43 protein-coding genes, 1 pseudogene and 1 riboswitch are annotated in these 45,214 nt (G+C 38.8%); of the genes and pseudogenes, 7 read left to right on the forward strand and 37 right to left on the reverse strand.

Annotation, left to right across the window (positions count from 1 at the left end; translation table 11 throughout):
- Positions 1–150 precede the first annotated feature (150 nt).
- The gene (locus N7603_RS07440; RefSeq protein WP_262096796.1) at positions 151–1,449 is read right to left on the reverse strand and encodes an alpha-amylase family glycosyl hydrolase; all 1,299 of its coding nucleotides are present in this window, start codon (positions 1,447–1,449) and stop codon (positions 151–153) included.
- Between the two features lie 119 nt (positions 1,450–1,568).
- Here N7603_RS07440 and N7603_RS07445 point away from each other — a divergent pair, with 119 nt between their 5' ends.
- The gene (locus N7603_RS07445) at positions 1,569–2,276 is read left to right on the forward strand and encodes an SOS response-associated peptidase (RefSeq protein ID WP_262096797.1); all 708 of its coding nucleotides are present in this window, start codon (positions 1,569–1,571) and stop codon (positions 2,274–2,276) included.
- Positions 2,277–2,297: 21 nt separating this feature from the next.
- Here the strand turns inward: N7603_RS07445 and N7603_RS07450 are convergent, their stop codons facing one another.
- From N7603_RS07450 to N7603_RS07500, 12 genes and pseudogenes are all read right to left on the reverse strand, one after another.
- Positions 2,298–3,143, reverse strand: coding sequence for a DegV family protein (locus N7603_RS07450; protein WP_262096798.1), 846 nt, complete (start codon positions 3,141–3,143; stop codon positions 2,298–2,300).
- Positions 3,144–3,269: 126 nt separating this feature from the next.
- Positions 3,270–4,880 carry an NAD(P)/FAD-dependent oxidoreductase gene (locus N7603_RS07455; RefSeq protein ID WP_262096799.1) on the reverse strand — a complete coding sequence of 537 codons (1,611 nt, stop codon included), beginning with the start codon at positions 4,878–4,880 and terminating at the stop codon, positions 3,270–3,272.
- Positions 4,881–4,887: 7 nt separating this feature from the next.
- On the reverse strand, positions 4,888–6,093 hold the full coding sequence (locus tag N7603_RS07460; protein WP_262096800.1) for a BaiN/RdsA family NAD(P)/FAD-dependent oxidoreductase: 1,206 nt from the start codon (positions 6,091–6,093) through the stop codon (positions 4,888–4,890).
- A 55-nt stretch (positions 6,094–6,148) separates the two neighbouring features.
- Complete coding sequence (locus tag N7603_RS07465) at positions 6,149–6,835, reverse strand: DUF2161 family putative PD-(D/E)XK-type phosphodiesterase (RefSeq protein WP_262096801.1); 687 nt, start codon at positions 6,833–6,835, stop codon at positions 6,149–6,151.
- A gap of 103 nt (positions 6,836–6,938) precedes the next feature.
- On the reverse strand, positions 6,939–7,256 hold the full coding sequence (locus tag N7603_RS07470; RefSeq protein WP_373425393.1) for an HD-GYP domain-containing protein: 318 nt from the start codon (positions 7,254–7,256) through the stop codon (positions 6,939–6,941).
- Positions 7,244–7,372, reverse strand: a pseudogene (locus N7603_RS09110) (two-component system response regulator); the annotation flags it as partial. The gene N7603_RS07470 and the pseudogene N7603_RS09110, both read right to left, overlap by 13 nt.
- A 140-nt stretch (positions 7,373–7,512) precedes the next feature.
- Positions 7,513–8,877, reverse strand: a complete 1,365-nt coding sequence (locus N7603_RS07475) for an aldehyde dehydrogenase (RefSeq protein WP_262096803.1) — start codon at positions 8,875–8,877, stop codon at positions 7,513–7,515.
- A 17-nt stretch (positions 8,878–8,894) separates the two neighbouring features.
- Positions 8,895–9,245: a rhodanese-like domain-containing protein gene (locus N7603_RS07480; protein ID WP_262096804.1), complete on the reverse strand. Its 351-nt coding sequence runs from the start codon at positions 9,243–9,245 to the stop codon at positions 8,895–8,897.
- Positions 9,246–9,263: 18 nt separating this feature from the next.
- Entirely contained in the window at positions 9,264–11,267 is a 2,004-nt protein-coding gene (locus N7603_RS07485; protein WP_262096805.1) for a glycoside hydrolase family 2 protein, read from the reverse strand.
- On the reverse strand, positions 11,227–11,640 hold the full coding sequence (locus tag N7603_RS07490) for a sugar-binding domain-containing protein (protein ID WP_262096806.1): 414 nt from the start codon (positions 11,638–11,640) through the stop codon (positions 11,227–11,229). The genes N7603_RS07485 and N7603_RS07490 overlap by 41 nt, the downstream gene beginning before the upstream one ends.
- Positions 11,633–13,966, reverse strand: a complete 2,334-nt coding sequence (locus N7603_RS07495; RefSeq protein ID WP_262096807.1) for an alpha-galactosidase — start codon at positions 13,964–13,966, stop codon at positions 11,633–11,635. The genes N7603_RS07490 and N7603_RS07495 overlap by 8 nt, the downstream gene beginning before the upstream one ends.
- 76 nt (positions 13,967–14,042) lie before the next feature.
- A complete protein-coding gene (locus N7603_RS07500; protein ID WP_262096808.1) occupies positions 14,043–15,248 on the reverse strand; it encodes an iron-containing alcohol dehydrogenase in 1,206 nt (401 codons plus the stop codon).
- A 97-nt stretch (positions 15,249–15,345) separates the two neighbouring features.
- On the opposite strand from N7603_RS07500, the gene N7603_RS07505 reads away from it, so the two are divergent.
- Complete coding sequence (locus N7603_RS07505; RefSeq protein ID WP_262096809.1) at positions 15,346–15,936, forward strand: M48 family metalloprotease; 591 nt, start codon at positions 15,346–15,348, stop codon at positions 15,934–15,936.
- A gap of 9 nt (positions 15,937–15,945) precedes the next feature.
- Entirely contained in the window at positions 15,946–16,572 is a 627-nt protein-coding gene (locus N7603_RS07510) for a M48 family metallopeptidase (protein ID WP_262096840.1), read from the forward strand.
- 40 nt (positions 16,573–16,612) lie between these two features.
- On the opposite strand, the gene N7603_RS07515 is transcribed toward N7603_RS07510, so the two are convergent.
- The gene (locus tag N7603_RS07515; protein ID WP_262096810.1) at positions 16,613–17,494 is read right to left on the reverse strand and encodes a phosphatase PAP2 family protein; all 882 of its coding nucleotides are present in this window, start codon (positions 17,492–17,494) and stop codon (positions 16,613–16,615) included.
- 163 nt (positions 17,495–17,657) lie between these two features.
- On the opposite strand from N7603_RS07515, the gene N7603_RS07520 reads away from it, so the two are divergent.
- From N7603_RS07520 to N7603_RS07530, 3 genes are all read left to right on the forward strand, one after another.
- Positions 17,658–17,927 (forward strand): hypothetical protein, encoded by a 270-nt coding sequence (locus N7603_RS07520; protein WP_262096812.1) that lies wholly within the window; start codon positions 17,658–17,660, stop codon positions 17,925–17,927.
- Positions 17,924–18,481, forward strand: coding sequence for an alpha/beta fold hydrolase (locus N7603_RS07525; RefSeq protein WP_262096813.1), 558 nt, complete (start codon positions 17,924–17,926; stop codon positions 18,479–18,481). The genes N7603_RS07520 and N7603_RS07525 overlap by 4 nt, the downstream gene beginning before the upstream one ends.
- A gap of 162 nt (positions 18,482–18,643) precedes the next feature.
- Positions 18,644–19,000 carry a hypothetical protein gene (locus N7603_RS07530; RefSeq protein ID WP_262096814.1) on the forward strand — a complete coding sequence of 119 codons (357 nt, stop codon included), beginning with the start codon at positions 18,644–18,646 and terminating at the stop codon, positions 18,998–19,000.
- Between the two features lie 20 nt (positions 19,001–19,020).
- Here the strand turns inward: N7603_RS07530 and N7603_RS07535 are convergent, their stop codons facing one another.
- The 6 genes from N7603_RS07535 to N7603_RS07560 form a co-directional block, all read right to left on the reverse strand.
- Positions 19,021–19,308 (reverse strand): hypothetical protein, encoded by a 288-nt coding sequence (locus N7603_RS07535; protein ID WP_262096815.1) that lies wholly within the window; start codon positions 19,306–19,308, stop codon positions 19,021–19,023.
- A gap of 68 nt (positions 19,309–19,376) precedes the next feature.
- Positions 19,377–19,461: riboswitch (SAM riboswitch) on the reverse strand.
- Positions 19,462–19,497: 36 nt separating this feature from the next.
- Positions 19,498–20,991, reverse strand: a complete 1,494-nt coding sequence (glpK, locus tag N7603_RS07540; protein WP_262096816.1) for a glycerol kinase GlpK — start codon at positions 20,989–20,991, stop codon at positions 19,498–19,500.
- 13 nt (positions 20,992–21,004) lie between these two features.
- Positions 21,005–21,346 (reverse strand): DUF1667 domain-containing protein, encoded by a 342-nt coding sequence (locus tag N7603_RS07545; RefSeq protein WP_262096817.1) that lies wholly within the window; start codon positions 21,344–21,346, stop codon positions 21,005–21,007.
- Positions 21,343–22,602 (reverse strand): NAD(P)/FAD-dependent oxidoreductase, encoded by a 1,260-nt coding sequence (locus N7603_RS07550; RefSeq protein WP_262096818.1) that lies wholly within the window; start codon positions 22,600–22,602, stop codon positions 21,343–21,345. Before N7603_RS07550 ends, N7603_RS07545 begins: the two co-directional genes overlap by 4 nt.
- Positions 22,599–24,035: an NAD(P)/FAD-dependent oxidoreductase gene (locus N7603_RS07555; protein WP_262096819.1), complete on the reverse strand. Its 1,437-nt coding sequence runs from the start codon at positions 24,033–24,035 to the stop codon at positions 22,599–22,601. The genes N7603_RS07550 and N7603_RS07555 overlap by 4 nt, the downstream gene beginning before the upstream one ends.
- A gap of 97 nt (positions 24,036–24,132) precedes the next feature.
- Complete coding sequence (locus N7603_RS07560) at positions 24,133–24,675, reverse strand: glycerol-3-phosphate responsive antiterminator (RefSeq protein ID WP_262096820.1); 543 nt, start codon at positions 24,673–24,675, stop codon at positions 24,133–24,135.
- Between the two features lie 411 nt (positions 24,676–25,086).
- Between N7603_RS07560 and N7603_RS07565 the strand changes: the two genes are divergently transcribed.
- Positions 25,087–27,141, forward strand: coding sequence for an alpha/beta fold hydrolase (locus tag N7603_RS07565; protein WP_262096821.1), 2,055 nt, complete (start codon positions 25,087–25,089; stop codon positions 27,139–27,141).
- A 16-nt stretch (positions 27,142–27,157) separates the two neighbouring features.
- Here N7603_RS07565 and N7603_RS07570 read toward each other — a convergent pair whose 3' ends face one another.
- From N7603_RS07570 to N7603_RS07650, 17 genes are all read right to left on the reverse strand, one after another.
- Positions 27,158–27,532, reverse strand: coding sequence for a hypothetical protein (locus N7603_RS07570; RefSeq protein ID WP_262096822.1), 375 nt, complete (start codon positions 27,530–27,532; stop codon positions 27,158–27,160).
- Between the two features lie 96 nt (positions 27,533–27,628).
- On the reverse strand, positions 27,629–27,856 hold the full coding sequence (locus N7603_RS07575) for a hypothetical protein (RefSeq protein ID WP_262096823.1): 228 nt from the start codon (positions 27,854–27,856) through the stop codon (positions 27,629–27,631).
- Between the two features lie 143 nt (positions 27,857–27,999).
- On the reverse strand, positions 28,000–28,860 hold the full coding sequence (locus N7603_RS07580) for an ABC transporter permease (RefSeq protein ID WP_262096824.1): 861 nt from the start codon (positions 28,858–28,860) through the stop codon (positions 28,000–28,002).
- 1 nt (position 28,861) lies between these two features.
- Positions 28,862–29,767, reverse strand: coding sequence for an ABC transporter ATP-binding protein (locus N7603_RS07585; protein WP_262096825.1), 906 nt, complete (start codon positions 29,765–29,767; stop codon positions 28,862–28,864).
- Between the two features lie 142 nt (positions 29,768–29,909).
- Complete coding sequence (locus tag N7603_RS07590; RefSeq protein WP_262096826.1) at positions 29,910–30,863, reverse strand: LacI family DNA-binding transcriptional regulator; 954 nt, start codon at positions 30,861–30,863, stop codon at positions 29,910–29,912.
- 100 nt (positions 30,864–30,963) lie between these two features.
- Entirely contained in the window at positions 30,964–33,528 is a 2,565-nt protein-coding gene (locus N7603_RS07595) for a hypothetical protein (protein WP_262096827.1), read from the reverse strand.
- Between the two features lie 57 nt (positions 33,529–33,585).
- Entirely contained in the window at positions 33,586–35,346 is a 1,761-nt protein-coding gene (locus N7603_RS07600; protein WP_262096828.1) for a hypothetical protein, read from the reverse strand.
- Between the two features lie 55 nt (positions 35,347–35,401).
- Positions 35,402–37,006, reverse strand: coding sequence for a DUF4886 domain-containing protein (locus N7603_RS07605; protein ID WP_262096829.1), 1,605 nt, complete (start codon positions 37,004–37,006; stop codon positions 35,402–35,404).
- 304 nt (positions 37,007–37,310) lie between these two features.
- Positions 37,311–37,619 (reverse strand): DUF898 family protein, encoded by a 309-nt coding sequence (locus tag N7603_RS07610; RefSeq protein WP_262096830.1) that lies wholly within the window; start codon positions 37,617–37,619, stop codon positions 37,311–37,313.
- Between the two features lie 219 nt (positions 37,620–37,838).
- Complete coding sequence (locus N7603_RS07615; protein WP_262096831.1) at positions 37,839–38,276, reverse strand: immunoglobulin-like domain-containing protein; 438 nt, start codon at positions 38,274–38,276, stop codon at positions 37,839–37,841.
- Between the two features lie 268 nt (positions 38,277–38,544).
- Complete coding sequence (locus N7603_RS07620) at positions 38,545–40,497, reverse strand: heavy metal translocating P-type ATPase (RefSeq protein ID WP_262096832.1); 1,953 nt, start codon at positions 40,495–40,497, stop codon at positions 38,545–38,547.
- 3 nt (positions 40,498–40,500) lie between these two features.
- On the reverse strand, positions 40,501–40,839 hold the full coding sequence (locus tag N7603_RS07625; protein ID WP_262096833.1) for an ArsR/SmtB family transcription factor: 339 nt from the start codon (positions 40,837–40,839) through the stop codon (positions 40,501–40,503).
- Positions 40,840–40,990: 151 nt separating this feature from the next.
- Complete coding sequence (locus tag N7603_RS07630) at positions 40,991–41,236, reverse strand: hypothetical protein (protein WP_262096834.1); 246 nt, start codon at positions 41,234–41,236, stop codon at positions 40,991–40,993.
- A 31-nt stretch (positions 41,237–41,267) separates the two neighbouring features.
- The gene (locus N7603_RS07635) at positions 41,268–41,438 is read right to left on the reverse strand and encodes a DUF4177 domain-containing protein (RefSeq protein ID WP_262096835.1); all 171 of its coding nucleotides are present in this window, start codon (positions 41,436–41,438) and stop codon (positions 41,268–41,270) included.
- 14 nt (positions 41,439–41,452) lie between these two features.
- Entirely contained in the window at positions 41,453–42,319 is an 867-nt protein-coding gene (locus N7603_RS07640) for an NYN domain-containing protein (RefSeq protein WP_262096836.1), read from the reverse strand.
- A 163-nt stretch (positions 42,320–42,482) separates the two neighbouring features.
- Entirely contained in the window at positions 42,483–43,802 is a 1,320-nt protein-coding gene (locus N7603_RS07645) for an MATE family efflux transporter (RefSeq protein WP_262096837.1), read from the reverse strand.
- Between the two features lie 113 nt (positions 43,803–43,915).
- Positions 43,916–44,989, reverse strand: a complete 1,074-nt coding sequence (locus tag N7603_RS07650; RefSeq protein WP_262096838.1) for a hypothetical protein — start codon at positions 44,987–44,989, stop codon at positions 43,916–43,918.
- Positions 44,990–45,214 lie beyond the last annotated feature (225 nt).

Below are 45,214 nucleotides of genomic sequence, written 5' to 3' on the forward strand. Positions count from 1 at the left end.
TCCGATACTTTTTTACCAGGTCTAGCCTTTCTCGATCGGTTAGTGTTTTTCTCATATTCGTTCTCCTTTTCCTTAAGGATACAAAAAAACACTCCGTTTGATTAGAGTGTTATTATTTGACGTCTACGGCTTAGGTGTGCTATTTATATATTAAATACTTTGTTTTATCGTGAATAAAACAATCGGTTTATCTTCTAAAATCAACTTACCATCCTTAACAATGACTTGGTTTGGATAAAGGATATTTTGATACGTGCCATTTGGAATGTTCACAGTAACTTCACCCTTCGCATTACCCACATTGAATACACCAACGGTCATGGAATTTTTATTTTCATAACTGATGACTGCGGCTTCTTTGGTTTGAAGGTGGATGTGGTAAACACCAACTTGGAATAAGGAATCCTTCTTTAAGTGGGACATTCTATGGATGAGGTTACGAATATCGATATGTTTAATCGATAGATCCACTTTATCTACTTCAAATAAATCTGGCTTATGGTCTACACCGTATTCTTGTCCAGCATATATGAGGGTTGCACCTTTTAAGAAGAATAGTAAACCTGTGATATTTAAAAGTCTAACATGGTCTTTTACCCAATGTGCGATGCGTTCTTGGTCGTGGTTTTCTAAGTTTCTTAGTTTGATATAGTTTTTAGGGAATGTGTACTCTTGACGTAACATCGCCTTTAACCAATCATTGAGTGGGGCTTTGCCTTCAACATAATGTAAGAAGTCATGATGGATATCATAATCATATAAAATGTCGAATGCTTCATAGGTTTCGGAATCGGACATGCTTTCAAATCCCATGTCACGGATGTACTTACAAAATTCGCCGTGGATGGATTCAGCAAGCCAAATGGTGTCTGGGTTGATCTCTTTGATTTCTTTTCGGGCTTGTAACCAGAACGCTTGTGGCACTACGGATGCGACATCACAGCGGTAGCCATCGACACCCAGTTTAGACCATTTCTTTAAAGCGCCGATGAGGTATTCCCAAAGATCTTTATGTGAAAAATCTAAATCGGTGATATCCCACCAGTCGCCGACTTTACCAGCGAGTTTGCCATCTTTACGGTAATACCATTCAGGGTGTTGTTCTAGTAATATTGCGTCATGAGATGTGTGGTTAAATACCACGTCGATCATGACTTTGAGGCCTTCTTGATGGGCTGCATCAATCAAGGTTTTGAAGTCTGCTTCTGTACCGAAATCAGGATTTACAGCATAATAATCTTTAATCGAATAAGGGCTCCCAACCGACCCTTTACGATGTTTCTCGCCAATTGGATGAATCGGTAATAGATAAAGAACATCCATACCGAGGGTTTTGATTCGTGGTAAGTCTTTGATCAAACTCAAAAAGGTACCTTCTTGGGTATGTTGTCTTAAAAACACTTGGTAGAAGTTTAAACTTCTTAAATTAACTTTAGTATCTTTTGCCATAATATCACTCCTTATTCCCATTATATCGAAATTAAGCTTGTATTGATAGTCTAAAAAGGTTTTAAGATACCGGTTTTAAGCCTCTAAATATGCTATAATTAAGGCTAGGAAGTGATACTATGTGCGGTAGATTTACCATAGCAGTCTCATTAGATGACTTAAAAGATTTTCTTCATGAAACCTACGATATTGAGGACATTTCAGATCAAATCACCTCACCACGTTATAATGTCGCCCCTGGTCAAGATATCATTGTTGTGTTATCAGATAAGACCAAATACCGTGTTGGACTCATCAAATGGGGCTTTGTCCCACCCTTTTCGAAAGACGATAAAGTGGGGTACCAAATGATCAATGCACGGGCTGAGACCTTATCCGAAAAGAAAGCTTTCAAGCCTTCATTTGAAACCAAACGCTGTGTGATTATCGCCGATGGCTTCTTTGAATGGGCACAAAACGAACGTTTAAAACAAGCGATGCGGATTACCGTTAAGAATCAAAAAATCTTTTCGATGGCAGGACTTTGGACGACCTGGACTCGAAAAGATGGAAGTAATCTATATACCTGTACCATCGTAACGACAAAATCTAACCATCAAATGTCCAAAGTTCATGAACGGATGCCTGTAATCCTTGATAAAAAAGCGGAGAAAGTATGGCTCAATCCTGAAATCTTGGATTTGAATACATTATCTCAACTTCTTAACACCAAAGAGGATATAGATTTAAACATATACCCTGTCACTAACGCAGTAGGGAATGCCGAATTCAATACGATGGAATGCATTTCTCCGATAAAAATAACAGAAGCGCCTAGTTTATTCTAGACGCTTCTTCTTTTCAAAAGATTAGATTTTTCTTGCAACAAATGCGAACATTTGTGGGCCGGTATGAATACCTAAAACTGGGGTTAATGCAGAAATATTTAAGTTTCTAACATTCAATGCTTTAGACATCATCGAACCGAGTTGAGAGGCTTTTTCTAAGTCTTCACCATAATGAACTGTTAAATCGATTTGAGCATTCCCAAACTTTTTGACCATGAGTTCTTTCATGTTGAGTAAGGATCTTTGCATCCCAATTGCTTTGCTTAAAGTAACATAGACACCGTCGTTATTAACGGTAATGACCGGTTTGATATGAAGTAAGTCACCGATTGTACCTTCAACTTTACCAATACGTCCACCTTTTTTCAAATACTTGAGTGTATTGATGGTATAGATGGCTAAAGAGTCTTCAAAGCGGCATTTATTCATCGCTTCAATGATTTCTTCAGGATTCTTCCCTGCTTCAATCAAATCGAGCGCTAGTTCAACAATATACCCTTGACCTGCCCCTAGAGTCTTTGTATCGTAATGATGAACACGAATGCCTTTAACATCGTGTAGTGTCAATCTAAAGGCGTTATAGGTCCCTGATAATCCAGATGAAATGTTAATGACAAGAACATCGGTATAACCCTCTTTTTTTACCTTGTCGATTGCAGTTTCAAGTGCGGACATCGGTGGCAATGAGGTCGAGAAATTCTTTTGGTCGATCTCTTGATAAATTTGTTCTGCCGTTATGTCAATTTGGTCACGGAATTGTACCCCGTCTCTAACAATCATGAGTGGGATGATTTGTAAGTTCGTGTGTTTTTCCACAAACGCTTGGTTTAAGTTGGATCCTGAATCGGTAATGACTGCAATTTTCATAATGAACCCCCTATAGTCATATCAGTTAGTATTTTATCTAGTATTCATAACTAGATTATCACGTTATCTGTATTTTGTCAAATTATTGGGATTAGAAATCAGCCAAAAAAAACAAAAAAACCAGGTTTACTGGTTTTTAGCGTACTTTTTAATTACCAATTCTGCTTGTTTAAGACCATCGATGGCTGAAGACATGATGCCACCTGCATGACCTGCCCCTTCACCCATAGGATATAACCCTAGTATATTCGACTGCCCTGTTTCATCACGATTGATACGAATTGGGGATGAACTTCTCGATTCGACACCGGTCATAATTGCGTCGTCCATCGCGAATCCTTTGATTTTACGATCGAAGTCAAGAATGGCTTCATGTAAGGTTTGATGAATGAATTCTGGGAAGAATGCTTTGAAGTTTACGAAAGTGTACCCAGGTTCATAAGTTGGTTTCACTGACCCAATTTGAGTAGAAACTTCATTATTGAGAAAGTCTTTGACCAATTGAAGTGGGGCTTTATATCCACCACCGGCTAATTTGAATGCGTTTTGTTCAAATTCACGTTGGAAATACATCCCTGCTAGTGGGTGATCCGATTTAAAATCTTCTGGCATCACGTTGACCAATAACGCAGCGTTGGCATTTTCGCCATCGCGTTTGGATTCGCTCATACCATTCGTGACCACACCGTTGGGTTCAGATGCTGAGCACATGACGTATCCGCCAGGGCACATACAGAACGTATAAGCGCCTCTGCCATTTGGACTCTTATAACTGAGTTTATAATCCGCTGCACCTAAGTTTGGCATAGTTGAAAACTTACCAAACTGAGATTCATTAATAAGCTTTTGAGGGTGTTCAATACGAACACCAATCGAAAAGGCTTTTTGGGCGATTTGGATCCCTTGTTCATAAAGGGTTGTAAATAAATCACGTGCTGAATGACCAATGCCTAATAGGGCTAAATCCGTTGGAATACGGTCTTTATCGTTGACAATAACAGCTTTGAGTTCTTTCCCATCAATCTCAAAAGCAGTGACTTTTTGATTGAAGCGAACTTCACCCCCTAATTGTGTGATTTCCTTACGAATATTCTTGATAATACCCTTAAGGATATCGGTACCGACATGGGGTTTATTGATGTATAGAATGGATTCATCCGCGCCATGTTTGACCAAGGCTTCTAAGACATATCGACTTCTTAAATCGTTAATTAGGGTGGTTAGTTTACCATCCGAAAAAGTGCCAGCACCGCCTTCTCCAAATAGGATGGTGGCGTGCTCATGAAACTTACCAGTCTTTTTAAAGTCTTCCCATAAAGCGGTTCTTTGATCGACATCTAAGCCACGTTCTAGGACGATAGGTTTGTAGCCACGACGGGCTAATAGAAGCGCGCTAAAAATCCCTGAAGGACCAAATCCGATGACTATAGGACGGTGTTTGAGGGGCTCATCACCCATTTCTACTTCGTGGTATGAAATATCTGGTGCGACCGAGAGATTCGGGTATTTCTTATCAATTAGTTTCTTTTCATAAGGCACTGTGATATCTACACTATAAACGAATATAACATGATCTTTCTTTCGCGCATCAATCGCTTTTTTGTAGATAGAAAATGTTCTAATATCCTGTTTTAAAATGCGATACTTATCAAGCAAATACTGTTCTATCGATGCTTGTTCTTTGTCTTTAGTTAATGCGTCTTTTAATTCAATTTTAATTTCTGTAATTCGAATCATACTTACCTCATTTGGTTGCGTATAGGCCCGCAATATAGCCGCTACTCCAAGCCCATTGGAGGTTATAGCCTCCACATAGTCCATCGATGTCCATGACTTCACCGGAAAAATAAAGTCCTTTTGCTTTTAGCGATTCTAGTGTGACTGGATTGATTTCATCACAGTTGACACCACCCGCAGTGACTTGGGCTTCTTCATACCCCTTAGACCCTGTGACTTTGAATTTCATTGAAGATAAAATATTAGCTAAGAGTTTGATTTGGTTTGGTTTAAGTTGGTCGATTCGGACATCAGCCATGAGATGTGCTTCTTTTAATACAACCGCTACGATTTTACGGTTGATGAGTCCAAGCAAAGCAAGTTCAACTGGTAAATTTTTAAGTTCTAACAAGCGATCATAGATTTGATCAACACTGAGTTCTGAAACCAACTTAACATCGATGAAAACCGATTCATGGTTGCTTAAGAGGGCATTGGCTTTACGAGATAATTGGAGGATGGTTGGTCCACTGATGCCGTATTTCGTGAATAGAATGTCGCCAAATTCTGTTTGAATAGGCGTTTGATTGTGTATTAAGGTGACAAAACCTGGAAACTTAACCCCATCGAGTTGTTTAAGATAAGGTGAGTCGAGTTTAAGTTTTACCAGTGCTGGAAATAATTTTGTAATTTCATGACCTAAATCTTTGGCGATTTGATACCCTGTCCCATCACTACCGGATTGTGGTAATGCCAGCCCACCGGTTGAAATGATTAATCGATCACAATAGAATGATTCGCCCTTTTGATCGTATAGGACAAAACCTTTGGAGTCTTTGTGCGCGGATAGAATGACTGTTTCATAAACTACTTCAATGCCTAAACGTTTGACTTCATAAATGAGTACGTCAGTGATACTTGAAGCTTGTTCAGATAGTGGATAAGTTTTACCGAGGTCTTCAATCTTCGGTGTAATCCCTAAAGATTTAAAGAATAAGAGCGTATCTTGTGGGCTGAATTGTTCAAAAACCGATTTTACAAAGGTTGGATTATTATAATGGATGGGTTCTGCGTCGACATTGGTGAAATTACAACGTCCATTGCCGGTTGCGAGAATTTTTTTTCCAAGTTTAATATTACGTTCGATAATGGTAACATCGGCGCCGTGTCTTTTCGCTGCGATGGCTGCGATTAACCCACTGGCTCCACCACCAATGATGATGACTTTTTTCATATTTAAACCCCTCTAATCGAAAAGATTATACCATGAAGCAGATTCGCTTTTTCGACTAATCTATCGTTTTATCTTTCGCACTTCGGATACTTTTTTCTTCATTCAGTGCTTTTTCACCCATTAAAGTGAGTGTATAAATGCCGCGGTCTACTTTTTTGAACCACATATAGTAATTCTTTTGTAGTATATTCGGGGTGTCCATAACCCCAGTAAAGGCTTTGATATCTTTGGGCGATCCTGTTTTAAACTCTTCTAAATAATGAGCAATCTTGAGGACACGCTCGCGGTAATGAGTCATTTTCTTCCCCTTCATACCGCCTACATTTTCATCGCTTTCTCGGAGTGAGAATTCCTTTAATATGGCCTTTTTCTTACGTTTGTTTTGAGCTATACTACGCTTCATATCGAACCCGTCAGATTCCATCAATAGTGAGGCTTCGTTGTCACTAACTTGAATCAATCCGATATCGAGCCGTTTAAGTAAGTAGATAAACTGTCTCATGTTAGCTTGATGACTTTTAATCGCACTTTTGGGTAATCCAATATAGACTTTATCGCACATTTTTTGGCGGTCTATGGCTTGATAAATCAGTTTAAGGGATACTGTCGTTTTAAGTTCAACGGCGATGGTGTGGTGTTCTTTGACACCTACGATGTCGATATCTTTTACTTCTGCTTTGATAACATACCCTTTAGACTCAAGATACTTCTTGATGGGCAAATACAGTTCTTTTTCTTCCATCTTGATCACCTACATCTATTATAAAACAAAAAAGACGATTTTCGGGGATAAAATCATCCTTTTCGCATCCTCAGTTTGAGGCCGATGATGTTTGGGATTCCTGCTAGGTATGATAGATGACTTTGATTTCTTCTGCTTTGGTCATAAATGCAGCCACGATGGTGGGATCAAAGTGGCAGCCGGATTCAGCGTATATAATCTCTAATGCTTCATTGTGTGTCGAGGCTGCTTTATACACACGTTCAGATACTAACGCATCGTATACATCCGCAATCTCGTCGATTCGAGCCGATAGCGGAATCGTAGTGTGTTTGATACCCAGTGGGTAACCTTTGCCATTCCAACGTTCATGATGGTATAAGGCGATGTCTTCTGCCATTTTTAGAAAGGGCGTATCATCATTTTGAATCAGTAAGCGAATGGCTTCTTGGCCTTTATTAGTGTGGTTTTAATTTGTTCAAATTCAGTTTCGGTAAGTTTACCTGGTTTTTTCAAGATTTCATCTGGTATCGCGAGTTTACCAATATCATGGAATGGTGCTGCTTTTCTATATCATCGATAAAGTTATCATTGATTTCACTGTCGCCTTGTTCTTTCAAAACTTTCGCAATCATACTTGATATTAAGAAAAAAAGAGACTTCAAAGACTGATTTTGTCCTGAAATCTCTTCATTTTATTATTTCAAAATCTTTCTGATAAGACTGTCTGTTCGTTTGGAGATTGGTAGGTACCGAAGCGGTAAATCAATCATAATCGAACGTTTTAAGACAGACTTTTCGTGGGTAAATGTGTTATAGCTACGAATGCCGTGGTAATTACCCATCCCACTGTGACCAACGCCACCAAAACCTAAATGATGATTCGCGAAATGCATGAGCGTATCGTTAATGGTTCCGCCACCAAAACTTAATGATGAAATCACCTTATTCTCTAATGATTTGTTATTTGTAAATAAGTAGAAAGCGAGCGGCTTTTCTTTGTGTTTTAGAATCTCAATGACCTCATCAATCTGGTTATACTCAATCAGCGGTAAAATCGGTCCAAAGATTTCTTCTTGCATCACTTTAGATTCAAAGGTGATGTCTGAAAGTATGGTCGGTTCTATTTTAAACCCATTGGATTTACCACCCAAGACAATGTTTTCATTTTCCGTTAATCCAAGTAATCTTTCGACATGACGTGGACTCACAATTTTTGGATAATGTGGACTATCGATTGGGGATTCCCCATAAAAGGAGATTACTGCTTCATGGAAATATCTAACAAAATCCTTTTTTAATTCCGATTTAATTAAGACATAATCTGGTGCGATACAGGTTTGTCCCGCATTGATTAATTTACCAAAAGCGACACGTTTCGCAGCCATTTGAAGGTTGGTTTCGCTATCGATAATACATGGGCTTTTCCCCCCTAATTCTAAAGTGACAGGCACTAAGTTGTTAGACGCTATTTGCATCACTTTCTTACCAATCGGAATGCTACCAGTAAAGAAAATATGATCGACTTTTTGATGTAAGAGTTGTTCCGCTAAAACGGAACTACCAAGGACGACTGTAACAAACTCCTGTTTGAAAATCGAACGAATCATTTTATCAATCACTAAAGCGGTTTTTTCAGACGATGAACTTGGTTTTACAATCGCGGTATTCCCAGCGGCGATCGCACCAACCAGTGGATTTATCGCAAGTTGAAACGGGTAGTTCCAAGGCGATAGTATCAATACTGTTCCAAGTGGATCACGATAAATTTTACTACTCGCTTTAAACAGTACTAAAGGGGTATGAACTTTTTTAGGTTTCATCCATTTCTTTAAGTGTTTAATCGCGTAAGTGATTTCACTTAGAACCAAGCCAAGCTCCGTTAAAAAGACCTCTTCTTTGGATTTACCTAAGTCTTGATATAAGGCTTCATAAATCTCAGGTTCATGCTTGACAATCGCTTCTTTAAGCGATTCCAGTGCGTTGATACGGTGTGTATAGGTTTTGGTAATACCGGTGTTATAGTATTGTTTTTGAGCGGTAACAATTGGGGTAAAGTCCATTCGGACACCTCTTTCTTTTATAAATCCGATTCGGTTTCATATGGCCAGGTTTGAATCCCGCCCAAATCGTAAACGGATGTATAGTTGAGTTTTCTCATGTGTTCTAATGCTTGGTAGGATAAAATCCCTTCATTACAATAAAGTACATACGTTTGATACTTATCTGGATAATCTTCTTCGATTTGTTTTAATAAGACTTCAATTGGGTAATGCTCTGCGTTTGGAATGTGTTTTTGATGGTACTCAAACGCGCTTCTCACATCGATTAAAACGATATATTCACCATCTTCAACCTTTTGTGCATAGGCTTGTGGTGTTAGGTCATTGGCGTATTTTCCCTTAAAATGGACTTGAAAAAATGACATCATAATCCCTCCTCATAGGCATTATAAAGCATTATCCTTTTTAGGTAAAATCTTATACACCGAAAGCTTATTTTTTAAGATCTTAATGGTCTTCACTAAAGTAATATCTGGGTGGGTTAACGTGAGTGTTCCTTCTCCTTTTTGTTTTGAACGGATGTAAATCGCTTTTGACCCACCATGTAGATGGTCGATTTCAGGAGAGATTAGTTCGATATCGCCACTGACGGAAACGGTAAAGCCATCCATCGCGTAAGCTAAGACATGGCCTTCGGTATCGGTCTTTTCAAATACGAGTTTTAACACATCATAGGTTTCTTCGATCATTAAGGTATCATTACCTTTCAAACGGTAAATTGGGGTTTTTGTTGAAGTGATGGTATCTGTTAATACGATTTGGTCATTTTGATAACCTACAAAGGTATAAATCGTTTCTTTCGAACCCCATCCACTGGTGTATTCGTAAAATAGTCTAACCCCATCTGAAAGTTTCATCTTATATTTTTTAAGTAAGAACAGCATTCTAAGTTGATCCCTGAGTGGTAAATGGTTACCGTCCTTTTGAATCTTTCTTAAAATACGCTTGGTGGCTTCTGCGTCTTTTTCACGCATGTGTTCTTTTTCTTTAAGGGTTTGTCCAATGAAATCGGTGATGAAAACTGGTGGATGTGGCAGGTGTGGGTACATATTCACATTTGGATAGTAAGTATCAATATAGGTATCGTTACGGTAGAGTTTAATGTAATCCATGTTTGTAAAAATAACGACTTTGTCTAAATACCCACCTGCGTATTCACCGTTTTGCATGGTGGACGCGATATGCATAACGGGTTTATGGGAGCCTTGTGACTGATAGGCATAACCAGCGGTCTTAAATAGTCTATCCATATCTAAGACACCATGATAACAAATTTTGTCCCCAGAACCGAATTCTTTATGGGTATTGTAATCACTCATACACCAGCCTATCGCCCCAGCCATTAAAGCCTTTGGATTCACCGCACCCTGCAAGACATTTAAGTGCCTTAATGCGTGTTCGACCCGTTTAGATTCAGGGTCAAATTTCTTGGTTGGAAACATATGTCCGTTATGTTCAGTGACTAAATAGGGTTTTGCCTTCGTAACTTTATGCTTTGATGTCACACCTGGGTTCAAACCGGTATGGGAGAAATCATTATACGTATACACATCTTCAAAAAACTCAGAGTTTGAGAAGTTACGCACGCCGCCTGTAGGTCGACTAGGGTCTAATTGGTGAGCGAGCTTGTTTGAAGCTTCATAAAAGGATTTATGGTCTCCTGACTCATTGATCCTCACACCCCATAAAATGATAGACGGATGATTTCGGTCTCTTAGAATCATTTCTTCAATGGCTTTTAAACCATTTTGAATGAAGGCTTCACCGCCAATGTGTTGCCACCCAGGGAGTTCTTCAAATAGAAGTAATCCAATTTCATCACAACGTTCAATAAAGTGTTTTGAAGGTGGATAGTGGCTAGACCGAACAATATTTAATGAGAGTTCGTATTTCAGAATATCGGCGTCTAAACGCTGTATTGACTTAGGCATAGCGTAACCAACATAAGGAAAACTTTGATGCCGATTAAGGCCTCTTAAGGCGATTTTACGGTGGTTAAGATAGAACCCATCGTCTTTAAACTCGATGGTTCTAAATCCAAACTTTATCGATAGCGTATCGGTTTTAGTTTTAACCATTAAACGATATAAGTTAGGGTGTTCGATATCCCACCAAAGGATATAATCTAAAGTTTTCTCAATCTGAAACTTGGATGAACTTTGTTCTTTTTGAGTCCAAACAATTTCATTTTTCGGGTTCACGAGTTCTAATTCAATATCGGATACTTGGGATAGTTCGATTTGAATCTTTAACATCTCTTCTTGATTGTATACGAATACATCTTGGATATGAATAGGGTCTAACTCTATTAAAGAGACCTCACGATAAATACCAACATAGCCTAGATAATCAACCACACCACCGAAAGGGGGGAATATCTTTATGTTCATTTCCATCGACCACGACACACAAATGATTATCTTGTTTGTAAGAAACATGGTTTTCGATATCGACTTCAAATGGGGTATACCCACCTGCATGTCTAGTTACTTCCTTACCATTGATATAAACGATGGCGTGATGCGCCACACCTTCAAATCGGAGTCTTAAAATCTTTCCCTTTTGTGTAGTATCAAAACTCAAAAAGCGGTGGTAGCTAAAGACCGCTTGTGTCATCGATTCATCAAAATAATGATAGGGTAAATCAAAAGCGTTATGCGGAATTGAGATCAATTCTGCAGTTTCGATTTCAAAGGATTCCATATCCGATAAATGATACGGTTTCACATACCAACCTTCATTCAAATGGATGAGATTACGCATGGGTTTCACCAACTTCCTTAATGATATAGATTTGAGAACCAAAATCACCGAGTAATCGGGTTTGTTCGTTATAATAAGTGCCACTAAACTGTTGGATGACTGGAATGCCTTGCATGAGGGCAGCCCCACTCACTACATAGGATTCGGTCGCGTTATTGAGTCGTTTATACTGGCCAATCTTATGCATCAAATACCCATTTGGATTGAGTTTAATCGGAATCGCATGTGCAATCAAATGACCAAACTGTTGAATCGGCATTGTTTGTTGAACCGACTCAATTGAATAGGTTTGATTGGGCTTTAAGTTTTTCACTTGGATTACATCGGTATTTGGAGAGGCATCGTACCCGTTTTGATAAAACCCTAAAATGTGGGTTTGATTATGGGATACTTGAAAGAGCGTTAAGTCTTTACGTGGTGAATTAAACCTGTAAAAGTGGCCTTGTTGGAATACCTCACGGTAAATTTTATAGAGTTCGATTTGATGTTTAATTTCAGTTTGTTCGGCTTTTGTTACGTATTTAAGGTTGAGTTCATACCCTAAACAGCCCATCGCTGCGACATTGAACCTTGTGGATAGAGGCGTGGTTCTAATCGTTTGGGCATGAGGAGATAACGAAACATGGGCACTGATGGTAGATAGCGGATAAAAGTAAGAAAGCCCACCTTGAATCTTTAACCGTTCAATTGGGTCTGTGTTGTCAGAAGCCCATACATAAGGTGTATAAGATAACATCCCTAAGTCAAAACGGTTTCCACCACTCGAACAGGATTCAATCCATAGATTTGGATAGGTTTCGGTTAGATCTTTAAGTATCGCATAAAGACCTTTGATGTATTCATGATAAAACATGCCTGGATGCTTCACATGTTTTGAGTAAGCATCGGTGATGTGCCGATTCATATCCCACTTGATATAATCGATTAGTGTCTCATTAAGAATTTGTTTCATCGATTTTAATATGTAGTTTCGGACTTCACCATTGGTTAAGTCCAAAACCCATTGGTTTCGACCTAGACTCGGGGTTCGTCCATCGACTTTTACAACCCAATCTGGGTGGGTTTGATAGAGTACACTTTTCTCAGATATCATCTCCGGCTCAAACCATAAACCAAACTTTAGTCCGAGTTTGTGGATGGTATCCGATAGTCGTTTAAGACCACCTTTTAGTTTCTTTAGATTAACTGTGTAATCGCCTAGTGAAGACGTATCGTCGTTTCGATTACCAAACCAGCCATCGTCTAATACAAATAGTTCAACGCCTAATTTCTTCGCTTTTTTCGCAAGCGAGACTAATTTGGATTCATTAAAATCAAAGAAAAAAGCTTCCCAACTGTTGATGACAACCGGTCTTAAAAGGCCTTTAAATTGCCTGGGTGTAATGTGTTCGTGGATAAAATGGTGAAACTGATTAGATAATGTATTTAAACCTAGAGCTGAGAAGGTTAGAATGGCTTCTGGGGTTTCAAAGCTTTGACCTTTAGCAAGCTCATAATGAAAAGCTTGTGGGTGAATCCCGGACATCACACGGGTCATCCCGTGGTTTGAAACTTGGATGGCTTCATAATGGTTCCCACTATAGATTAAGTTAAACCCATAACACGACCCAAAATCCTCATGGGTTCCCTTTTTCATTAATATAAAGCCTGGATTGACCCGATTAGAGGAAGCCCCTGTGGTGGACTCTAAAAGGAGCGTTCCACGCTGTAAGGGTGTAATTTCTTTATGGGATTCTTTAATCCAGCCCCCTTGTAGACTTAATAAATCGTAGTCACAATCCACAAAATCAACCATCATTGACATCAATTTTCGAATATGTACGGTTTCATCGTTATTGACTAGTATCGCTCTTCTACCTAATACATCGGAGTCTTCATAAAGGGTATAGATTAGTTTTAAGTATAAATCGTACTTGGTATCTTTCAAAGTTAGGATTAAAGATTCAACGGAATCATTTTCTTTCCCTATTGGTAAATCATTCGAAGGATAAATCCCCTTTTGAATCTCGTGACTATGGTATACAAAATCCGTGACAAAAGAACCATCTGGCATGTGTAACTCCAATGGGGTTAATCGAAAATCCCCTTTACCAAACTCAGAGTATTCCGATGGAAAGAAATCAAGATTCAGGTTCTGTCCATTACGATCGTAAAGGATGGCACTACCCACACCTGCAGTAGGTTTAAATAATAAGGGTTTAAAATCGTCATCGATTAAAGGTTTTCCAAAATAAACATGTTCGATTTTCTCTACCTGTGTGATGTGAATGACATAACTGAATGCGTTGGTTTTTAAATGGATAAATGGTAATTTGATTTGTATCATAAGTATCCTCCTCAATGAAAGCGTTATTCTGATTCAATTATACCTTATAAAAAACAAAACAGAGCGATTACTCTGTTTAGTTTGTTACTTTCATAATGGCGTTATACAAGACCCTAAAGTCCATTTTAGTAAATATCTTCGGAACTGGGTAAAGCGGATTGGCTTCATGGTAAGCATGGTCTATCATCGCTTCAAGATCAGTCTTATGAGGCACCCCGATTTGAGAAGGGATCGACAGGACTTGATTCATCGATTCAATCCAGTCGATAAAGGCTTTCGCTTTCATTTTGTTGGATACTGTTGATTCTGTTAAATGAATGAGGTCCGATAGTTTCGAAAGCTTCTTTTCAATAGATTTACCATAATACTTTAAGACATGAGGCATAATAATCGCGTTCGCGTAGCCATGAGGGACTTGGTAAAAGCCACCAAATGTATGTGCGATGGCGTGAATATTTCCAACATAGGCTCTCGTAAACGCAGCCCCAGCTTGGAAGGATGCTTTCAACATGTGTTGACGAGCGGTGAGGTTTTCAGGTTCTTCATACGATACTTTTAAATAAGTGTGAATCGCTACGATGGCTTGTTCGGCCATTTTATTGGTATAACGGGTGCCTGAATGTCCGATATAAGCTTCAATCGCGTGCGTTAACGCGTCCATACCGGTGGTCGCTGTGAAGAACTTTGGTAATTCTTTAGTAAGGGTTGGATTCAATACCGCCACTTTAGGCATTAGACTTAAATCACTAATAGCGTATTTTTCTTTTGTGTCTGGATTGGACACGACCGTCGCGATGGTCGTTTCACTACCTGTACCGGCGGTCGTTGGAATCGCGATTAAATAAGGTAATCTCTTTCTAACTTTCAAAATCCCTTTCATTTTAGAGAGTGGAGTATTGGGTTTAACGACACGAATCCCTACCGCTTTGGCTGCGTCAATCGCGGACCCGCCACCTAAACCAATTAAAGCGTCACAACCTGTTTCAACGTATTGTTGATAGGCTTTTTCAATCGATTGTATAGTTGGATTTTGAGTAACCTCTGAATAAATACTCAACTGAATGGTTTCGAGATGTATCGATTGAATGACTTTATCGAGTAATCCAATCTTTTGAATACCGGGGTCTGTTAAAATGAGATAATGTTTATATGGCAAACTCGCGAGGTGCTTTTTGAGTTCTGTTAAACTTTGATCGCCTTCAAAGACACGAGGTTGTTTCCATGGCAAAACTTTTGAAACCCACTTTAAAATCCATTGATAGATACGATATAGAACTTTCAAGGAAGACACCTCTTTTCAAAGTTATTATATCACACCGAAAATTGTGTTTGGTAAATAGTGCCTTGTAGTGCTATAATTCCGATAAGGAAGTGATTATATGAAATGGATTTTGTTAATACTAATCTTTATTATGTTTGTTTTTGATACGACCCTTTCCGTTCTAAATTATCGTAATCGTAAGGCAAAAATGCCGGATTCGGTTAAGGATATCTACGACCCTGAAAAGTACGAATCCTGGTTAAAGTACAACATGGCAAACTTTAAAATGGGTATGATTGGTAGTGTCCTATCTACCGCACTCATGATTCTATTGTTGTCCATAAACGCATTTGGCTGGTTAGAACAAGTCATCGACCCACTATCTACTTCGGTTGGTGTAGAAACGCTACTATTCATGTTGTTTTATTATCTATTTACATGGGTCATTTCATTACCGCTTGAATATTATCAAATATTTGAAATTGAAGCTTCATTCGGATTCAATAAGATGACCAAAAAACTCTTTTGGATTGACCAACTAAAAGGCATTCTACTTACCGTTATTTTTGGTGGTGGTATCATTGGTTTACTCCATTTAGTCTACCGTCAGTTTGAATCCAATGTCCTTGGATTCGCGATCTTAAGCTATTTAATCCTAACCATCATTATGATTCTAGTAATGTTACTTTCAAAGTATTTTATGCGTTGATTCAACAAAATTACGCCTTTAGAAGAAGGTCCACTAAAAACCGCGATTGATGCTTTAGGGGAACGCTTAGGCTTTTCTGTGAAGAAAATCTTCGTGTTAGACGCCTCTAAGCGTTCAACCAAATTAAATGCATACTTTAGCGGAATTGGTCATCAAAAGGAAGTTGTTCTATTTGATACACTGATTGCGAAACTAACTGAAGCTGAAATCTTAGCTGTACTGGCTCATGAACTTGGTCACGCAACCCATAAAGACACCCTTAAGGGACTCTTTAGAACCTTACTACTCTTGTTCGTTTATGTGGGCATGCTCACCGTTATTTTGTTAAATCCAATTCTATTTAAGGCCTTTGGATTATCCGGTGTTCATTTTGGATTCACACTGGTATTGATGTTTATCCTATTAGAACCTGTTCAAATTTTGATTAGTCTATTCACCAATTACGAATCCCGTAAAGCGGAATATAAAGCGGATCGTTTCGCAGCTCTCAATACATCTAAAGACGCGATGATTTCAGCCCTTCGAAAACTCACTGTAGAAAATTTCTCAAACTTAACGCCACACCCACTTTACGTTAAAATACATTATAGTCATCCACCGATTGCGAGTCGAATCGAATCGATTGAACGCGGTTAATTAGAATAAAAGCACGCCATCACTAGCGTGCTTTTTTATCTTAAAGTTGGAACTTGCCAAATAGTTTCTTAAATACCCACATTGAACCCAAGGACAGCCATACTGTTAAGATGAAATAACGGAACCCATCTAGAATAAGGTCTAATTGCGTTAGGTTTAAATCATCGTTACCACTGTACGGGAAGACGAGTTTTAAACCCTCTTTTAAGAGTAACGCGACGATGATCCCAATCGCATACTTCGCGATTTGAATCGTAGCTTTCGCTTTAACTTCGTATTTGACATAGCGGAGTTCTAAATCGTAACCCAAAGTTAACCCAATCATTGAACCTACAGCTACATAATAGTTTTTATCGACGATGAAGAATCCGATTAAGACCATAATGGGTATAGCATAATACACTAATTTGATTGGACTAATTTTGATTTTAGGGGCGAAATAAATGAAAGCGGCATATACAACGATAGACATGGCTAACCCAACAATGACGTCAGATAGGTAGTGTTGGCCTAGATAAATGCGGGCTAACATGACCAAAACGACAATCGCGATTAAGACTGGTTGAACCCATTTCGCAACTTTACCGTAGCGTTCATTTAAGACTAACGCCATCGTACCGGCATTTTGTGCATGCCCGGAAGGAAAAGAATACCCATAAGTTGGCTCTGTGATTGAGACAACCGATGTATTGGTGTAAGGTCTAGGTCTTTTCACTAAGTTCTTAAAGATATCATTAACTGCAACAGAGGTGAGGAAAATCATCATAAAACGATACGCGAAATGTTTATTGACCACCCACCATAATAGGGATGCGACGATGAGAAATACCAATTCATCGCCAAATTCGTTGAAGATTTGGAAAAAGAAATCAAAAAAATCACTTCTAAAGCTTTGAAAAAACTCAACAATACTCAGTTCCATAAAGTTCTCCTTTTGTGTTTTTCATGAACAGAATAACATATTTGCTTTCAAGTTCAAACTATTTGCTTATATTAATTATAATTAGTGGTTAGGTTAGGCAATTTTACTTGTTTTTAAAACACTGTTCATATTATATTCAATACTAATTACAAGAGGTGCAATCATGAGAAAATGGTGGATTAGACTCACATTAATATTTACGATGTTACTCGTATTTTTTGTTGTCTTATTCTACAGGCGCGACTATTCAAGTGCATATGTTCAAAGTTTGTATCTATCCGAACAATCGCATCTTATTGACCTTTCCATTAATTCTTTAGAGGGAGAACCCCTATCAATCGAAACCCATTATATGGATTTTGGTGATCCTGCTCAACCGGTAATTCTTCTGCTACATGGGGCATTCTCATCCTCACATACCTTCATACCTTGAGCACTAAAATTATCCGACAGTATCGTGTTATATTGATGGATTTGCCGTATTTTGGTTTAACTGGTCAATTTGTAGATAATCTCTCTAGTTATTGCCGTAGTGCAGCTTTAGTTAAGTCCCTGTTGGATGCGCTTGACATAACCCATGTGCATATTGCTGGTAATTCGTTAGGGGGGGCTGTCGCTTGGAATTTTGCGGGAAACTATCCTGAAATGACTGAATCACTATTACTCATCGATGCTGTACCGCCGATTCTAGAAAGACGCTCTTTTGGGTTACTGACTGAACCATGGTTGGCTGGGATTCTCAGTCAGTTTACACCGCGTTTTCTCATCAAACGACTCCTCAGAACAGCCTATGGTGACCCTACCAAACTTACGGATGATAGTGTCCATATCATTTTACGCAAAGAGGGTACAAGGAAAGCTATTTTGACCACAAAGCCTGAACCTGTATCCGATGCTGAATTGTTATCTGTACTGGAAAATGTGACTGCTCCAACGTTTATAATTTGGGGTGAAGAGGATACTTGGATTCCCATTGTGGCCTTATAAATTTTCAAAACAGCCTTAAACATTTCAGATACAAACATTCATGTCTTTCCAGATTTAGGCCATCTGCCGATGGAAGAATCACCTGATCAGTCCTTAGTCCCTTACCAATCATTTCTAGATTCTATTTTGTGATATAACAAAATCAATTAGGAGGTCATACATATGACAATTTTCATCTCTGTTTTAGGTATTTTAACCGCCGTTTTCTTTGTTTTAGCAGCAACCAATGGTTTAAAGCCTTATCTTAAGCAACCCTTCATGAAAAAGATTTACCAGAACCATCGTATCTTTGGGATGATTGCAGCATTTCTCGCGATGATTCACATGGTGGTCGCGATATCAAGTGGTGAACTCAGAGTCACTGGGGCACTCGCCTTACTCAGTCTATTCTCGACTAGTATGCTCGGCATGTTATTCAGTGAAAAGAAATCTAAAGCTCTGTATGTCGCACACCGAATTATTGGGCCTGTAACTTTCATTTTGATATTCATTCATATCATTTTTAATAGTTCAATATAAGGAAAAAGCGTGAGAAATTCTCACACTTTTTTTTGTAAAAACTCGTCTAGGCTATACAGTTTAGCACCATGATACACTTGTTCTGCGACCACATGGACGCCCACATAACCAATTTGTTTATCCTTTTGATTCAATGGTAACGCAATGAATCCGGTTCGGGGTTTGAAGCTTGCAGACATCCCATACCCTTTTTCAATCAATTGGATAGAGAACGATTCAAATCGACTTAAATCATCTAACCTCACAATATCCAAAAATACCCTGTTTCTGTTTTTTTCTGGTGTCTGATCACCGAATGGAAATACCATTTTACTGCCTCCTTTTTTGGCCATAAAATGAAAGAAAACCCATCGATAGATGGGTTTATGCGCAGTTTATCCCATCTTTCAAGCGTTAGCACCTTGCCTAAGTAGGTTGCTGAAGGGTCAATGAGCTTGTCTCTCGCCTTCTCTTTATGGTAACTTTATTATAGTTTATTCAGTTCTATTTAGCAATGATTATTTGAGTTTGAATGTTTGGGCGGCTTTAACTGCGACTTGCCAGCCATGAATCAATTGCTTGCGAGTGCTTTCTGACATTTGTGGCAAATACGCTTCTTTGAGTTGCCATGAGGATTGGATTTCATCGGTGGATGACCAGTAACCGGTAGCGAGCCCTGCTAAATATGCCGCCCCAAGTGCAGTCGTTTCGAGGACTTTAGGTTGTTCGACTCTTAAGTTTAGGATGTCTGCTTGGAATTGCATTAAGAATCTATTGACTGTTGCGCCACCATCCACTTTAAAGGATTTGATGGGCAGTTTGGTATCTTCTTCCATCGCTCTGAGTACCGCCATAGATTGGTAACATATGGCTTCCAAAACACCTCTTGCAAAATGGGCTTTAGACGTTCCACGGGTTAAGCCAAAGATTGCCCCTCGCGCATCTGAATCCCAATACGGTGTCCCTAACCCGACAAAGGCAGGTACAACATATACCCCTTCATTGGAGGAAAGTGAGGTAGCCAAGGCTTCAGTTTCTGAAGCGGATTGAATGAGTTTAACCCCATCTCTGAGCCATTGTACTGCAGACCCAGCGACGAATACACTGCCTTCTAAAGCATAGGTGACCTTATGATCAATACCCCAAGCAATGGTTGTTAACAGACCATGTTCCGAGATAATCGGTTGATAGCCTGTATTCATCAACATGAAACAGCCTGTACCATAAGTGTTTTTCACCATGCCTGTTTCAAAACAGTTTTGTCCAAAGAGGGCTGCTTGTTGATCACCAGCAATCCCAGCAATTGGGACTTTAACGCCAAAAAAATGGTGCGGGGTGGAATAGCCAACAATTTCCGAACTGGATTTAACCGTTGGTAACATGGATGCCGGAATACCTAGAATATCCAATATTTCGGTGTCCCATTTAAGTTCATGGATATTGAATAAAAGGGTTCTTGACGCATTGGTATAGTCAGTTACATGAACAGTTTCACCGGTCATTTTGTAAATAATCCACGTATCGATCGTACCAAACATTAAGTCGCCATTATCAGCTTTTTTCCTAGCCCCAGGGACATGATCGAGGATCCATTTAACTTTAGTCCCCGAAAAATAAGCATCAATGAGCAAGCCCGTTTTGGATTTAAATAATGGGCCATACCCTTGTTTATTTAATGTATCACAAATATCTGAGGTTTGACGTGATTGCCAAACAATCGCGTTATGAACAGGTTGTCCAGTTTTGCGATCCCAAACGACAGTGGTCTCACGCTGGTTGGTAATCCCAACCGCTTTGATGTCTTCCGGTTTAAGGTTCGCTTCTAATAATACCCTTGCCATCACAGCGAGGACAGATACCCAAATTTGATTAGGATTGTGTTCAACCCATCCTGGTTGTGGGTAGATTTGAGTAATTTCTTCACTCGCCATCGCGACGATATTGGAATGTTTATCAAAGATGATGGCTCTTGTACTGGTGGTACCTTGGTCGATCGATAAAATATACTTCATAGTTTTGCCTCGCTCATTGGATGGATTTTGTTGCGACAACATCGATGCCAGTATTGGCGATATTGTGTACAACTACATCTCCTATTTTAACATGATTTGTGATGACTATTTCGTCTAACAATGCCAAGATTGGAAAAATCAGTGCTTTAGGAATCGGTGATTGGGTTTTAACGGATAGTCGTGGACAATTTTCGAATTTGGTTTTAACTGTGGTGGTGACCATACGTGTGGGTGCGGTCACTTCCACAATGGCATATTTTTCACCGCGCGGACAGCGATTACCAACTACATGTTTAGCATCATCAATGGATAAATGGCAACTCACAGGACAAATAATACAGGTTAGTTCTTTCATATCGATTCCTCCAAAATGATTTCGATTGGGTCTTGGCTAATCCATTCATTGGGTTTAATGAGGATTTGTTCCATTTCAGCTGGGGCGATGTATTTGGCTTTCTTTTGAACAATGACTTGCCCATTTTGAATGACTTTAAATACGCCTGAAGTCATCTTTTTTGTGACTCTAAACGAACATTGTATCGGTTCATCGATGTGATCAAAATCAATCCAATGGGGTACCACATATCGAATGTTTTGTCCTGCTGTAACGGATTTTAATGTCGCTGTGCGTTTCCGATTTTCGAGTAAGTATTGTTTAGCCGATAGACCAGCTTGATCGCCTTCTTTGGATACCCAGTCAACCAAATCATGGACATGCAACGCATTCCCACAGACGAATAGTCCAGGCACATTGGTCATCAAGGATTGATCAACCATAGCACTTTTCGTCACTGGACTTTTCATCATTTGTAAGGTGTCAAATAACCCAACATCTGGAATCAATCCAATCGATAGTAATAAGGTGTCCACATCAAATACTTTTTCTGTTCCTGGGATGGGTTGAAATTGGGCATCAACTTGTTGAATGGTAATTTGTTCTAAGACGTTTTTCCCACGAATATCTGTGACGGTATGGGACAAATACAATGGTATATTGAAATCATCCAAGCATTGAACGATGTTGCGTGTCAATCCATTTGAATATGGCATCAACTCAGCAACCCCGAGGACTTCAGCCCCTTCTAGAGTCATTCTTCGAGCCATGATGAGGCCAATGTCTCCACTGCCCAAGATGAAGACTTTTTTACCCACTAAATAACCTGCCATATTCAAGTAACGTTGGGCACTGCCTGCTGGCAAGATGCCTTTCGGTCTTTCTCCTGGCAATTGAACTGCACCTCTGGTGCGTTCATAACAACCGGATGCGATGATGACCGCTCGACTCTGGATATGTTCATAGCCATGTTGTTCACTGCTCAATGTGATTAAAAACTCAGATTGTTTTTGAATGTCAATCACTGTTGTATTAAGACGGATTTCAATCGGATGTCCATCGAGCAATTCGATAGAACGATGGGCATACTCTGGACCTGTCAATTCAGTTTGATAACGGTGTAATCCAAACCCATTATGAATACACTGATTGAGGATCCCGCCAAGTTGTGGTTCTCGTTCAATAATGAGGATATCTAATTTGGGGTCGCTCGCAGCAAGCGCTGCAGCTAATCCGGCTGCGCCACCCCCGATGATGGTGAGGTCTTTTGTTATCATTTTGTTTTCGTCTCCTTTACCAAAATTGGGGTATGTTCTGCGTAGTAATTAACTTCATTCGGTTTTTCCCCGGTTTCTCTCGCAATAATCTTCAAAACTTCTGATTCACAGTATCCGCCTTGACATAAGCCAGCACCGGCTCTGGAACGTTTTTTAATGCCTTTAATGGTATCATTACCTGTTGGACCATGAATCGCATGGATGATATCTTGTTCCGTAACCTTTTCACATTTACAAATGAGTTTACCATGCTTTGGATATTTGGCGATTTCTTCGATTTTTTGGGCCTCTGATAGGGTATGAAATAGTGGCGTCTTTCGATAGATGGGATCATAATCTGGTTTAATTGGCAAATCGATTTTAATGACGTGTTCGACTAAGTATTGGGCAATGGCCGGGGCCGCTGTTAAACCTGGGGAATCAATGCCTGCCACATGATAAAAATGTGGGTATACTTTGGACTCTTGGATATAGAAGTCTTCAAACGATGAGGTTGCTCTCACACCTGCAAAGGTACGTATAATCAGATCAAATGGGATGTCATTAGATAATGATTGAAGGTGGGTTTTGACATAAGCTAAACCATCGCGTGTGGTGGACTCATCTTCACGGTCAGTCACTGCATAACTGGTCGGTCCCAACAAAATGTTGCCATGGGTTTGAGGAACAATGAGTACACCTTTGCCTGCTTGGGTAGGTAACGGATAAATGACGTTTTTAAACAAGCCTACTGCTTTACGGTCGAGGACAAAATATTCCCCTTTTCGTGGGAGAATCTTGAATTCAGGTGTGGGTTCAATCATGGCAGCGATGAGGTCACTCATGACCCCTGCTGCATTGATGACATGCTTCGCTTCAATCTTTGACCCATCTTTTAACTGAATGGTGAAATGCGATTCATTGGGTTCAATGGATACGACCTCAGCATTTTTTTGGAAGGTTGCGCCATTATGGATGGCATTCGCAACTGCATGAATCGCGACTTCCCATGGAAAGGTCACTTTCGTAGTGGGTAATGATAGTGCCTTAGTGATACCTTTGGACAATCTAGGTTCAAGGGTTTGTATGGTAGGTTGATCGATTATTTTAACATCAGTTACCCCATTGGTGTGAGCACGTTCTAATAAAACTGCTAATTGGGCTTCTTCTGCTTCATTATGGGCGACAACGAGTGCGCCGGTTCTAAGTAGATCAATGTCCAGTTCTTGTTCCAAAGTGTCATATAGTTGATTGCCTAGTACACATAGTTTGGCTTTCAGTGATCCAGGTTTTGGATCATGTCCGGAATGGATGATGGCACTATTCGCAATCGTTTGATGGCTAGCAATGTCATTTTCTTTGTCCAGTAAATGGACGGATACTGGGTATTTCGATAATGCTCGGGTAATCAATGATCCGATGATGCCGGATCCAATCACAACATAGTCTTTCATAAAAGGCCTCCTAAAAATGAAAAAGAGAAAAAATTGTATCTAAACAAGTCGTTTTTCTCTAGGGTCTCTTTTGGGATTAGGTTTTATCGATTACTGCTTATGCCCAATAATCTGGGTTACTGGTAGTGACTGCGACAGCACCTGCCAACAAACAGGTAGCGATTTGATCTTTTGAACGGATTAAGCCACCCATCAAAATATCACAACGAATGTGTGTTTTGATTTCTGGAATCAAATCCGTACACAGTGCTGGTAATACCTCTAAGTAGTCTGGATTCGCTTTGCTTGCGACCTCAAGACTTTGTTGTAACGAGATGGAATCTTTTAGAAAGAACCTCAAGATGCCAATGACGTTACGTTTTTTACAAACATCAATGACTTTCGGCTTCGAAGAAATAATCCCATCTACTTTAAGGGTTTGAATCAAATAGATGGCACCAAATTCATCCGATGAAAGGCCTTTGATCAATTCTGAATGAATCAATACCTTTTTTTGTTTACTGCGCATTTCTGCAACCAAATCAGGTAATTGGGCTAATTGAAAATTCATCAATATACCGCAAGTCAAATCGGTCAATAAGAATTTTCTCAAATCAGCATGACTACTGATTGCTGGGATGATCCGTTGATTTTTCAACATTTTTGGGACTCCTTAAAAAAATAAATAGCAAAATCAAAAACACATAAAACTATGGTTTAATTCGACTTTGCTCTATTCTCTGCATACATTAAGTTCTATTTTCATTATAATGGTTGATACCTGGGTTGTCAAGCGGGAGTCTCTATCGATATTCGTTCAACATCATAAACAAATATGCCCCTAAAAGGGGATTTCCTAATGACTCGCCATTTCATCCATATAATCACATAAGGGTTATTGACACGTCTATTCAAGCAATGTTATAATGACCTCGACAACGTAATGTAAGCGCTTAGAGAACAAGAACGGGGGCCTGACTATCACTTATGTGATTTTATTGGTGTCGTTCTTTTTTATACTTTTATAGGGGCTTATCTTACAAAACTCAAAACTAAAAAGGGAGAAGAAAAGATGTTAAGCAAACTGTCTAAACCAGCTAAATGGCTGGTGATACTGTTACTCATCGTAATCGTATCAAGTTTTTTCGCTTCAACGGTTCAAAACTCATTCTTTACTGTTAAAGTAGACAAAATCAGTTTTGAAACAGAACGTGGTGAACTGTCTGGGTATTTATACAAACCTAGAGGCGTGACTGCAAATAAACCTGCACCTGCCGTTATATTAACCCATGGCTATCTCAATAATGCTGAAATGCAAATGATTGGGGCAATTGAGTTATCTAGAAGAGGTTTCGTTGTACTCGCATTTGATATGTATGACCATGGAGATTCTGAATGGGATACCCCAGCTGCGTTCAGCTTCTTTGCAAGATCAGTCTATGATGCAGTTCAATACATGTATGATCAAAACTACGTATTGAAAGCCGCTAACGGGGATGGAATGATCGGCGTTAGTGGACACTCCATGGGTGGTTTCTCATCGAGTTACGCAGTTGTATTTGATGAAATAGATTTCGCAACCAATGGTTACCGCAAGATTGCAGCAGCTTTACCAGTCGGTGCTGACTTTAGATATATTGGTGTGGCAGACCCAGATACCTATTTCGGACCTCGTTCCGCTGGCGTGATTGCAGCGCATTGGGACCAATTCTTCTTTGATAACGTGACTGCAGCTGCGAATGGTTCTGTCCGTTATAAGGACTTTGTCAAAGACCCTGTCGGTTTAAAATTCTTAGGTCGCGACGATGAAGGCAGTGCTCAAGCTTCTGTTTGGTATGATCGTGATGGCGGTCAACGCATTATTTATACACCAGATGAAACGCACCCTCAAAATCACTGGTCATTAGAAACAGGTAAAAATACAGCTGATTTCTTTGATCAAGCGTTCAAATTTCAACTCGATCGTCATGCTGACTTAAACAGTTTGTCATCCTATGGTATTGATACTAAGAGTGGCCAAGTATGGTGGTTGAAAGAGGTATTTACAACTATCTCATTGGTAGCCCTATTCTTAATGATTTGTCCAGCATTCTTATTGCTCACACAAGTGAAGATTTTTAATAAAGTCTTTGGTGAACCACAAAAAGTGGCTACAGTTGAGCTCAATTCAAATCTAAAAGCGTTAAAATTCATCGTCATTATCGTCACTACACTGCTTGGTGCGTTCTACATAACCATTTTTATGGATCGACAAGCAGCAGGACTTAATTTACTTGCGAAGACGATGCACTATATCATGGGTGGTACATTCGTGGTTATTATTGGTGCGTGGCTCATGAGTATGAGTAAGCCAGAAACTGTCAAAGTAGCTCAAAAAGTGACACTAGGCGCTGGTTTAGTCTTATTTGTTGCGTTAGCATTCCGTTGGTTCTTGTTGAACCCAACCATCGTTACACGTTCAACTTATTGGAGTGCGCCTTCGATTAATACAATCGCGTATTGGGCAGTAGCCGCTGCTGGATTAACCTTCCTAGCCGTATTTGGTACAACCCCTGTATTCAATGCAGGCTTAAATGTTGAAAATCCATATGGTTTGAAAGCAACTTGGATCCAAGTAGGCGCTTCTCTATTAACTGCTGTGACCTTGACTGTTGGTATGTTCTTAGTCGTTGGACTCATGGAATGGATTTTCTTAACAGACTTCAGACTCTATGCGTATGCGATTAAGATTTTCAATGCTCGCCAATTTACGGCTGCGCTTCGATACATGCCGTTATTCTTCATTTATTACTTTGCATCCGCAATCGCGATATTTGTGAATACCAAAGGCATGAAAGCTTGGAAAGCTGACGTATTAGCCGCATTCTTATTGGTCGGACCAGTTCTATTATTCTTAGTATATCAATACTTTGTACTTTATAATACCGGTGTGGCAGCATTCCCAAGTTTCTCATTATCTTCGATTCTATTGGTTGGTTTAGTGCCTACCTTGGTCGTAGCTGGTATCGTGATCCGTCGATTCAGTGAAAAATCTGGCAATATTTGGACTTCAGTGTTTTTCACAACCCTATTCTTCACCTTGGTTGCCTTAGCGAATACGGCTGTATATTTCATTCAATTTAAATAAGGCTCAAAAAAATCCACTATTCGGTGGATTTTTCTTTGATTAGAATGCTGAGGACATAATTGAGTGTGATGATGCCTAAAAAGCTTGTGAAAAAGTATGCATAAAGTGTTGCTTCTTGCCAAGTCATGATGAGCATTATGAGTAGGATAAGAAAAGGGACGCCGTACAGTAGGGATAATGCGATGGCTGTGGAGGTTTCTTTATAAGGACTTTTGACACATTTGAAATTGACCAATCCAACGCCTAAAAAATAGATTAATAGTACGATCAAGGCACTACCTGACATGCCTGATTGATATTTACCCCATAAATAGAATAAATTGGCATATTGTGTCATCCATAAAATGATGGCTAAAATAAATCCAATAACAAAAAAATGTTTTCTATGCATACGTTACTCCTTATAGATTGATTAATTATCACTATATCATACCTAAAGCTAAAAATAAACCCTTGGTGAGGATTACTACCAAGGGTTTATGTTCGTTTATTCGATTTCTTGTGGGACTAATAATGCTAAGATGATTGACCCATCTGGGTCGACAACCCATAAGTCTGAGGTTGCGATATTGTTGAGGTTTGTGGTCCACCAAGCGGCGTCTGTTGGATTCGCTACATTCACAAATGCAACCGCATTACAATGTGGTGTATCATTCGTGACATTTACAAGATGCTGGTTTGATCCATGACCACAATCGTCTATTTTATTATTCATTGTTTATTATATTTTTATTGTTTCACACTATTTTTGTTTATGTCATCGCTTACATATGCACGTACGCTATGTGTTTAAAATATCCATAATAAAAGCCCCTCAAATGGCGACATTTAAGGGGCATGTTATAAATTCAATTCAGTTTATTTGACCATTTTTTTGTTCATGTTACGGTAAGCCAGTAATAATAAAACCATCGCGATGAAGAAGCATCCAATCATTAAGTAAATCATTGGAATATCAATCCCGAATACACCGATATTAAGTGTACCATAAGGTTCTTCAAGTGCGTTCGCTAATGGTTCTGGGACTGCTGCGTAGGCTTCTTTTAATAAGACTTGTTTCAATAAAACCGTCATGTGTGTAAAAGGCATTAAGGATGCGATGTTTACCATCCCTTTCCCCAATACCACTAGTGGCATATAAATCCCACTCATAAACCCAATTACAGTACCTAAGACACCTGCAAGTGCACCAAATGCATTTTGGCTCTTGATTAAGGTGACTAAGAATAACATGAGGGCTGAGGAAATAAATGTATAAAATAGTAATAATAAGGATGACACAAGAATGGTTTCTAGACTATACCAATACCCGGAAGCGAAACCAACATAAAGCACAGTTAAAATCCACATCATTAAGGATAAAGCAAAGGTCACTAAAACAGATGAGATGAAATACGATAAGATGACTTTATAACGTTCAACTGGGGTGACCATAAACCCTTCTAAACGTCTGGTTTCTAAATCCGATACGATGGTGCCCATAACACCTAAGGATAAGGATACAGTGTTAATAACAAGGACTCCACCCATAATGACCCCTACACCTAAGAAGAGTCTAAGTTCTTCAGAGATGCTATCAAATTCGGAACCTGAAGTATATTGTTTACCTAAGAATAGGAAATATAAACCGAGTAGGATGATGACCGATAAGAATGAAAAGAATAAGGCTGCACGGTCTCTTAAGAAGACTTTAATGTTACGTTTGATCAATGCAAGCATATTATACATGGTGTTCACTTCCAATCACTTCGATGAACACATCGTCCATCGAACCTTTGATGACTTCAAATTGTTTGATGTTGTCTTTAAGCTTTTCAATAAGCATGATCGCATCTTTCGCATCTTCTACTTGCATAATGTATTCATCCGAGACTTTTTTGTGTGTTCGGTTCAATGCTTCTAGCTGTTCTACGAGTTTTACTTTATTGTAAGGTACCACTTTTAAGCGGTCATAAGAATACTTCGCTTTAAGACTTGCCGGGGTTCCTTCCGCAACAATCTTACCTGAGTTGATGATGACGACATGGTCGGCAACCGCGGCTTCTTCCATATAGTGGGTGGTTAAGAAAATCGTCATCCCTGAGGTGGTTCTTAAATCATCAATCACTTTCCAAACGACTTGTCTGGTTTCAGGGTCTAAACCAGTTGTTGGTTCATCGAGTAACAAAATTTCAGGATTAGAGAACAACGCTCTCGCAATCTCGGTACGACGTTTTTGTCCACCGGATAACGTTTTAAAACGTTGGTTTTCAAACTCATCTAGCATTAAATACGTTCTGAGTTCTTCGTAGCGTTTTAACACACCTGCTTTATCGTTGATATATAAAGACCCTCGATATAAAAGGTTTTCTTTAACCGTGAGTAAATCATCTAAGATATTGCCTTGAAATACGACACCAATCTTGTTTCTAAAATAGGTGTCATCCGTTTGACCGTTTAATAACACGGTCCCTTGGTCTGCATCTAATAGAGTGGAAATCACATTGATGGTGGTGGATTTACCTGCCCCGTTCGGACCTAAAAATGCGAAAAGCGACCCGCGACGCACTTGAAAAGAGATGTCGTCGACCGCTTTGATATCGCCATAGTACTTCTTTAACTGCTTGACTTCTAAAATACTGTCCATATTGCACCTCTACAATTGTTATTTTATATCAGTATAGCACAATTATTTCATTATTTTCACATTTCTTTCATTTATTACATAAATATTAAACAATCTTTTCCATCAAAAAAGGCCTTTAAAAAGCGCCTTATTTTTTTAATCTTTATGTGGAATCTCTTAAAATAATTTTACCTATTGGAATTTGTAAGTCAGGGGTTTTATCATTGAGTAGATCAACCAATGCGTTCGCGACCTGTTTTCCCCACTCTATATGGTCAATTCCAATCGTTGAAAGTTTGGGTGAAACGTAACTCCCTAAAACAATATTATCAAATCCTGCGACCGCGACATCGTCTGGAATCGCGATTTGATTTTCTTTTAAAGCTTGAATGAGTCCAATCGCGGATTCATCGTTTGCACAAAATATGAAGCGTGGGATTTGTTTGGAATGTACCAATTGAATGCCTGCTTGATAGCCACTTTGAATGGTAAAGTCACCTTGTATATAAGTATGGGGTAAACCCACTTCACTTAGCGCTTGTTTAAACCCATCGTAGCGATGGTTGTTATTAAACGCGATGGTCGGACCGGATAAGTATCCAAAATCACGATAGCCTTTTTCAAGCATTTCTCGGATAAATCGGTACACCAAACCTTCGTTATCGATGAGACTTGGATAAATGTTTGGCCCTTCTAAGATACGGTCTAAGACGAATAAGGGGTGACCAAACGAAGCATAATGCAGTAATGTGTCATCGCTGAGCTGTCCATCAAATACGATTGCACCATCGATTTGGCGTTCCTTAAGTAGTGTCGATGACGCTTTGCCGGAACTCACGATGATGTTTAAATCGTTCGCTTGAAGGGCTTGACGAATGCCTTCAAGGACATCTGAGAATACCGGACCACCAAACCCATACACAAATACACCGACATTGCCAGTACGTTTGGTCTTTAAATTTCGTGCACTCGCGTTTGGATAATAATTCAGTTCTTTCGCAATCGCTAAGATCTTCCGTTTGGTTTCTGGATGGACATTGGATTGATTGTTCAGTGCGTAAGAGGCCGTTGAGATCGATACCCCAGCTTTTTTCGCAACATCTTTTATAGTTGGCATCTGATCATCCTTTCTAAATCTATTATAAACCACCCTAAAGAAAAATGCTTCTAAAGGTAAATCCTCTAAAAGCATTTTTCTATCTATAGTGGGGGATTAATTAGGACGCGATGGCTTTGTTAGATACCATAGCAGAGATGATGTCAAAGGATCCTGACACACTCTTTGTACCTGGTTCAGCAAAAATGATGACGCCTGTGATGCCCGCTTCAATTTGAACTTCAACGGTCACTGGGTTTGTACCATCAAAGGTCACGGTTCTTTCAACAGAGTTGTTGACTTTAACCATTACAGATTTACCAGCTGTACCTTTTAAGACTAGAGTGACTGTGTTCAAGCCTTCTAACTCTTTAGCAGTTACTGTTGATTTCAAGAAAATCCATTCTTGCGTATCACTCTTGGTGTAGTTAACTCTTGTTAAACTACCCAAAGTAACAACTTCATAGGTATTCGGGTCATTTTCTACCCAAGTTTCTAGTAAATCAGCGGAATAGGATAGATATGCTTCTAAGATTTCAAATGAAGCTGTATCTGGTGCTAAATCTGGGCTACCAAACATATAAATTGACATAAATTGGTCCGCGGTAAATGTAAGGGTAACAGGTTGATCATTTTCGAAGGTGACAAACTTTTCAAGAGCACTAGAGTCATTTGGTTTAACCAATACACGTTTACCAGTAGTACCTTTTAAAGTAATTGTTAAGGTGTTATAACCTTGTGTGTCTTTCGCATTAAATACAACTCTGAACCATTCCCAACTTTGACCATTAACTTTAGTGTAGTTAACAACAGTCTTGTTCGCTTGGAAATCAAATGTGTAAACAGTCGCTAAGTTCGCAACCCATTTATCATTAAATAATACAGGTTTTGATAAGTCATTTTCACTTGGTACATAAGAAAGTGTAATTGAAACAATTTCAAATGATCCCGAAACAGATTCTGTATTCGGTTCAGCGAAAATGAGTAACTTCGTGAAGGATGCAGCTTCGACAGTCACAGTGACTGGGTCTGCATTGGTGAAGCTAACAGTTTGTTCTAACGCACCTAAATCATTTGGTTTAAGTAAAATGGATTTACCTGCAGTACCTTTAAGTACGATAACCATCTTGTTCAATCCAGCGACTTTTTCTGCGTTAAATGTATTGATCATATATGACCAATGTTGTCCAACACCTTTAGTATAGTTCACAACAGAACCATTAAATGTGTACACGCCTGGGTCATTGCTGGTCCATGGGGAATCTACAACATAGTCTGAAGATTTAAAGGTTACACTGTGAATTGTAAATTCGCCTGAACCCATACCGCCAGGTACAGCGAACATAACAACTTTGTTTAATGCTTCTAGTTGAGCAGTTGTCATTTGAGTTAAGTCGATTGTAAAGACTTGTTTAGTACCATCAAAGGTAAATTGCTTTTCATAGTTTCCAGCTGTGGATTCAACTTTTAATAGAATGGTCTTGTTTAATTGTCCAGTCATTTCGAATTCAAGTTTGGAGAAACCACTGAAATCGCCATCAACCAAAGCATACATGAAGTTCCAATCGCCCTTCTTAGCGTAATCAACTTCAAATGCATTTCCACTTGGGGTAATGGTATATACTTTGTCGCCACCATCATACCAATTGCCTAAACTGAATGTAGCGTCTGTTCCGTTATATTCATTGACTTCAAATACAGGTTCTTCATATTCATAATCTGCAGTCATGAAGGCTTGTTTAATGGTGATTTGACCTGCAGCTGGTGCTAAACCGGCAGCGATGAAAATCTTAAAGTCGGTGATTGCGTTCTTTTGTTCTAATGTTAATGAGGTTAAGTTGATAACCAACGCTTGTTCAGAACCATCTAACCAAATTGAGGACTCAATTGCGTTGTATTCATTTGGTTTAGCTAAGACTTTATGGCCTGTAGCCCCTTGAATGATGAATACTGCATAGTTAAAGTCGGTGAAATCACCTTGTACACGGTTGATCATGAATGACCATTCCATACCAGCTGCTTTATCATAATCGATAACTGCATTGGTACCAGAGTAGCTGATTTCATAAACGCCTTCGTCATTGGATTCATACTTTTGATTAAAGTTGAATGTAGCGTCTGTACCGTTGTATTCGTTGACGTTGGTTTGAATGTTATTGAATCCATCATTAATGATGAATCCATCTGCAATCTCAGGTGAGAAGGTAAGTGCTGTGATCTTTAATAACCCGGTAGAAGCTTCTTTACCAGGTGCAGCGATGATGACAACACGGTTTACTTTCTTCATGAAGTCTGATAATTGACTAAGATTCCATTCAAAAGTCCCTTTAATCGCTGTGATGTTTAAACCAACTTGTTTAGCTGGTGTACCATCTTTGGTTTCAAGACGGACTTGCATCGAACCCATACCTTCTGCAGTAATGACTAATTTCTTATATACGGATAAGTCTTTAGTAATTTCTACACTTCGCATGGAAGCGTTCGGGAACGTCGCCTTATTGTAGGATACGTTAAGTTCAGTTGCAGTATTGGTATTGAAGGTGTAAACGCCATCGCCACCATCGGTCCAACCGCTGAGGACACTTAAATCGGTTACTTCTTCAGGTGTATCTTCCTTACAAGCAGCAAGTCCGAATACCAACCCAACTACTAAAAAGAGTAAAAATAGTTTTGTTGCTTTTCTCATATTTCCTCCTATTGTTTGAGGGGTTTGACTGGCAAACCCCTACTAATGACCTAATCTTTAAATCGCTTCTGGTGTTACAAATGTGAATAAGGATGGTAAGGTTGCTAAAGACCCTGATAAATCGGTTGCAGTTGGGGTACTTGAAATATTAAATGCAACATATTGATAATTACCCCAGAAGGCGTTATCGAGTACAATCGTACCGGTTAAGTTATTGGTTCTAAACATAACAGAATACGTATTGAAAGAGTAATCCATATAAATGACTCTAACTTGATAACCTGCTGCAATTTGAATAGAGGTCATACCATCAAAATACGCTTTGGACAATACATTTGAAGCTGCGAAGCCCTTACTAAATGTATCTGTTCCTGGTGTCACAGCGATTGCGTAGTTATTCCAATAACCACTAACGAAAGCTAAATCGGCATCGACGTGAGCAATCTCTTCTGCCGTAAATGGTACGAAGGTTAACTTCGCTGGTAAGGTATCTAAAACGGTGGATATATTGGTTGCATTAGGCGCAGTTGAAATGTTGAATGCGACGTATTGGAAATCTTGGTAGAATCCATCGGTAAGCGGCGCAGACCCGACAAAATTTTCGGTACGGCTCATGACTTTAAATCCGGTTTCGGTCTTCGATAAGAATACCAATCTCACTTGATAACCAGATTCAATTTGTACTGTAGTACCTGGTCTCATGAATTGACGTGGAATGATGTTCGACCCACCAAAGTTTGGCCCTGCAGTTAAGGCTGTACCATTGAGATTCCAATAACCACTCGTAAATACGATTGGATCCATATCGAATGTAAACTTCGAATAAAGAGTATCAAGTTCTCCTGCAACACTGGTGTTATCGACCTTAGAAATGTTGAAGGCGATGTATTGGTTTGACCCCCAGAACGTTTCATCCAAGGTTATTGTACCTGTTAAATTATTCGAACGGGATGAAACCGTGTATTTTCCGTAATTATCATAGCTTAAGAAGATTACTCTTACTTGATAACCGGAAGCAATCGTAATCGAATTGATTGAATCGTAATAGGATTTCGATTGTGGTTGTGAAGCAGCGAAACGATTTAGGAAGTTTTGGTCTGCATTCACGGTAGTGATCGCGGTCTTACCGCCTTCCCAATACCCTGTGATAAAGCTGAATTCTTTATCGACATGAGGGATAACCGCTGGATGTAAATCAACAACAGTTGCCATATCAAGGGCTGTCATATCGACATCGGAATTGGTGGTTGTGATGATGATCGCTAATAATTCTTTACCAGTTGAGAAGGTTTCATTGATATAAAGTGGTGCAGTTTGATAATCACTCACGCTTAATACATGGTATTGACCTTCTGAATAATTCATCACAACGTATGCAAACTTATAGCCTGCTTCGACTTCGATAACGGTATCGTTGTTGAAGTAACCTAAGGTGAGTGGATTGGATGAACGGTGGTAAACGGATTCCGCTAACACATTACCGTCTAATTGCCATAAACCACTAGACCAGGTAAGGTCTTTGTCCATATGGCCTAAACCAGTACCTTCTGGATGGTAAAGTTTAAATTTTGACGCGACTTCAGAAAGTTTAGATGAAATGTCAGAAGTTGGGTTGGTTGCGATATTGAATGCGACATACTGGTTTGTACCCCAGAATGCAGCGTCTACAACAAAGTAATTTGTCGTGACTAAACTTGATCTCGATAAGACCTTAAAGGTGTTTTCACCCGTCTTTTCAAGATAGATGACACGGTATTGATACCCAGGTTGAACGACGATTTCAGAACCTACCGGTAACATGCCTTTCGAGATTGGCATTACAGCTGCGAAGTTTTTGTGTAATGCGTCTGTATCTGGTGAGATATTTGTTGCGTTATCTGCCCAGAAACCTTAGAACAAATTCAAATGGGTATAAGACACCATTCACTGGAATTGGTTCTGGTTCAGGTTCTGTTGTAAATGTAGAATTTGTGACTTCGTATGGTTTCATATAGGCATTGTTTACCGCTTCGATCGCCATTTCTTGTAAGAGTGCTGATACACCAGTTGGACGGAATATCGTTTCTTTATTTAAAGTGAATCCTGTAATGCTCTTAAAGAACATTAAGGCTGCGATATAACGACCTAGTGGGTCAGAAAGGTGATAACCATCTCTTGTGAGCATATCACCAAGATAGGATGTACGTGCATTTTGAATCGCAGTACCTGAAGGAATCACGGTCATCACTTGTGAGAGTGGGGTGATTTTCTTCAGTGTCGCGTCAACAATAGCTTCATACATGGTCATTTGATTTTTATCATAGTTGTTAAATCCACTGTGTGTTGAGTTTTGTTGATAAGCCCAAGTCATGTGCCATAGGATTTGTACATTTGGATTCGATGCGTTATCTAATACAAAGTTTGTTAAGGTTTCAACATGGTCTGCATAATTAGCTGCCATACCACTAAAGTGGCTCGCTTGTTGGAAAGTGACAACGTCCCAGCGTTCAGCACGAATGGCTTGTGATAACTTCACGCCATTTAGGGTTTGCATGGTTGCGCCTTCATAATATTGATACGTGTACGCGTTTGCGTCATTGGTTAAGTTTGTAACATGCAGTGCAAGTTCAGCCCCACCAATATACATATTCGCAATCACAATGTTTTCAACCGCGACACCATACGATTGAGCGATGCTCCATAAGTAACGATGTGCGTCTTCTGAGAAGCTATTACCAATCGATAAGACCTTGAAGGTTTGATTGAAGTTGGTTTCGCTTGCCCATTTCGCATACAATGTGATGTCTTCCATCACGACCTCTGTTTCGAAGTTAAATAGATTTTCATAAGCTTCGTCCATAAACCAGCCAGCGAACACGAATCCAGCTTTCACTGGGTCTTCGGGTCTTGCAATGGTTCTACCACGAGAGGCAACTATTGAATCCACTTCGGATCCACCCTCTGTATCAAAAGTAACCACTGGTTTAATTAAATTCCATTTCGCATAAAGTGTTAAGTTATTGTTTACGACATCGGTGAAGTCCCATTCAGTTGTGTAAGATAGGTCTGTGTACCAACCATCAAAAATGTACCCTTCTTTAACCGGTGTTTCTGGTTCTGTAAGGACAGACCCAGCAGTTACTAGAACCGGTTCATATGGGGTTCCGAAGTCGGAATCGAACACCACCAAGAATTTACCTGGTATCGGAGTCCATTTTGCGTAAAGTTTTATATTGCCAGTCACTTTATCGCTAGCAAACTGCCAAGGTGTTGTTAAGCTACTTTCTTTAAACCAGCCCGCAAAGGTGTACCCATCTCTTGTAGGGTCAGTTGGTTTAGCCATTAATGTGTCTTTTTCTACTTCTATTGAATCAATGGCTAAGCCGCCATTCGATTCAAATGCTACTGTGAATTTCACAGGGTCACTTGGGGATGTTACACACGCTGCCAGCGAGAGTACCATCAACAATCCGACTAAAGCGTAGGTGAATCTTCTCATACTTTTCCTCCCTTGTTTTATTTTAAAACTAGCATCGAAACGTTTCGATGAATTGATGAGAAAATGGATAGTTTTAAAATCCATTATCTAATTCCTAGTATATTTGAAAAAAAACCATTTGTCAAAACAATTATGTAAGCGATTTCTATTTAAATGTATATTGAAATTATTGAAATAACGGCCTCATTTTTGAATCATTTCAATTTCACTTTATACTATGTATAGTTTTCAAAGCATTTACTTACACTACTTCGCTTGAATAGAGATTCACTAAGTAGAAAAGAAAAGACCTCCAAGTGGAGGCCTATGCTTCATCAAATACGGTATTTCTAACCACCCATTGGTGCATCTTCAAATTGACCCAGAAACCATAAATGCCAAGGGTGATAAGGGTGAGTAATAACCATTTGATCCATTGACCAAATAATCCCATCCCAGTACCGATGAATTTTAGACGTTTCCCTTCAATATAGGTGTTGCTCGCAACAAATTGATGCTTAATCACAATCGCGAAAGGTGTTAATATCCCTAAGCTGATTACGATGATAAAACTTGAAACTAAATTGTATACGATGGTCATAAATAGACCTGCTGTATATTCTGATTTTTGCATATTTATCTTTTATAGAACCCAATGGTCCTTTCTCCTTTGGTATTAGATGAAACAAAATAGATATTGGTGATATTCTCAATACCACCTTCTTGAAGGCTAGTCCATACTTTATGTTGTAAAACTCTAGTCGACCCTAATGGAATCGTGTATAAGTACACTATTATTATAACAGTATTTACAATGATTTATAAATATATAAAAATCAATTCATCCCACTACCTAAAGAGAAAGAGGACTTCTTGATTGTACAAAACCATTTTGTTTTGAACCACCTAGAAACAACATATTATAGGTTCCATAAAGCGGTGTTAAATCGCTGATTGAAGGCATTTTAAGGACTTTAATCGTAAATGTTTTTTCTAACCCATTTAGGGTAGCTTTCAATGTGACTTCAATATCGCTTTCCTCTTTTGAAGGACGGGTTACTGTCCCGGTTTCAGAAATAACATTTGGATGTGAGCTCGTCCAAGTAATGGTGTATTTCCCGAGCTTCTCCATTAAGTCCAAATCGCTCTCAGTAATAAATAACCTTTCTGAGTCGCTGTAGGTGATCGAATCCCCACTTAATACAAGTTTTTCAAGGTCAATGTCTTCTTTAGTACACCCTGTGATGAATAGGATGAGTAAAATACCTAAAATTAGTTTTACATTTTTCATCTATCTGATCTCCTTCATGACTTCAATCGTTTGGTCTAAAAGACCTTTCGAATCCATTATAACAAATATAGTTTACATCTATAGATATTTTTCAAAATTTATGTTTTAAGTCAATACTATGTTTATTCTAATAAGTTAGTATCTATTAATATCGATAACATCTTAAAGTGGCGTTTCTAGTCCATCAAATCCTTTGGCTATGACAAGGAAAAAGAGGTAGATTTGGTATCTACCCCATAACATTTCTATACGAATTAAGTTCTTAAGATTAATCTCTCTTCTTTAGCAGTCTAAGTCCGTTTAATATGACGACTAAAGTACTACCTTCATGAACAGCTACTGCTAGAGATAACTCCAAATCAAGTATCAAGTTGGTCGTAATCAAGAATAAAACGACAGCAATTGAAAATAGAATATTTTGAAGCACAATCCTTCTAAGTCTTAAACTGGTTTTATGCGCTTTGACCATTTGATTCAAATCGGAATTCATTAAAACCATATCTGAGGTTTCAATGGCGATGTCGGTACCTGTCTTCATCGCGATGCCTAGGTCGGAGGCTGCTAAAGCGATGGCGTCATTCACACCATCACCGACCATCGCGGTGAAGCCTTTTGATTTCATTTCGTTAACGTATTTCGCTTTATCTTCAGGTAATACATTTCCATGAACCTCATCGACACCAATGCGTTTAGAGATGGCTAAAGCAGTATTTTGGGTATCCCCAGAAATCATGACTGTATGGATATTCTTTTGTTTGAAGTACTGAACTGCATCTAAGGCTGATGGTTTCGGTTGATCTTCTAACGCAATCAATCCGTAAACCTCATTTAAAGAACCAAAACAAATCACGGTTTTCGCTTGGTGTTCAAATGAAACAATCTGGTCTTTCATCTGTTCTGTTAACCCTTCAAAGCGGGCAGGTTTACCGATTTGATATAAAACCCCTTCATAAGTTGCTTGTAGACCATTACCGAGAATTTCATCTACTTTTATGTCTAGAATTGAATCGGTGATAAAGTGTCTTCGAATCGCTTCTGATAATGGGTGATTCGAGTGTTGTTCCATCGAAACGAGTATCTTGCTATAAAGTGGATTTTCGTTATACCAAACCACTTCAGTCACTTCAAGGATTCCTTTGGTTAAAGTCCCTGTTTTATCAAAAGCAACCAGTTTGATGTCCGCCAAATTCGATAAGTGTTTGCCACCTTTAAATAAGACGCCGCGTTTTGCTAAAGCGGACATCGCTGATAGGGTAGCTGGTATATCCGTTACAGCGAGTGCACACGGTGAAGCCCCAATGAGAAAGACCATGGTTTTGTAAAAGGCCATGTCAGATGGATGTTTAAATAGTGTAACCCATAAGATATATAAAACAGGTGCGATTAAAAGCACGATAGTTACATAGACGGGTTCTATACGTTTAATAAACTCAGCGCGTGTGGAATGGGATTCCTGAGCGTTTTTCACCATGTTGAGAATGTTGGATAATACGGTTTCAAAACTGTCTTTAGTTACCTGAATTCTAAGTGTTCCACCTTGGTTAAATGTCCCTGCATAAACAGTATCATTCATGCCTTTTTCTACAGGCATGGATTCACCTGTGATGGCACTTTGATCGATTGTAGAATCACCTTCAAGGATGATTCCATCTAACGGGATTTGATCACCTTTTAATACAATGATCGTGTCTTCTACCTTTAGGTCTTCAACATCCATTAAGACCCATTCATTTAAAGCCATTTCTTTACGGGCTTTGGTCGGCGTCATCTTTAAGAGAGCGGTCATATCTTTACGACTTCTGTTTTCGGCGAAGTCTTCTAAGAAATGTGCCCCAGCGAATATAAGGATTAAGAGTGCTGCTTCGCGGTATTCTTGAATAAGGATCGCTCCAAAAGCACCTAAGACCATGAGTAAATGAATGTTCGGTTTGAATTTTTTCTCATGCATACTATCTTTGAGTGTATGGACTAAACCTTCGATGATGACATGATAGCCAGCGACAAATACGCTTAAGATATTGAATATGTTTTTAAGCCATTCGAGTTCAATAAACAAAGCACTGATAAATAAGACGACACCTAATCCATATAACAAGTATGGTACTAAACCATGTGAATGACCTTCATGATCATGAGTATGACCTTTATGATCGTTTGTATGAGCTCCATGCTCATGAGTATGACCTTTATGGTCGTGATGATGCCGATGATGTTTTCTCATGGTTTATTCCCTGATATGATCCAGTGCTTGATTGAAGATCAAATGGACATGGTCATCGGATAGTCGATAATACATGGTTTGTCCTTCTCTTCGGCTACTGATCAGTTTGGCCTGTTTTAGATTTTTTAATTGATGAGAAACCGCACTTTGGGTCATATTTAAAATCTTCGCGATGTCATTTACACAGATTTCGTGTTTAGAAATCGCGTATAAAATCTTGATACGGGTAGAATCGGATAAAACCTTAAATAGTTCTACCATACTATCTAATTCATCCGATTGAATCATATTGTGTTTAATGGATTCCATGATGAGTTCATGTCCACAATTTTGATGTTCCATAAGTTACCTCCAATTTTATATGTCTATTTGTTCATATATTCATATTATAGGCCATAATACGTATGGGGTCAAGTAAAACTATTTTAAATTCGACTATACTTCAAAATAAAAAGGGCTTCTATTCAAATGAATAGATTAGCCCTTTTATCCTTTATTTCTTGATGACATCGACAATTTGGTTGAGTTTGCCTTTAACTTCTTTAATGCCTTTGTTGATGTCCTTGTTGAGTTTCGCTGTTGGATTTTCTGAGAAAATCAAAATGGTTTCTTGTCTTGCAGTTCCAATAGCTTCTTTGAAATCCCAGCCATCTTCTTCTTGTTGATGGATGACTTCTTCAATACGAACGGCACGTTCTTGTGCCTTCTTGATGCGTTCTAATACGACAGTTTTGTACATAGTGATTCACTCCTTTTTGTGTTGTACAAGTTTATTTATAGTATTCTTGTTCTGTTTCACGTTCTAAGGTGACGACAAATCGAGTCGTCCAGTATTGCCACATTGTGGTAGCAACGACACGCCAGCCCTCTTTTGCAAGAGCGTTCATCATCGTCTCTGCATCTTTTGGACTGTGTGCTTCAATGACTTTGTATTCTTTCATCTTTATGCCCCTTTTTATTTAGTAGATTTACGGTAAGTATGCTGATCGGTCGTATAACCTAACGATTTTAATAATAAACTGAGTTTAGAAAAACCGTAGTTTTTAGAGTTGAAGTCTGGGAAGGCTTTAACTAAGGAATCTCTGAGTTGTGCGATTACAGCTTGTTTCTTCTTACCTAAGAATTCATCGATGTGTTTTTCAATGAGTTCAAGTGAGGTTAACGTCTTGAATTCGACATAAGAGGTTGTGTCTTTAGTATACGTGGTAAATCCGAGTTTATTCACCAGTTGTAAGAGGTTGGTAGACCCATATTTTCTTGGGTCAAAGTCAGACATTTGATTGACTAAGATATCGCCTAATCTGGATAACAATAAGACTTTGTTCTCACCATTTTCAATGATGATATTTTGAATCGTGGTTTTGATGTCTGGTGCTACTGTGTCTTCTTCATCTTGATCCAAGTATTGGAAGTACTTGAATTCGCTACAAGCCGATTTAAAAGCTTTAGTTGTTTTATGCTCATCACCTACACCAATCACAATCGCACCGAGTTCTTTTAGTTTAATGGCTAAAGGGGTAAAATCAGAATCCGATGTCACAATGAAAAAAGTATCGGCCCGATTTTGGTATTTGATTTCTAGTGCATCTAAAGACATTTCCATGTCAGATCCATTTTTACCGGATGCGTAATTATATTGGTGCATCGGTTTGATGGCGTAATCTTGTGCTTTTTGACGCCACTCTTTTGATATAGCGTTAATATCGCCATAAAACCGTGCAATCACCAATTTCCCGTATTTCGCAATCTCATTCACGATAAAGTCGATGTATTTATAACTGACATTTTCGGAGTCTATCAGTAAGGCTATTTTATAGTCCATAGGGACCTCCCTTAAAATTTATTGAATTGTTAATATAGTTTTATTATATCGGTTTTTCTGATGTATGGAAAGTAAAGATTGTAAAGAAATCCTCAAAAGTTACAAGTCCTATCGAAAATCGAAACCAAATATAAAACACCTTGATTTGGTGTTTTACTTACTTTTAGAATGAGAATTGTGTCATATGCTTTCTGTAAAGGTAAAATCCTACGATGTCTGCTAAGAACCATCCAATCGGAATGCTGAAGAAGATGCTTTCAACACCCAATCCAAAGTATACAAAACTATACGCTAAAACAACTCTGGTTAATAAGGAAATAATGGTCAAGATGATTGAGATCTTAACTTGGGCTAAGCCTCTAAAAAGGGCGTAGAAAATGAATAAGTAACCAATCAAAATATAGAATAAACCCTCTATCCTTAAATAGGTCTTACCCAGTTCAATAACTGCGTTATCGATCGTGAATAACCCAATTAATGGTTTTGAAAAGACTAAGATAAACAGTGTAATGACCCCACAAAATAAGGTTGAGGTTAGAATCGCACTACGAAACCCTTTTTGGATTCGGTCATAGCGTTTCACCCCAAGGTTTTGTGATACATAAATCGAAAACCCATTCGCGAAATCTTGTGCAGGCATATAAGCAAACGCATCGATTCTAACCCCAATCGTGAATGCCGCAATCGCAACCACACCAAAGGAATTCACCAAGCCTTGAACCATTAATATCCCAAAATTCATGATCGATTGTTGAACTGAGGTCAGGATGGAGAGTGAACTCACTTCTTTCAACATTACTTTATCGACTCTAAACTTTATAGGCAAATGCTTGATACGTTTATAGAGGTGAATCAAAATCGGAATAGAGGTTAGAAAGTGTGCTAGAAATGTGTATAAGGCAGGACCTTTTACACCAAGTGGTGTATAAATGACAAAGACAAAGTCAAAAACGACGTTGATTGAGGTTGATACAATCAAATAGTATAAAGGGGTTTTCGAGTCGCCAAACGCTCTTAAAACGGCTGTTGATACTTGATAAATAGCTAGAAAGAATAATCCCGATAAGACGATTAATAAATAATTTCTAGCATAATCAAAGGCACTATCTGGGATTTGAAATAGCTGTAATATGGGATTTATGAATATCGAAGTGATCAGGGTTAACCCTAACGCAATCCCAACAATCAAAATGAACGCAGTTGAAATGGATTTCGCAAGCGCATCTAGTTCCTTCATCGCGTAGTATTTCGCAAATAGCACACTAGACCCCATCGATAACCCTAATAAAATCGACGTGATTAAGACCACAATCGCGGATGACGCGCCTACCGCAGCGAGCGCTTCTTTGCCTAAGTATCTGCCAACGACTAAGGTATCAGATAAGCTATAGATCTGTTGAAAAATATTCCCTAATAAAATAGGTAATGAGAATAATAGTATTTTTTTAGTTGGACTCCCTTGAGTCATGTCTAATGTTTTCAAAAAAATCCCCCTTTAAAAGAAAAAGAAGCCCTTATCTAAAGATAAGCACCACTTTGACTATGATAACACATTGAATTATGAAATGTAAGGGGATAAAGCCTAATTATCGGCTTTTAGGATTGTGGTTTCAAAACAAAATAGCCTAATTCATAGGGGTGAGAAGCTACATAAACAGGTATCCCATCTACTAATTTAAAGATGTATTGGTGTGTCGCGTTCACTAAAAACAATAACCCACCACCATCGTAATTGAGTGCGATGTAAGTTTCCCCATTTTGGGTAAATATAGCATAACGATTAAACATACGATCGTATTTTCCTAATTCTTTTTTAAATGCTTTAAGGGTCTCGGTTTGGTTCATGAATTCATTAATCGTCCACGTTTTATCTAAAACGGTCAGGGTATCATTAAAAATTTCTTGATATAGAGGCATTTCATTAGATGGGTATAAACTAAGGATTGAATCATAATCGACGAAGGTTTGTGTTTGGATATTATAGGCTAGTTTTTTTCTTGTATTGATTAAGTAGTGGTCATAAAGCCTATCAAAGGTTTCACTGGTTTCTATGTTATAGGTATTTGTTTCATAACCGGTGTTTGTGTAACTATATACAGTTAATACTTGATCTTTTATGAAGGCTGCTCTTAGTTGGTCATTGTAGGTTAAAAGATTAGTACCTGTAACTAAAAGGGTATCTAGTACGGTATAGGGGTTCAACTGAACGAGTTCTACTTTAGCTAGGTAACGAATAAGGGCGTGGTTTTGATCGATGAGTTTGAAACTGATGTCTTCTGAATGATCATAATATACCGAATAGATGGTGACTGCTAAGGTATCAATATCAACAACACCACGAACGGATTCTGGAATTTGTTCTTCACGATTTCCACCTAAACCTGTATAAACTTGAAAAAATAGTTTTCTACCAATTACGCGTGTTGTCATCATGGTGATGTGTTCGTTATAAGCTATATTCGCATCATCTAAAGCCGCTTCAATTTTTTCATAGACCATCTGATGTTTATAGTTTTTGCTGATGGCGTATTCCGATACGATTACATAGCCTGATTCTTCCATTTCAATCTTACGGACATCACGGTCAAATCGCTCCATTTGGTTACAACCCGATAATAATAGTGTTAGTAACGTAACTACTATGATTTTTAAGGCTATCGATCTTTTCATAAAAAACCTCCATAAAATATCTTACTTTCTATTATAAGTATAAATGTGGCAAAAGTATGACAGAAAAATAAAGGGGCTGTAATGAAGATTTAACACCCCAATCAAGAAGTCCCCTACCTCTATAGGTGGTGGGATGAATTGATTTATTTTATATTTACAAATCATAATAAATAATGTTATAATAAAGGTGTATTCATACACGTTTCTGCACTCTACTGAAAGCCA

Origin of the sequence: Paracholeplasma vituli (assembly GCF_025446935.1) — a bacterium.
Lineage (GTDB): Bacteria > Bacillota_I > Bacilli_A > Acholeplasmatales > UBA5453 > Paracholeplasma > Paracholeplasma vituli.

Bases quoted from the DNA above. Each gene is read 5' to 3' on its own strand.
- N7603_RS07635 (WP_262096835.1), bottom strand. From the start codon at position 41,438: ATGAAAGAATACAAAGTCATTGAAGCACACAGTCCAAAAGATGCAGAG.
- N7603_RS07450 (WP_262096798.1), bottom strand. From the start codon at position 3,143: ATGAAAATTGCAGTCATTACCGATTCAGGATCCAACTTAAACCAAGCG.
- N7603_RS07620 (WP_262096832.1), bottom strand. From the start codon at position 40,497: ATGAGAAAACATCATCGGCATCATCACGACCATAAAGGTCATACTCAT.
- N7603_RS07455 (WP_262096799.1), bottom strand. From the start codon at position 4,880: ATGATTCGAATTACAGAAATTAAAATTGAATTAAAAGACGCATTAACT.
- N7603_RS07575 (WP_262096823.1), bottom strand. From the start codon at position 27,856: ATGAATAATAAAATAGACGATTGTGGTCATGGATCAAACCAGCATCTT.
- N7603_RS07650 (WP_262096838.1), bottom strand. From the start codon at position 44,989: ATGAAAAGATCGATAGCCTTAAAAATCATAGTAGTTACGTTACTAACA.
- N7603_RS07625 (WP_262096833.1), bottom strand. From the start codon at position 40,839: ATGGAACATCAAAATTGTGGACATGAACTCATCATGGAATCCATTAAA.
- N7603_RS07600 (WP_262096828.1), bottom strand. From the start codon at position 35,346: ATGCCAATCTCGAAAGGCATGTTACCGGTAGGTTCTGAAATCGTCGTT.
- N7603_RS07515 (WP_262096810.1), bottom strand. From the start codon at position 17,494: ATGGAACTGAGTATTGTTGAGTTTTTTCAAAGCTTTAGAAGTGATTTT.
- N7603_RS07530 (WP_262096814.1), top strand. From the start codon at position 18,644: ATGACAATTTTCATCTCTGTTTTAGGTATTTTAACCGCCGTTTTCTTT.
- glpK (WP_262096816.1), bottom strand. From the start codon at position 20,991: ATGAAGTATATTTTATCGATCGACCAAGGTACCACCAGTACAAGAGCC.
- N7603_RS07640 (WP_262096836.1), bottom strand. From the start codon at position 42,319: ATGGACTATAAAATAGCCTTACTGATAGACTCCGAAAATGTCAGTTAT.
- N7603_RS07560 (WP_262096820.1), bottom strand. From the start codon at position 24,675: ATGTTGAAAAATCAACGGATCATCCCAGCAATCAGTAGTCATGCTGAT.
- N7603_RS07480 (WP_262096804.1), bottom strand. From the start codon at position 9,245: ATGATGTCATTTTTTCAAGTCCATTTTAAGGGAAAATACGCCAATGAC.
- N7603_RS07535 (WP_262096815.1), bottom strand. From the start codon at position 19,308: ATGGTATTTCCATTCGGTGATCAGACACCAGAAAAAAACAGAAACAGG.
- N7603_RS07505 (WP_262096809.1), top strand. From the start codon at position 15,346: ATGAAATGGATTTTGTTAATACTAATCTTTATTATGTTTGTTTTTGAT.
- N7603_RS07590 (WP_262096826.1), bottom strand. From the start codon at position 30,863: ATGCCAACTATAAAAGATGTTGCGAAAAAAGCTGGGGTATCGATCTCA.
- N7603_RS07550 (WP_262096818.1), bottom strand. From the start codon at position 22,602: ATGATAACAAAAGACCTCACCATCATCGGGGGTGGCGCAGCCGGATTA.
- N7603_RS07440 (WP_262096796.1), bottom strand. From the start codon at position 1,449: ATGGCAAAAGATACTAAAGTTAATTTAAGAAGTTTAAACTTCTACCAA.
- N7603_RS07605 (WP_262096829.1), bottom strand. From the start codon at position 37,006: ATGAGAAGATTCACCTACGCTTTAGTCGGATTGTTGATGGTACTCTCG.
- N7603_RS07595 (WP_262096827.1), bottom strand. From the start codon at position 33,528: ATGAGAAAAGCAACAAAACTATTTTTACTCTTTTTAGTAGTTGGGTTG.
- N7603_RS07580 (WP_262096824.1), bottom strand. From the start codon at position 28,860: ATGCTTGCATTGATCAAACGTAACATTAAAGTCTTCTTAAGAGACCGT.
- N7603_RS07615 (WP_262096831.1), bottom strand. From the start codon at position 38,276: ATGAAAAATGTAAAACTAATTTTAGGTATTTTACTCATCCTATTCATC.
- N7603_RS07445 (WP_262096797.1), top strand. From the start codon at position 1,569: ATGTGCGGTAGATTTACCATAGCAGTCTCATTAGATGACTTAAAAGAT.
- N7603_RS07570 (WP_262096822.1), bottom strand. From the start codon at position 27,532: ATGCATAGAAAACATTTTTTTGTTATTGGATTTATTTTAGCCATCATT.
- N7603_RS07495 (WP_262096807.1), bottom strand. From the start codon at position 13,966: ATGATACAAATCAAATTACCATTTATCCATTTAAAAACCAACGCATTC.
- N7603_RS07610 (WP_262096830.1), bottom strand. From the start codon at position 37,619: ATGCAAAAATCAGAATATACAGCAGGTCTATTTATGACCATCGTATAC.
- N7603_RS07630 (WP_262096834.1), bottom strand. From the start codon at position 41,236: ATGTACAAAACTGTCGTATTAGAACGCATCAAGAAGGCACAAGAACGT.
- N7603_RS07545 (WP_262096817.1), bottom strand. From the start codon at position 21,346: ATGAAAGAACTAACCTGTATTATTTGTCCTGTGAGTTGCCATTTATCC.
- N7603_RS07475 (WP_262096803.1), bottom strand. From the start codon at position 8,877: ATGGACTTTACCCCAATTGTTACCGCTCAAAAACAATACTATAACACC.
- N7603_RS07520 (WP_262096812.1), top strand. From the start codon at position 17,658: ATGAGAAAATGGTGGATTAGACTCACATTAATATTTACGATGTTACTC.
- N7603_RS07460 (WP_262096800.1), bottom strand. From the start codon at position 6,093: ATGAAAAAAGTCATCATCATTGGTGGTGGAGCCAGTGGGTTAATCGCA.
- N7603_RS07555 (WP_262096819.1), bottom strand. From the start codon at position 24,035: ATGAAAGACTATGTTGTGATTGGATCCGGCATCATCGGATCATTGATT.
- N7603_RS07485 (WP_262096805.1), bottom strand. From the start codon at position 11,267: ATGAACATAAAGATATTCCCCCCTTTCGGTGGTGTGGTTGATTATCTA.
- N7603_RS07490 (WP_262096806.1), bottom strand. From the start codon at position 11,640: ATGCGTAATCTCATCCATTTGAATGAAGGTTGGTATGTGAAACCGTAT.
- N7603_RS07565 (WP_262096821.1), top strand. From the start codon at position 25,087: ATGTTAAGCAAACTGTCTAAACCAGCTAAATGGCTGGTGATACTGTTA.
- N7603_RS07585 (WP_262096825.1), bottom strand. From the start codon at position 29,767: ATGGACAGTATTTTAGAAGTCAAGCAGTTAAAGAAGTACTATGGCGAT.
- N7603_RS07465 (WP_262096801.1), bottom strand. From the start codon at position 6,835: ATGGAAGAAAAAGAACTGTATTTGCCCATCAAGAAGTATCTTGAGTCT.